The sequence below is a fragment of the Pseudarthrobacter sp. GQ63 genome, from assembly GCF_059758765.1.
This window is the reverse complement of record NZ_JCAXEF010000008.1, coordinates 1-56,283: the sequence shown is the minus strand read 5'-3', so window position 1 is coordinate 56,283 and position 56,283 is coordinate 1. Positions and strand designations below refer to the sequence as shown.

General features: G+C 66.6%; 52 protein-coding genes and 1 pseudogene. 29 read left to right on the top strand and 24 right to left on the bottom strand.

Translation table 11 applies throughout. From position 1 onward, the window contains the following. The first annotated feature begins 88 nt into the window (after positions 1–88). A complete protein-coding gene (locus AC6CHP_RS13900; RefSeq protein WP_498230508.1) occupies positions 89–1,450 on the top strand; it encodes an MFS transporter in 1,362 nt (453 codons plus the stop codon). A gap of 16 nt (positions 1,451–1,466) precedes the next feature. Here the strand turns inward: AC6CHP_RS13900 and AC6CHP_RS13895 are convergent, their stop codons facing one another. From AC6CHP_RS13895 to AC6CHP_RS13845, 11 genes are all read right to left on the bottom strand, one after another. Further along, positions 1,467–2,219 carry an ArsR/SmtB family transcription factor gene (locus tag AC6CHP_RS13895; RefSeq protein ID WP_427115480.1) on the bottom strand — a complete coding sequence of 251 codons (753 nt, stop codon included), beginning with the start codon at positions 2,217–2,219 and terminating at the stop codon, positions 1,467–1,469. A gap of 62 nt (positions 2,220–2,281) precedes the next feature. Beyond that, a complete protein-coding gene (locus AC6CHP_RS13890) occupies positions 2,282–3,535 on the bottom strand; it encodes an MFS transporter (protein WP_498230506.1) in 1,254 nt (417 codons plus the stop codon). 153 nt (positions 3,536–3,688) lie between these two features. Beyond that, entirely contained in the window at positions 3,689–4,963 is a 1,275-nt protein-coding gene (locus AC6CHP_RS13885; RefSeq protein WP_427115478.1) for an AGE family epimerase/isomerase, read from the bottom strand. A gap of 46 nt (positions 4,964–5,009) precedes the next feature. Further along, on the bottom strand, positions 5,010–5,195 hold the full coding sequence (locus tag AC6CHP_RS13880; protein WP_188730787.1) for a hypothetical protein: 186 nt from the start codon (positions 5,193–5,195) through the stop codon (positions 5,010–5,012). Positions 5,196–5,238: 43 nt separating this feature from the next. Then, the gene (locus tag AC6CHP_RS13875) at positions 5,239–5,982 is read right to left on the bottom strand and encodes a sulfite exporter TauE/SafE family protein (RefSeq protein ID WP_188730785.1); all 744 of its coding nucleotides are present in this window, start codon (positions 5,980–5,982) and stop codon (positions 5,239–5,241) included. Continuing rightward, positions 5,983–7,422 (bottom strand): NAD-dependent succinate-semialdehyde dehydrogenase, encoded by a 1,440-nt coding sequence (locus AC6CHP_RS13870; protein WP_498230503.1) that lies wholly within the window; start codon positions 7,420–7,422, stop codon positions 5,983–5,985. A gap of 79 nt (positions 7,423–7,501) precedes the next feature. Then, positions 7,502–8,317 (bottom strand): carbohydrate ABC transporter permease, encoded by an 816-nt coding sequence (locus tag AC6CHP_RS13865; RefSeq protein ID WP_104186254.1) that lies wholly within the window; start codon positions 8,315–8,317, stop codon positions 7,502–7,504. Positions 8,318–8,321: 4 nt separating this feature from the next. Beyond that, entirely contained in the window at positions 8,322–9,284 is a 963-nt protein-coding gene (locus AC6CHP_RS13860) for a carbohydrate ABC transporter permease (RefSeq protein WP_104186255.1), read from the bottom strand. Further along, positions 9,281–10,567, bottom strand: a complete 1,287-nt coding sequence (locus AC6CHP_RS13855) for an ABC transporter substrate-binding protein (RefSeq protein WP_498230500.1) — start codon at positions 10,565–10,567, stop codon at positions 9,281–9,283. The genes AC6CHP_RS13860 and AC6CHP_RS13855 overlap by 4 nt, the downstream gene beginning before the upstream one ends. 92 nt (positions 10,568–10,659) lie before the next feature. Further along, complete coding sequence (locus tag AC6CHP_RS13850; protein ID WP_377194871.1) at positions 10,660–11,544, bottom strand: aldolase; 885 nt, start codon at positions 11,542–11,544, stop codon at positions 10,660–10,662. Positions 11,545–11,560: 16 nt separating this feature from the next. After that, positions 11,561–12,475, bottom strand: coding sequence for a PfkB family carbohydrate kinase (locus tag AC6CHP_RS13845; RefSeq protein WP_377194872.1), 915 nt, complete (start codon positions 12,473–12,475; stop codon positions 11,561–11,563). Positions 12,476–12,616: 141 nt separating this feature from the next. Here AC6CHP_RS13845 and AC6CHP_RS13840 point away from each other — a divergent pair, with 141 nt between their 5' ends. The 4 genes from AC6CHP_RS13840 to AC6CHP_RS13825 all read left to right on the top strand — a co-directional run bounded on the left by AC6CHP_RS13840 (position 12,617) and on the right by AC6CHP_RS13825 (position 17,030). Further along, positions 12,617–13,759, top strand: coding sequence for a Gfo/Idh/MocA family protein (locus tag AC6CHP_RS13840; RefSeq protein ID WP_377194873.1), 1,143 nt, complete (start codon positions 12,617–12,619; stop codon positions 13,757–13,759). A 69-nt stretch (positions 13,760–13,828) separates the two neighbouring features. After that, entirely contained in the window at positions 13,829–14,611 is a 783-nt protein-coding gene (locus AC6CHP_RS13835) for a DeoR/GlpR family DNA-binding transcription regulator (RefSeq protein ID WP_188730769.1), read from the top strand. Next, positions 14,608–15,537, top strand: a complete 930-nt coding sequence (locus AC6CHP_RS13830) for a 2-hydroxyacid dehydrogenase (protein WP_498230497.1) — start codon at positions 14,608–14,610, stop codon at positions 15,535–15,537. The genes AC6CHP_RS13835 and AC6CHP_RS13830 overlap by 4 nt, the downstream gene beginning before the upstream one ends. An 83-nt stretch (positions 15,538–15,620) precedes the next feature. Beyond that, a complete protein-coding gene (locus AC6CHP_RS13825; RefSeq protein WP_498230495.1) occupies positions 15,621–17,030 on the top strand; it encodes an HNH endonuclease in 1,410 nt (469 codons plus the stop codon). Here the strand turns inward: AC6CHP_RS13825 and AC6CHP_RS13820 are convergent. Continuing rightward, positions 17,027–17,914 (bottom strand): LysR family transcriptional regulator ArgP, encoded by an 888-nt coding sequence (locus AC6CHP_RS13820; protein WP_377194875.1) that lies wholly within the window; start codon positions 17,912–17,914, stop codon positions 17,027–17,029. The genes AC6CHP_RS13825 and AC6CHP_RS13820 overlap by 4 nt on opposite strands. Before the next feature lie 70 nt (positions 17,915–17,984). Here AC6CHP_RS13820 and AC6CHP_RS13815 point away from each other — a divergent pair, with 70 nt between their 5' ends. Beyond that, on the top strand, positions 17,985–18,581 hold the full coding sequence (locus AC6CHP_RS13815) for a LysE/ArgO family amino acid transporter (protein WP_377194921.1): 597 nt from the start codon (positions 17,985–17,987) through the stop codon (positions 18,579–18,581). Between the two features lie 82 nt (positions 18,582–18,663). Here the strand turns inward: AC6CHP_RS13815 and AC6CHP_RS13810 are convergent, their stop codons facing one another. From AC6CHP_RS13810 to AC6CHP_RS13795, 4 genes are all read right to left on the bottom strand, one after another. After that, positions 18,664–19,527: a hypothetical protein gene (locus AC6CHP_RS13810; RefSeq protein ID WP_377194876.1), complete on the bottom strand. Its 864-nt coding sequence runs from the start codon at positions 19,525–19,527 to the stop codon at positions 18,664–18,666. Further along, positions 19,524–20,201: a hypothetical protein gene (locus AC6CHP_RS13805; protein WP_498230492.1), complete on the bottom strand. Its 678-nt coding sequence runs from the start codon at positions 20,199–20,201 to the stop codon at positions 19,524–19,526. Before AC6CHP_RS13805 ends, AC6CHP_RS13810 begins: the two co-directional genes overlap by 4 nt. 691 nt (positions 20,202–20,892) lie before the next feature. Next, a complete protein-coding gene (locus tag AC6CHP_RS13800; protein ID WP_377194878.1) occupies positions 20,893–22,152 on the bottom strand; it encodes an MFS transporter in 1,260 nt (419 codons plus the stop codon). Next, positions 22,149–22,526 (bottom strand): MarR family winged helix-turn-helix transcriptional regulator, encoded by a 378-nt coding sequence (locus AC6CHP_RS13795; RefSeq protein WP_377090857.1) that lies wholly within the window; start codon positions 22,524–22,526, stop codon positions 22,149–22,151. The genes AC6CHP_RS13800 and AC6CHP_RS13795 overlap by 4 nt, the downstream gene beginning before the upstream one ends. A gap of 595 nt (positions 22,527–23,121) precedes the next feature. Between AC6CHP_RS13795 and AC6CHP_RS13790 the strand changes: the two genes are divergently transcribed. From AC6CHP_RS13790 to AC6CHP_RS13760, 7 genes are all read left to right on the top strand, one after another. Beyond that, positions 23,122–25,053: a beta-galactosidase gene (locus tag AC6CHP_RS13790; protein ID WP_498230489.1), complete on the top strand. Its 1,932-nt coding sequence runs from the start codon at positions 23,122–23,124 to the stop codon at positions 25,051–25,053. 11 nt (positions 25,054–25,064) lie between these two features. Then, the gene (locus AC6CHP_RS13785) at positions 25,065–26,045 is read left to right on the top strand and encodes an ABC transporter permease (RefSeq protein ID WP_104186269.1); all 981 of its coding nucleotides are present in this window, start codon (positions 25,065–25,067) and stop codon (positions 26,043–26,045) included. A 170-nt stretch (positions 26,046–26,215) separates the two neighbouring features. Next, the gene (locus tag AC6CHP_RS13780; RefSeq protein WP_188730919.1) at positions 26,216–27,085 is read left to right on the top strand and encodes a carbohydrate ABC transporter permease; all 870 of its coding nucleotides are present in this window, start codon (positions 26,216–26,218) and stop codon (positions 27,083–27,085) included. Positions 27,086–27,091: 6 nt separating this feature from the next. Further along, positions 27,092–28,726 (top strand): ABC transporter substrate-binding protein, encoded by a 1,635-nt coding sequence (locus AC6CHP_RS13775; protein ID WP_188730753.1) that lies wholly within the window; start codon positions 27,092–27,094, stop codon positions 28,724–28,726. A 48-nt stretch (positions 28,727–28,774) separates the two neighbouring features. Next, entirely contained in the window at positions 28,775–29,455 is a 681-nt protein-coding gene (locus AC6CHP_RS13770) for a DUF624 domain-containing protein (protein ID WP_188730752.1), read from the top strand. Positions 29,456–29,486: 31 nt separating this feature from the next. Further along, on the top strand, positions 29,487–30,272 hold the full coding sequence (locus AC6CHP_RS13765; protein WP_188730750.1) for an alpha/beta fold hydrolase: 786 nt from the start codon (positions 29,487–29,489) through the stop codon (positions 30,270–30,272). A 100-nt stretch (positions 30,273–30,372) separates the two neighbouring features. Next, a complete protein-coding gene (locus AC6CHP_RS13760; RefSeq protein WP_322790420.1) occupies positions 30,373–31,029 on the top strand; it encodes a recombinase family protein in 657 nt (218 codons plus the stop codon). On the opposite strand, the gene glsA is transcribed toward AC6CHP_RS13760, so the two are convergent. After that, complete coding sequence (gene glsA / locus AC6CHP_RS13755; protein ID WP_188730749.1) at positions 30,998–32,812, bottom strand: glutaminase A; 1,815 nt, start codon at positions 32,810–32,812, stop codon at positions 30,998–31,000. The genes AC6CHP_RS13760 and glsA overlap by 32 nt on opposite strands. 372 nt (positions 32,813–33,184) lie before the next feature. After that, a complete protein-coding gene (locus tag AC6CHP_RS13750) occupies positions 33,185–35,554 on the bottom strand; it encodes a glycoside hydrolase family 3 N-terminal domain-containing protein (RefSeq protein ID WP_188730748.1) in 2,370 nt (789 codons plus the stop codon). A gap of 216 nt (positions 35,555–35,770) precedes the next feature. On the opposite strand from AC6CHP_RS13750, the gene AC6CHP_RS13745 reads away from it, so the two are divergent. The 10 genes and pseudogenes from AC6CHP_RS13745 (at position 35,771) to AC6CHP_RS13700 (ending at position 44,060) form a co-directional block, all read left to right on the top strand. Further along, entirely contained in the window at positions 35,771–36,889 is a 1,119-nt protein-coding gene (locus AC6CHP_RS13745; protein WP_377194880.1) for a Gfo/Idh/MocA family protein, read from the top strand. Positions 36,890–36,917: 28 nt separating this feature from the next. Then, entirely contained in the window at positions 36,918–37,868 is a 951-nt protein-coding gene (locus AC6CHP_RS13740) for a DUF6807 domain-containing protein (protein WP_377194881.1), read from the top strand. 2 nt (positions 37,869–37,870) lie between these two features. Further along, positions 37,871–38,602, top strand: a complete 732-nt coding sequence (locus AC6CHP_RS13735; protein ID WP_377194882.1) for a cupin domain-containing protein — start codon at positions 37,871–37,873, stop codon at positions 38,600–38,602. 30 nt (positions 38,603–38,632) lie between these two features. After that, complete coding sequence (locus AC6CHP_RS13730) at positions 38,633–39,658, top strand: LacI family DNA-binding transcriptional regulator (RefSeq protein ID WP_188730741.1); 1,026 nt, start codon at positions 38,633–38,635, stop codon at positions 39,656–39,658. Positions 39,659–39,712: 54 nt separating this feature from the next. Next, on the top strand, positions 39,713–40,039 hold the full coding sequence (locus tag AC6CHP_RS13725; protein WP_377194883.1) for a hypothetical protein: 327 nt from the start codon (positions 39,713–39,715) through the stop codon (positions 40,037–40,039). 49 nt (positions 40,040–40,088) lie between these two features. Further along, complete coding sequence (locus AC6CHP_RS13720) at positions 40,089–40,433, top strand: iron chaperone (RefSeq protein ID WP_188730739.1); 345 nt, start codon at positions 40,089–40,091, stop codon at positions 40,431–40,433. 47 nt (positions 40,434–40,480) lie between these two features. Next, positions 40,481–40,992: pseudogene (locus AC6CHP_RS13715) on the top strand (mycothiol transferase). 220 nt (positions 40,993–41,212) lie between these two features. After that, on the top strand, positions 41,213–41,590 hold the full coding sequence (locus AC6CHP_RS13710) for a VOC family protein (protein ID WP_498230483.1): 378 nt from the start codon (positions 41,213–41,215) through the stop codon (positions 41,588–41,590). A 263-nt stretch (positions 41,591–41,853) separates the two neighbouring features. Next, entirely contained in the window at positions 41,854–43,065 is a 1,212-nt protein-coding gene (locus tag AC6CHP_RS13705; protein ID WP_498230481.1) for a GmrSD restriction endonuclease domain-containing protein, read from the top strand. A gap of 65 nt (positions 43,066–43,130) precedes the next feature. Further along, on the top strand, positions 43,131–44,060 hold the full coding sequence (locus AC6CHP_RS13700; RefSeq protein ID WP_498230479.1) for an excalibur calcium-binding domain-containing protein: 930 nt from the start codon (positions 43,131–43,133) through the stop codon (positions 44,058–44,060). Positions 44,061–44,147: 87 nt separating this feature from the next. On the opposite strand, the gene AC6CHP_RS13695 is transcribed toward AC6CHP_RS13700, so the two are convergent. Together AC6CHP_RS13695 and AC6CHP_RS13690 are read right to left on the bottom strand one after the other, a co-directional pair. Further along, positions 44,148–44,582 carry a nuclear transport factor 2 family protein gene (locus tag AC6CHP_RS13695; RefSeq protein WP_498230477.1) on the bottom strand — a complete coding sequence of 145 codons (435 nt, stop codon included), beginning with the start codon at positions 44,580–44,582 and terminating at the stop codon, positions 44,148–44,150. Between the two features lie 131 nt (positions 44,583–44,713). Further along, positions 44,714–45,112, bottom strand: coding sequence for a DUF1304 family protein (locus tag AC6CHP_RS13690; protein ID WP_377194888.1), 399 nt, complete (start codon positions 45,110–45,112; stop codon positions 44,714–44,716). Between the two features lie 120 nt (positions 45,113–45,232). Between AC6CHP_RS13690 and AC6CHP_RS13685 the strand changes: the two genes are divergently transcribed. The 4 genes from AC6CHP_RS13685 (at position 45,233) to AC6CHP_RS13670 (ending at position 50,295) form a co-directional block, all read left to right on the top strand. Continuing rightward, a complete protein-coding gene (locus AC6CHP_RS13685) occupies positions 45,233–46,282 on the top strand; it encodes a helix-turn-helix transcriptional regulator (RefSeq protein WP_377194889.1) in 1,050 nt (349 codons plus the stop codon). Positions 46,283–46,467: 185 nt separating this feature from the next. After that, a complete protein-coding gene (locus AC6CHP_RS13680) occupies positions 46,468–47,442 on the top strand; it encodes an ABC transporter ATP-binding protein (protein WP_377194890.1) in 975 nt (324 codons plus the stop codon). Then, on the top strand, positions 47,442–49,061 hold the full coding sequence (locus tag AC6CHP_RS13675; protein ID WP_377194891.1) for an ABC transporter permease: 1,620 nt from the start codon (positions 47,442–47,444) through the stop codon (positions 49,059–49,061). The genes AC6CHP_RS13680 and AC6CHP_RS13675 overlap by 1 nt, the downstream gene beginning before the upstream one ends. Before the next feature lie 37 nt (positions 49,062–49,098). Then, positions 49,099–50,295 (top strand): glycosyltransferase, encoded by a 1,197-nt coding sequence (locus AC6CHP_RS13670; RefSeq protein WP_377194892.1) that lies wholly within the window; start codon positions 49,099–49,101, stop codon positions 50,293–50,295. A 121-nt stretch (positions 50,296–50,416) separates the two neighbouring features. Here the strand turns inward: AC6CHP_RS13670 and AC6CHP_RS13665 are convergent, their stop codons facing one another. Next, positions 50,417–51,718, bottom strand: a complete 1,302-nt coding sequence (locus AC6CHP_RS13665; RefSeq protein ID WP_377194893.1) for a hemolysin family protein — start codon at positions 51,716–51,718, stop codon at positions 50,417–50,419. Between the two features lie 68 nt (positions 51,719–51,786). Between AC6CHP_RS13665 and AC6CHP_RS13660 the strand changes: the two genes are divergently transcribed. Beyond that, positions 51,787–52,362 carry an SOUL family heme-binding protein gene (locus AC6CHP_RS13660; protein ID WP_377194894.1) on the top strand — a complete coding sequence of 192 codons (576 nt, stop codon included), beginning with the start codon at positions 51,787–51,789 and terminating at the stop codon, positions 52,360–52,362. 79 nt (positions 52,363–52,441) lie between these two features. Here AC6CHP_RS13660 and AC6CHP_RS13655 read toward each other — a convergent pair whose 3' ends face one another. From AC6CHP_RS13655 to AC6CHP_RS13645, 3 genes are read right to left on the bottom strand one after another with little or no spacing between them, the layout of a single operon-like run. Further along, complete coding sequence (locus AC6CHP_RS13655) at positions 52,442–52,873, bottom strand: DUF2177 family protein (protein WP_104186296.1); 432 nt, start codon at positions 52,871–52,873, stop codon at positions 52,442–52,444. After that, positions 52,870–54,738, bottom strand: a complete 1,869-nt coding sequence (locus tag AC6CHP_RS13650) for an AMP-dependent synthetase/ligase (RefSeq protein WP_498230472.1) — start codon at positions 54,736–54,738, stop codon at positions 52,870–52,872. Before AC6CHP_RS13650 ends, AC6CHP_RS13655 begins: the two co-directional genes overlap by 4 nt. Further along, positions 54,735–55,196: a MarR family winged helix-turn-helix transcriptional regulator gene (locus AC6CHP_RS13645; protein WP_188730712.1), complete on the bottom strand. Its 462-nt coding sequence runs from the start codon at positions 55,194–55,196 to the stop codon at positions 54,735–54,737. Before AC6CHP_RS13645 ends, AC6CHP_RS13650 begins: the two co-directional genes overlap by 4 nt. Before the next feature lie 125 nt (positions 55,197–55,321). Here AC6CHP_RS13645 and AC6CHP_RS13640 point away from each other — a divergent pair, with 125 nt between their 5' ends. Then, positions 55,322–56,188 (top strand): DUF1295 domain-containing protein, encoded by an 867-nt coding sequence (locus AC6CHP_RS13640; protein ID WP_377194897.1) that lies wholly within the window; start codon positions 55,322–55,324, stop codon positions 56,186–56,188. Positions 56,189–56,283: the final 95 nt, after the last annotated feature.

Genomic DNA, 56,283 nt, shown 5'->3' with positions numbered 1-56,283 from the left:
CTGTCTGATCGTCGAGTTGGCAGGCGCCCTGGGACGGTAGGTTCCCTCAAAGTCGCGCGGGCCCAGCGGTATACAGCAGACTGTTTCCGTGAGCAACAAACCCCGGACTGCGCTGGCCGTCGCCGGCCTCAGCCTGGGCACGGCACTGAACCCCCTCAACTCCTCGATGATTGCCGTCGCCCTGGTGGTGCTCCGCGCGGACTTTGGGCTCGACGTCGCCGCGGTCACCTGGGTGGTCACCTCGTTCTACCTGGCCTCGGCGGCGGGCCAGCCGGTGATGGGCAGGCTTGCGGACAGGTTTGGGCCGAGGCGGATGTTCCTGCTGGGCATGGCGCTGGTGGCGGTGACCTGCGCGCTGGCGCCGTTAGCCCCGAACTTTGTGCTGCTCTGCGTGGCCCGGGCCGTGATGGCGCTGGGCACGGCCACCGCCTATCCCAGCGCCGTGGTGATGGTGGGCGCCATTGCGCACCGGGCCAACGTGGAACCGGCACGCCCGCTGGGCATCCTGCAGATGGCCAACACATCGGCGGCAGCGGTGGGGCCTGTGGTCGGAGGGCTGCTGGTGGGCTTTGTGGGCTGGGAGGCGTTGTTCCTGGTCAACGTCCCGCTTGCGCTCGCCGCGCTGCTGATCGTGCGCCGGGCGGCGCCGGCGGACAAAGCCCGGGAACGCGGCAGCGTGGCCGAGCTGCTGCGGGACTCGGACATTCCCGGCATCCTGGGCTTTGTCACCGCGCTGCTGCTGGTGATGATGGCCGCCCTGAATGTCGTGCCGGGCTACCGCTGGTGGATGCTGGGCGCGGGAACGGCAGTGGCGGCACTGTTTGCCTGGCGGGAGCTCCGCTTTGCCCGCCCATTCCTGGACCTGAGGCTCCTGGGCCGCAACAGGTCCCTCATGCTCATCTACCTCGGCTTCGCGGTGTTCAGCAGCGTCTATTACTTCGTCTTCTTCGGGCTGCCCCAGCTCCTGCAGGAGGCCGGCGGCTATGAGCCCGGGGTGGTAGGCCTGCTGATGCTGCCCCTGGCGGGCATGTCCGTCCTGGCCACCCCCTGGGCGGTGAAAGCGATGGGAAGGTTCGGCGTGCGGCGGGTGCTGATTGCCGGCGTCATGCTCCTGACTGCGGCCGCCGCCCTGATGTGGTTGCTCACCGGCACCCTGGCGATCCCGCTGGTGGTGGTGCTGACAGCACTGATGGGTATCCCGTACGGGACCGTGGGCATCGCCACGAACCAGGGCATGTTCGTGTCCATCCGGCCGCAGGAGCGGGGCGTCGCGGCGGGTATCTACCAGACGTGCCGGTACGTCGGCGCGATCACGGCCACGGTGATGATCGGCGTGTTCGCGGGCGGCGGCGTGGACCAGGAAAGCTGGGCCCGGATGGTCCTGGCAATGCTGGTCCTGTGCGTGGTGACGTTCGCCGTGAGCCTGCTGTGGCGGCAGCGGACGGAGTAGCCGGCATAAAGCGCATCTAGGTGTACATCAGCGAGCCCGGGGTGGTCAGTTTCTCTCCGGTCTCCAGCCAGGTCTTCAGGCCGGAGAGGATCATGGGCCAGCCGCCGTAGAGCTGTTCGTTGGCGCCTTCGCGGAGGTCGCTGTGGGTGACGGTCAGCCGGCAGGAATCGCCTACCGGCTCGATCTCCCATGTGACCTTCGAGGTTCCTTCTGCCTTGACGTCCTCGCCCCAGAGGGCCCGCATGGTCTGGACCAGCCGCCGGGGCGGCTCCACCTCCAGGTTCTCGCCCTCGCCCAGCGGAGCACCCGCCTTAACGTTGTTCATGGTGAAGCTGCTGCCCGGCGTCCAGTCCGTTTCTATAGTGTTCCCGAACTGGTACTTGCTGCGGATGTCACTGTCCGTGATGGCTTCCCAGAGCCGTTCCGGCGTGGTCTTGATGTAGATTTCGAAGATTTTTTCCATGGGACTTTCCAATCTGGATTTGAGGTCGCTGAGGCCAGCGGCCCATGGTTCTGAATATTTGCTCACCCAGCGGTCGTGGATGAGCCTGATGGGCACGGGATTCAGGAAGTGCAGTTTTTCCCGCCCCCGACGGCGGGTCACCACCAGGCCTGCATCTTCCAGGAGCTTGAGGTGCTTGGCGATCCCGAAGCGGGTCATGTCGAAGCGGGCCTCAAGCGCACTCAGGGACTGCCCGTCCTCGCGGAACAGTTCATCGAGGAGGTCCCTGCGGGTGGGGTCGGAGAGTGCCTTGAACACTGCGTCCATAAAGAAATGATAGGTGACCATATGGTCACCTATCAAGGGTTTTTCTCTGGTTGGTGAGGAGCCTAGGAGCGACCGCCCACCTTTTCCGGTGCCGGTGTGGCGACGGGCCGCGGCTCCAGCCACACCCGCTCCCGCGGGCCCTGCGGGTAGGCGTGCTTCTTGTTGGCCAGGGTGATGATCCAGGCTGCCACTACCGGCAGCGCCGCTGCCACGGGAACCAGCATCGGACCGCCCACCACGAGCGCCGCGGAGCCATACAGCGCACCCACGGTGATGCCGAGCTGGATGGTCAGCACGGTGAGGCCGTTCGCGGCTTCCTGGTACTCGCCGCCCGCCCGCAGGATGGCGGACTGGTTGTAGATGCCGATCGCCCCGAGCCCTGCACCCCAGACGGTCATGAGGACCAACGCCACGGCGAAGTTGCCCACCGCGAGGGGCAGGAAGAACATGGACAGGGCGATCGCCGCCGTCGTGATCAGCAGGGAACGCCGCGGCCGGGAGTCCACGGTGAGGCCCGCGATCCAGATGCCCAGCAGCCCGGAGCCGCCCAGCACAGTGAGCGAGAGGCTGATGGCGTAGTCGGGGAAGCCGGCGTCGCGGATGAACGGGGCGATGTACGTGAACAGCGCGAAGTGCGCCAGGACCAGCAGCGGCCAGGCAATGGCCACCGGCTTCACCCCGGGCTGGGCTATGGCCTTGCGGAGTGAAGGGCGGACGGCGTCGGAAATCCGCTGGACGCGCGGCAACAGGAAGAACGCCAGGACGGTGAGGACCAGGCCGAACCCGGCAAGCACCATGAACGCGGCCCGCCAGCCCAGGAAGCCGCCCAGCGCGGTGCCCACGGGTGCACCGATGGCCAGGCCCAGGCTGTTCCCGCTGAAGACGATGGCCAGGGCCTTGCCCACCTTGTCCGCCGGGACCACCCTGGTGACGAACGGGGCCATGGTGGTCCAGAGCAGGCCATGGGCCAGGCCGCCCACCAAACGGGCAATCATGGCGGACGTGAAGTCAGGCGCCAGTCCCACCATGGCGTTGCTGGCGGCGAACGTCAGGACCAGCCCCACCAGCAGCGCGTGCCGCGGTATCTTCCCCAGCAGCCGGGCAGCCGGAACCACGGTGACCACAATGACGGCGGCATAGGCGGCAGCCAGGTAGCCGGCCACCGGTTCGGACACGTTCAGGCCGGCACTGATCTGCGGCAGCAGCCCGGACGGGAGGAGCTCGGTGGTGATGGCGGTGAACGCGATGGTGGCCAGGACCACCATCGCGGCATACGGAAAACGGGCAGGCGCCGGCGCGGAAATCGCGGAAGACATGGGGGCGGGATCCATTCAAGGGGGAGGGGTGGAACGCGGCTCGCTGGCCGGACGAATTCCTCCCTTAAATTTACAGGATCCTGCCCCCTGCTCCGTGCCGTTCCCGGCGCGTCCCCGCTGCCGTTTTCGGCGCGTCGGGCCGCACCTGTGGATTCAGCGGGCGGCCGGTTCCCTGACCTGCGTGGCGGCGGTTAGCCGTGCGTCCAGCAGGCCGGCCGCGACGGCCGGAGCGAGCCCCGGCGCCAACGGAAGGCGCGGCACTACCAGGCAGTGCCAGAGGTGGTAGATGTCCGCCTTTCCGGACCATACGGTGGAGGTGACATTGCCGTGCTCGTCGAGCTCCTGCTTCCAGGATCCGTGCTCGTAGTCGATGAACCAATCGCGGGCGTGGTCCCAGATCCGCTCGTACCAGTCCGAATACTTCTTCTCGCCGGTGGCAATGTACAGAGCCGCCGCTCCGCCGATTGCCTCCGCGGGAACCCAGCGGATGCGGGTAGTGACCACCGGCTTGCCCTCCCAGTCGACCGTGTACACAAATCCGGGATTGCCGTCCGGCTGCCAGGCGTCGCGGATGGCGGCGTCGAACAGGCCGCGAGCGTCTTCGAGCAGCCAGTCCGGGACGTCCAGGCCGCGGGCCTCGAGTCCGGCACGGAGGTGTAGGAGCAGCCGCGCCCACTCAACCCAGTGGCCGGGGGTCCCGCCATAAGCCCGGAACTGGCTGGCCCGGTCGTCGGTGTTGTACTCCGGCATGGGAGTCCAATCCGGGTCGAAGTGCTCGAAGACCCGGTAGTTGTTGTTGCGCGCAAATTTGTGGATCAGCACCTCGGCGATGTGGAGGGCCCGTTCCAGCCAGCGGTCCTCCCCGGTGACATCGGCCACGATGAGGTACGCCTCAACCGAGTGCATGCTCGCGTTTCCGCCACGGTAGGCCTCGGTTTCCGTGAAGTCCCGGTTCCACGAGTCGAAGCACATGTTGGCTTCATGGTCCCAGAACCTTGTGTCGGCTATCCGCAGGGCCTCGTCGAGCAGTTCCCGGGCTCCTGGGCGTTCTGCCGCAACGGCGCTGGCGGCGGCGAGGAGCACGAAGGAGTGCTGGTAGCCGGATTTGGTGTCGTTCACCGGCCCGTTCCCGTCCACCTCGGCGAACCAGCCGCCGAACTCGTCATCGTGGAACACGCCGTTGAGCGCCGCGATGCCGTGGTCCACGAGTATCCCCGCACCCGGCCGTCCCATGAGCGCGGCAACAGCGAAACTGTGGACCATCCGGGCGGTGATCCAGAGATGGGTCGGCTTGTCGGTGAATACCTTGCCGTTATTGTCGAGCCAGCCGAATCCCGTGGGCACCTTTGACGCTGCGGCAAAATTGATCAGCCGGTCGGTTTCTGCCTCGAGCCATCGTGCGTGGGCGGCACTGTTAAGCCACGTCATGTCATTTCCTCTTTCTGATGCGGGTGCACGTCCGAAACTAGTCCAGTTAGCGTGTGCCGAAGTCGGTATCTGTGTATGCGCCGGCGCGCCGGGCAGCGCCGCCACGGCTGCAGTCGTGTCCAACGTCAAGCTGAATGGTCACCGGAGCGCCGGCATCAACCGTCAGCGAGATGGTTTCGCCGTTGCTGGTGGACACGCGCAAGGGGCTTTTGTGCGGGGAGGTGGCAGTCATGGCCGCCCTTTCGTTAGTGGTGTTCGTTGGATACATGCATTTGTTACCCGACGGCGTCGAGCACGCCGCGGACAATGGTGGCTGCCGCGCCCAGGTAGGCAAGGACAATCAGCAGGATCTGGGCGGCGCGGGCGGGGACAAAGCGGGCAGCGACGTCGCCGAGTACCAGCCCGACGAGGCAGGCTCCGGCAACCGCCGCCCACATGGCAACGGGAAGTGAGGGGAACGTCGCGGGCGCCGTCAGGGCTTTCGAGGCCAGGGACAGCGCGCCAATGGTGAAGAAGTACGGCTGCATGGTGGCAGCGAAGGACTTGTGCTGCCACCGGGTGGCGATGGAGTACATGCTCACCGCTGGCCCGCCGACGCCAGCCGCAGTGTTCATGAACCCGCTGAGGCCGCCCGCGGTGAGAAGGTAGCGGCGCCGGGCCGGCAGCGTGGCGGACTTCAGGGCCAGCAGGACGGTCAGCCCGACGGCCAGGATCACTCCAATAGAAATCTCCAGGACCGCCGGCGGGATGAGCCGGATCAGGAAGGCCGCCGGCACGATCCCCAGCACCGCCGACGCCGTGAGGGCCGCGTACCGTTTCCAGTCGATGTCCCGGGCCACCCGGAAGATGATGGCACCGGCAGTCACGGCGCCGCACACGTTCACCAGCACCACCCCTTCCACCGGGCCCAGGAGCAGGACCAGGAAGGGCGCGGCCACCAGGGCGAAGCCCATGCCGGTGATGCGCTGCATCCCGGCACCCATGACGACGGCGCCCAGCACCAGCCCGGTGGTCAGCATCTAGGGCCGCCAGGCCACGTATTGGACCTCCTCGAACTCCTCCAGGCCCAGGCTTGCGCCTTCCCGGCCCAGGCCTGACTGCTTGGCACCGCCCATGGGTGCGAAGGCCACGGACGGCAGGGGGTCGTTGACGCCCACAATGCCGGCTTCGAGCTGCTCCGGAATGTCCCAGCCTCGCTTTGGGCTGCTGCTCCAGACGTAGGCGGCCAGGCCCATCTCGGTGGCGTTGGCCTTCCGGATGGCGTCCTCCTCCGACGAGAAGGTCACGACGCCGGCTGCCGGACCAAAGACTTCTTCGGTCACCAAGGGTGCGTCGTCCGGAACGTCCGCCAGGAGTGTGGGCGCCAGGAAAGAGCCCTGCCCCGGCACCTTGGTCCGCTGCGTGACGCGGCGGGCGCCGCGTTCCAAGGCGTCGTCCACCAGGGCCTGCACGGCTGAGACCCGCTCGGCGTCGATCACCGGGCCGAGGTCCGGGACCGGCGTGTTGTCGTCGGGAACGCCGTGGCCGATGCTCATCTCGTCGAAGCGCGCGGCGAGCCTGGCGGCGAACTCCCCGGCGATGCTGTCCTGGACCAGGAAGCGGTTGGCGGCCACACAGGACTGGCCCGTGTTGCGGAGCCGGCCCAGCACTGCCCCCTCGACGGCGGCGTCCAGGTCGGCGTCCTCAAAGACGATGAAGGGCGCATTTCCGCCCAGTTCCAGCAGCGGCCGGACCACCCGGTCCGAGGCGGATTCCATGATTTGTTTGCCCACGCCGGTGGAGCCGGTGAAGCTGACGGCCCTGACGGCCGGGTGCTTGAGCAGGGCCGCGGTGATCTCCCGGGACGGGCCATGGACGAGGTTGACCACGCCCGCCGGGAATCCGGCGTCGTGCAGCACCTCGAAGAGGCCGGTGGCGGCCAGTGGCGCCTTTTCCGAGACCCTGCCCACCACGGTGCAGCCTGCGGCGAGCATCGCGGCGAGTTTGCGGGCCTGGATGGATACCGGGAAGTTCCACGGGGTGAGGCTGAGGGCCACGCCGATGGGCTTCCGCAGGCTCAGGTGGCGGCGGCCCCGCAGCTCGGGCGGGCTGACGGTGCCGGTGGTGCGCCGTGCTTCTTCGGCGAACCAGCGGAAGTATTCCACCGAGAAGTCCACCTCGCCCTGGGCTTCGGGGAGCCGCTTGCCGGCCTCGAGGGCCAGGGTTTGGGCGAGTTCATCGCGGCGTTCGGCGAGGAGGTCGGCTGCGTTGCGGAGCAGGTCGGCGCGGTTCCGCACGGTGGTGCGGGACCAGGACCCAAAGGCCTGGGCGGCCGCGTCGGCTGCCTGGGTGGCGTCCGCGGCGGTGCCCCAGGCGACCTCACCGACGGTGCTGCCGTTTCCGGGGTCCGTCACGTGCTTGGAGGTGCCGGTGGCGTGCCAGGTGCCGTTGACGAGGTGTTGGGCTGATTTGAGGTTCACGGATGATGCCTTTCGTGGGGCGGGGAGAGGTCCGGGACAGCGGGGCGGGCGTGGAAGCCCGCCGCCGTCGTCGTGGTTCTCATCCCTTGCTGGCGCCGGCGGTGATGCCGGCAACGAAGTACCGCTGCAGGAAGACGTAGGCCACCACCACGGGCAGGGAGGCCAGGATGACGCCGGCGAACAGCAGCGGGTAGTTGGTCTGAAACTCGCCCTGGAAGCTCAGCAGCGCCAGCGGCAGCGTGCGGTTGCCGGGGGACTGGATGAACAGCAGCGGGTACAGCAGTTCGTTCCAGTGGATGACGAACAGGAAGATGGCAGCCGCGGCGATGGACGGGGCGGACAGCGGCAGGGCGATGGAGATATACGTCCGCCACGGGCCGGTGCCGTCAATCGAGGATGCTTCGTAGAGTTCCTTGGGCAGGGTCCGCATGAACCCGCCCAGGATGAAGACGGCAATGGGCAGGGTTGATACGAGGTTCGCCAGCACCAGGCCGGCCAGGCTGTCCAGCAGCCCCAGGCGGCCAAAGAGGACATACAGCGGAACCATGTTGGCCTGTGCCGGGATGGCCATGCCCAGGACCAGGAAGCCGAAGATGGCCCAGGACATGAACCCCTTGAGCCGGGAGACGGCGTAACCTGCCAGGCTGGCCAGGAACAGGGTGAGCGGGACGGAAATGGCGGTGACAATCACGCTGTTCATGAAGGACGAACCCAGGTCCTGGCCGCCGATCACCTCTGCGTAGTTGCCCGGTGACAGGGACTGCGGCAGGCTGAACGGCCCGGCAAACAGTTCCTGCGTGGACTTGAAGCTGCCGAACCCCACCACGGTCAGCGGAACGATGATGATGACCGCGTAGATCGCGAGAATTCCGCGGCGGGTTATTGACGAGAGCATGATGTCATTCCCCCTTCGGGGTGAGGCGGAGCAGCCGGCGCTGGAGCCAGGTGACCAGGGCGATCATGGCCATGAAGATGATCGACTGGGCTGCGGCGTAGCCGAACTCCGAGTTGGCGAAAGTGCTGTAGATGCGGGTGGAGAGGATGTCCAGGGACTGCTTGGGCGGGTTGCCCGCGATGCCCAGGATCAGGTCGAAGGCCTTGAACGACTGCACCGTGGTGTAGGCCACCACAATGGACGTTGCCGGGGCCACGAAGGGCCAGGTGATGGACTTGAACTGCTGCCACTTGTTGGCACCGTCCATCTCTGCTGCCTCGTAGAGTTCCCGCGGAATGGCCTGCAGGCCCGCGATGTACACCACCATCATCTGGCCGGCGTGGAACCACACCTGGGTCACGGCCACCCAGTACAGGGCCTGGGCGTCGTTGCCGAGGTAGGAGCTCTGGAGGGCTTCCAGCCCCACGCCGCCCAGCACCGCGTTGGCCAGGCCGAAGTTGGGATCGTAGATGAACTTCCAGATGAAGGCCACGGACACCGAGGACAGGATGGTGGGGAAAAAGAACAGGGCGCGGAGCAGGACGCTTCCCCGCGAGTTCTTGGTCAGCAGCAGCGCAAGGATCAGCGAAAAGAACGTTTGCGCGATGACCACCAGCAGCACGAACTTGAGGTTGTTCGTGAGGGCGTTCGTGAACAGTGAGTCGTTGGTGAAGGCCCGAATGAAGTTGTCCAGCCCCACGTAGTTGAACGCTGCCGAGAAACCGTTCCAGTCCGTGAGGGCGTACTGGAAGGCCTGCAGCGTGGGCATCACCAGGAAGAAGGCAATGACGGCTACGGCGGGAAGCGGGAAGAGGTACAGCGCCGGATTCACCCGGGTGGGCGAGCGGCGGCGCCCTTTGTTGGCATTTACGTCGGGAGGGCTGCCTGGTGCCTTCCGCTTCGCAGGCAGCCCGGTATGGGTGCTCATATCCGTTCGTCAACAATCTTCTGGGCGGCCTCTGCTGCCTGCTCGGGGCTGGTGCCCGAGATGACGGCGGTGGCGCTGGCTTCCACGGCGTTGCGGACATCCAGGTTCTGGAACTGGAACCGGGCGGCCAGTGCTGTGTTCTTATCCAGCCAGGGGCTCAGGCGCTTCAGGTCCGGGTTGGTGTAGTCCACGTCCTTCACGGACACGTGCTGCGCCGTCTCGTTGGCGTAGTAGGCGGCGTTCTCCGGTTCGGAGAGGAAATCGATCCAGGCAGCCGCTGCGGCCTGGTTCTTGCTGGCCGAGTTGACGCCCAGGATGAAGGTGGCGTTGTACACGCCCTCATACTTGGCGTTGCCGTCGGAGGTGTTGGGGAACACCAGCTCGATGGGGAACTGGGCGCCCAGGCCGCGGACGGCGGCAATGTGGTACGAGCCGGTGGCAAGCATGGCTGCCTGGCCCTGCGAGAACAGGTTCTGGGCAGGCTCCACAGCGGTGCCGGTGGCGTTGGGCTGGAGGTACGGAACCAGGTCCTTGTACTGATTGAGCATCTTGATGAACCAGTCGTCCGTGACCTTGAGCTTGCCCTGTTCGATCTGGGCGCACATGTCGTTCACCGGGGCGTTGTTGGCGATCATGCAGTTGAACAGCTGGCCGCCGTTTCCAACATCGCCGCCGGGCCAGGAGATCGGGATGACGCCGGAGGACGCCAGCTTCTCGCACATGGCCAGGAACGAGTCCCAGTCCTTGGGTGCGAGGTCGGCGCCGGCCTTGTCGAACAGGTCCACGTTGGCCATCGGCATGGGGAACACCACCTGGTACGGCAGTCCGAGCTGGCTCTCGCCCGACTTGCCGGCGGAGAGCAGCCCCTCCTGGTAGTTCGAGACGGCCTTGCTGTCCTTAAGCTCGGTGTAGATGCCGGCCTCAGTGAAGTTCTTGAACTGGGATCCGCGGAAGGTGGCAAAGGCATCGCCGATGGAGCCGCCGCGAAGCTTCTGCAGGGCCTGGGCGTTGTAGTCGTTGGACGTCGAAATGTCCTGGGCCACTTCAACGCCGTCGTGCAGTGCGGCAAAGCGCTTGATGAGCTCGTCGAACACCACCTTGTCCTCACCGCGCCAGTGGGCGAAGGACACCTTGCCGGTGATGTCACCTGTGGCGGGGGCAGCCGGTCCGGTGGCGCCGCCCGGTGCCGTGGATCCGCCGGGTCCGGCGCAGGCTGCGGCAGTGGCGCCGAAGCCCAGGGCCCCCAGGAGTGCGATGGCCTGCCTGCGTGAAATCTGACTCACAATAATCTCCTCGTTGAGTGTTTTGCTGTGCCTGTTGTTGACTGCGGAACGGGGGTTGCCACGGTTCTGCCGCTGTGGCCCTCCGGGAGTGTTTATGCGTTGGTCCTTGGCGCGGTGACGACGTCGTCCACCACGGCACAGAGGCGCTGCAGCCGCCGGACGGCGTCTGTGGACAAGGATTCGACGACGTCGGGCGCTCCGATGCAGGAGGCCCAGACGGCGCGTCCGGAGAGGAAGCCGCTGGCGCCTTCCAGGCAGGCCCATCGGACTGCATCCGGGAAGACGTCTTCGGGGACGCCGGAGGAGAGCACCACCCAGGGGCCATCGATGGCGTTGGTGAGCTCGGCGCATGCGGCCCGGACCTCGGTTTCGGGGGCCTGGCCGTGGAAGGGGACCTCGGCCTTGTACAGGTCCGCCCCCAGGCTGCCCAGTTCCCTGGCGGCGGCGAGGATGCCGGCGTTCCAGTCGAAGTCCCCGCCGGCCAAGGGTTTGCGGGAGACGGGCTCGATGATGCTGATGAGTCCTGCAGACCGGCAGCTGTCCACGAATTCGCGGACCATTTCCACCCTGCCGTCGGCGGGCTCGTCCGGGCGGTACAGCACCAGGAGTTTGAGCGCCTTGACGCCCAGGGCCTTGTACTTGTGCGGGTCCACCAGGCGGTCGATGGTCACCTCGCCCACCAGCTCGCCGTGCGCGGATTCGAAGTGGTCCGCCGAGGCGATCAGCCCGCAGCTGGGGTCCACCACGTTGTCCGCGATGGCCTGGTCCAGGGCGAACTGCCGGTCGATGAGGACGCCGGACGCGTAGGGGGTGAGGATTTTGGCGGCCTGGAGCTTGAAGTCCTGGAGGTCTTGGTCCGTGACGGGCTGGTCCGTGTGTTCGGCGAACATGTTGCGCATGGCTTCGCGCTGGTCGACGGCGAGCATCGCGAACGCGCCTGACGGGCGCTGGAGGGGTGAAAGGTCTGTGGGGCTCATGGGCTGCTTCTTTCAGCTAGGCGGTGTGGTTGGACGTAAGGACTGGGGTGATGGTCTGGTGCGGGATGGCGGAGCGGCCGTCCAGTCCTTCGCAGGAAGCGGAGGCAGTGCGGCCGGCGAAGGCCGCCGCGTCAGCCAGGGAAAGACCGGCGGCGACGGCGGCGAGCAGGGCGCCGTGGTAGACGTCGCCGGCGCCCAGGGTGGAGACGATGGCGGCGGGCGTTGCGGGCACGTGGAGCGGGTCCGCGGTGCCGTCCTTGACCCAGGCACCGTCAGAGCCGGCGGTGGCGACGACGGCGGAGGCGCCGTCGTCGTTGGCTTTCCGGAGGAGCGCCTCGGGGGAGAGGCCCGCACCGTATTCTGCGCTGAGCCGTTCGATGGTTGGGACGTAGAGGGCCACGCCCCGCAGGCTGAAGGACGCGATGGGGTTGCCGGCATCCACACTGACGTTCAGGCTGCCGGCGCTGAAGGCCGGAAGGGATGCGACGGCGTTCCAGCCCAGGTGGTCCACGTGGACCCAGGCTGCCGATTCCACCAGCTCATGGAACCGGCTGCCGGCGGGAAAGCTGACCGGCGGCACGGGCCGGGTGACAATCGCCCGGCTTTCGGATGCCTTGCTGACCACGATCACGCTGGCACCCGTTTTGACGTTGGGATCGCGGATCACCGCGGAGGTGTCCACGCCTTCGGCCTGCAGGCCGGCAATGATGCGGTCGCCTTCCTCGTCGGTGCCGAGGACACCTGCGAAAGCTGTGTTTGCACCGGCGCGGGCCGCTGCCACGGCTGCGGTGGCGGCCGGGCCGCCACCCGCCGTCGCGAAGTCCGAAGCGACGGTGCGGCTGTCCGCTGCGGGGTAATCCTCCACCAAAGCGATGGAGTCAAGCGTGGCGCAGCCTACGAAGAGCAGGGTTCCAGTTGACGGTTGGGGCACGTTCCACCTCGTTGTAGTTCCGGCTGGTACTGAAGAAATATACACACGCTATGTTGGAATAACAACACTTTCGGTATAGTTCTGTTTGGGATGCAACGCCACGGTCCCCCCAAAACTCAACGTAGAGAAACGGAGCAGCACATGTCATTGCCTTCTGCGGAAACGGTCCGGACCATCCGATACGGCCTCATCGGCGCCGGCCACATGGCCCGCGAACACGTCCGGAACCTCGCCCTGATTCCCGGCAGCCGGATCACCGCAGTCTCCGATCCCCAGCCCGCATCCCTGGAGGAGACCGCCGCTGAGATCGGCTACGAGGTGCAGACCTTCCCCTCGCACCAGGAACTGCTCGCCTCCGGGCTGGTGGACGCGCTGGTGATCGCCAGCCCCAACGACACGCACCTGGCCATCCTCAAGGACATCTTCGCCAGCGGAACCAACCTGCCCGTGCTCGTGGAGAAGCCGGTGTGCACCACCGCCGCGCAGGCAGATGAACTCGAGGCGCTCGCCGCGGACTACCCGGCACCTGTGTGGGTTGCCATGGAATACCGCTACATGCCGCCGGTCCAGGAAGTCATCCAGGCCGCGCACAACGGCAAGCTCGGCAACATCTACATGCTGTCCATCGTGGAGCACCGGTTCCCTTTCCTGCACAAGGTGGATGCCTGGAACCGCTTCGCGGAGCGGACCGGCGGGACCCTGGTGGAGAAATGCTGCCACTTCTTCGACCTGATGCGGCTGATCCTGCAGGATGAGCCCGTGCGTGTGTACGCCAGCGGCGGCCACGACGTGAACCACATGGATGAGGTGTACGACGGCCGTGTGTCGGACATGATCGACAACGCCTATGTGATTGTCGACTTCAAGGGCGGCCGCCGGGCGATGCTGGAGCTGTCCATGTTCGCCGAGGGCTCCAAGTTCCAGGAGCGGATCTCCATTGTGGGCGATGCCGCCAAGATCGAGACGCTCATTCCGGTGGCGGCCAACCACTGGATCGAAGGCGATGAAGCGGAAGCCACCGTTGAGTTCAGCCCGCGCTCGCCGCTCGGACCGGAAAAGCACGAGGTCCCGGTGGATGAGGCAGTGCTTGCCGCGGGCGCCCACCACGGCTCCACCTACTACGAGCACCTGGGGTACCGGAAGGCGATCCTGGGTGAAGGGCCGGTTGAGGTGACGGTGGCTGACGGCCTGCAGTCGGTCCGGATGGGACTGGCGGCAGAGCGTTCCATTACGGAGGGACGCCCCGTAGAGCTTACGAATGCCGGTGCCGGGGTACGGCACTAGGTAAGTTGGTGTTGGAAAAGCAACACTTCGCGGGCCGGGGGCCGGCGGGTGGGGCAGGAAGAAGGGGATATGAGCACCGCACGTGAAGAGGCGCCGCTGACGCCCCGCCAGCGCACCATCCTGGAGGAACTTGGCCGGCGCGGGTTTATTTCCACTACGGACCTGGCCGAGACCTTTGCGGTATCGGACATGACCGTGCGCAGGGACACCAGGGTACTGTCCAAGCTGGGCCTGGTCAGGGTGGTTCACGGCGGGGTCAGCGCCATCCATGGACAGGGCCAGAACGCGGACTTTGCGGCCCGTGTGCGGGAGGACGCCGACGCGAAGCTCCGGGTGGCGCGGGCCTGCATCTCCATGATCGGGGAACGGGACGCCGTCATCCTGGACGCCGGCACTACGACGTACCAGATCGCGCAGGAGCTGCCCACGTCCTTCACGGGCACCATCATCACCCACTCCGCACCCGCCATCCAGCGCTGCCTCCAGCTGACCGCTGCCCGCACCATCTGCCTGGGCGGGGAACTGCTCCTGGACAGCCAGGCGTTCAACGGTCCCATGACTGTCAGTGCTGCCGCCGGCCTCCGCGCCAAGACGGCCTTCATCGGCGTGAGCGGTATCCACGACGAAGCGTTTTACATTGAGCGGGACGTGGAGCGCGCCACTAAGATCGCCCTCATGAACTCTGCGGAACAGGTGGTAGTAGTGGCAACACACCAGAAAATGCTGCGGTATGCGCTGGCCCGGCTGGCAGCCTTTGACGCGGCGGACGTTTTGGTGACGGACGCGCCGCCGCCGCGGGAAATCGAGACGGCGCTGCGTGCCGCGGACGTGAAGCTGGTGGTGGCCGCGTGAGTGCACCGCTGCAGGTTTCCCTTCCCGACCAGAAGCTGCTGGACGCGCTCGCGCCCACTGCCGGCGTCGAATTTTATGTGTGGGACTTTTCCGGGCCTGCCCCGGCCGGGCGGTTGGACATCGTGGTGCCGCCGTACATGCGCGGGCCTGAGGTGCTGGCCGCGCTGGAGTCCGTGGAGATCGGCCTGGTCCAGAGCCAGTCGATAGGGTACGACGGCGTGGCGGACGTGCTGCCCGCCGGCTGCGTTTTCGCCAACGCGGCAGGGGTCCATGAGACGTCGACGGCGGAGCTCGCCCTGGGCATGATGATTGCCAGCCAGCGCGGCATGGACGACTTCGTGCGCAACCAGGCCACCGGGACATGGGACAACAGCCAGCGGCCCAGCCTCGCGGACCGGCGCGTGTTGCTGGTGGGTTACGGGGGAGTGGGCAAGGCCATCGAGGCCCGGCTGCTGCCGTTCGAAACGCACGTGACCCGGATGGCGAGCCGCGAGCGGGAGGATTCCAGCGGGAAAATCTTCGGCATCGACTCGCTGTATGAGCAGCTGCCGCTGCATGACATCGCGGTGGTCAGCGTGCCCCTCAGTGAGCAGACACGGCAGCTGGTGGACGCGAAGTTCCTGGCCGCCATGCCGGACGGGGCGCTGCTGGTCAACGTTGCCCGCGGGGCGGTGGCGGACACGGATGCGCTGCTGGCCGAGACATCCACGGGCCGTTTGCGTGCTGCTGTTGACGTGACGGATCCGGAACCACTGCCGGCGGACCACCCCCTGTGGACCACACCCGGCGTGCTGATCACCCCGCATGTGGGCGGGGCCAGTTCGGCGATGTTCCCGCGGATGGTCCGGCTGGTCCAGCAGCAGATCGGGCTGATGCTGGTGGGCAAGGAGCCGGTGAATGTGGTGTTGGGTGGCGCTGCCGAGTAGGGGCTTGGCCCAAATTTGGGGGGGTATCCACATAGCAATTTGGGCAGCCTCTGATTGTCAGGGGTCGCTGGAAGACTGTGGTTATGGATGGCACCGTTCAGGTTTTGATTAGCCAGGTTCGGTGTTTGCCCGTGTCCTCTGACAGTGTCGCGCTGGTTGACCAGTTGCGGGGCCTGGAGGAGCTGAAGGCGGCCATTGCGGCTGCGCAGGCGAGGGTTGCTGTGGCGTTCGATCTTGCCCAGCGCGCTGAGCAGGCCGAGGCCGGGATTCCTGCGGCGGAGCTGGGCCAGGGGGTGGCGGCGCAGGTTGCGTTGGCCCGGGGTGAGTCGCCGTCCCGGGGCGGGCGGCTGCTCGGGCTGGCCAAGGCGCTGGTGGCGGAGATGCCGCGTACCCTGGCTGCGCTGGATGCTGGCCGGCTGAATGAGTGGCGGGCCACGCTGGTGGTGCGGGAGACGGCGTGCCTGGGCGCGGCGGACCGGTGCGCGGTTGATGAGGAGTTGGCCGCTGACACGGGTACTTTTGCCGGGGCCGGGGACCGGGCCGTTGTGGCTGCGGCGAGGGCGGCAGCGTACCGGCGGGACCCCCGTTCGGTGACACAGCGGGCGGCCCATGCTGCCGGGGAGCGGTGTGTGAGCCTGCGTCCGGCCCCGGACACCATGGCGCGCCTGACGGCGCTGCTGCCGGTCGCGGAGGGCGTGGCGGCGTATGCCGCGCTGAGCGCGCATGCTGACACTTTGCGCGCTGGCGGTGACAACCGGTCCCGGGGGCAGATCATGGCCGACACCTTGGTGGAGCGGACCGCCGGCACCCCCGGCGGTGTCAGTGATGTGGAGATCCAGCTGGTCATGACCGACAGGACTTTGTTCCAGGGGGATCCTGAACCGGCACGCCTTCCCGGTTACGGGATTGTCCCGGCCGGCTGGGCCCGCAGCCTGATCACCAGCGGTGGCAAGGGCGGCAAAGCCAGGAATCCGGGATCAACTGCCGGCGGCAGGGACCCTGCGCTGGGTGGACCGGAAAGTCCGGGCAACAGGACGCCCGCCGGCGGCGCCTGCCAGCCCGCAGCCGAAGCGCTTGAGCCCGAGCCCGAGCCCGGGGAGCAGGATTTCAGGGTGTGGCTGCGGCGACTGTACACGGCCCCGGGGGCGGGGGACCTGGTGGGGATGGATTCGCGGGCGCGGTTGTTCCCGGCCGCGTTGCGCCGTTTTATCCAGGCCCGTGATGACACCTGCCGCACGCCCTATTGTGATGCGCCCATCAGGCATCACGACCACGTGGTGGCCTGGCATGCCAGCGGAGCCACCAGCCTGGGCAACGCCGCCGGGCTGTGCGAGGCCTGCAACCACACCAAGGAAAACCACGGCTGGAAAACCATCCCGCGGCTGGGCCCAAGGCACACCATCGAATACCGGACCCCCACCGGCCACACCTACCACTCAACAGCACCCCCACCACCAGGAAGCCCAATAGCAGGTCAGCTGGTGCGTGCTTAGCTATCCTGCCGCGTGCCACGCAGCTTTTGGCTGCTGGCCTTGCGGATGGCGTTGGTGACGCGATCGAGCCGTGGTGAGTCCAAGGTCCAGGTCTGCCAGTAAAGCGCGACGTCATGGTGCTCGCGCTCCTTCAACACCACCAGGGAGCCGTCGGCGAGGTCCGTTCCCAGCTGCAGCTCGGGAATCATTCCCCATCCAAGGCCTGCCCTCAAACCTGCAAGGAATCCCTCGGATGAAGGGATGAAGTGTGTTGGTGGAGCCTGCTGTACGCCGCGGGCCTTGAGCTGCAGCTGCTGCAGGTTGTCCTTGGCATTGAACTGGAGCATGGGCATGCGCTGCCAGTCCACCCCGCTGCCGGCTTTGAAGCGCTTGCGCAGCCCCGGGGTGGATACGGGCAGGTAGCGCATAAAGCCCAGCCGTTCCGCCCGGCACCCGTTGACGGGCGTGGGGTCGGAGGTGATCGCCCCGAGGACGTCACCTCGGCGCAGGAGCTGGCTGCTGTGGTCCTGGTCCTCCACATGCAGATCCAGGGTGGTCTCCGACCAGTTGCTGGCCTCATGGAGCACGTTGACGAACCACGTGGCAAGGGAGTCGGCATTCACGGCAATGGGAGTTACGGCCCGGGAGGAAACACCAGTTCCCAGCGACTCCCACGTTTCCGCCTCAAGGACCTGCACCTGCCGGGACATGCGCAGCAGGATCGAGCCAGCATCGGTGGGGGTGCACGGTACGCTGCGGCGAACCACCACCTGCCCCACGGACTTTTCCAAGGCCCTGATGCGCTGGCTGACGGCGGAGGGGCTGATCCCCAGCAGATCAGCCGCGGCCTCGAAAGTTCCCTCGTCCACGATCGCGGCGAGGGCACGGAGATGTTCGAAGTTCATGAAGATATTCTAATGGAACTGCAGAATCTATCGTTTGTCTTCATCTGCAACGCCGGGCTACGGTCAAGGCATGTGGAGCATCTGGACTACCGGGCTGATGACGGGTCTGGCATTGATCATTGCGATCGGGGCGCAGAACGCGTTTGTGCTGCGGCAGGGAATCCGCCGTGAACACGTGGGCGTCGTGGTGGCGCTCTGCATGGTCAGTGATGCGTTGCTGATCCTCGGCGGCACAGTGGGGATCGGGGCTTTGGTTTCCCGGTTTCCAATGGCACTGGACGTGCTGAGGTGGGGCGGAGCTGCCTATCTGGCATGGTGGGCGCTGCGGTCCTTCAGGTCTGCAATCAAGCCTTCAACTCTGACGGCTGAGGCGCCACGGTCCAAGGGATCGGTCATCGCCACCACCTTGGCGCTGACCTACCTGAATCCCCATGTGTACCTGGACACCGTGGTGCTGCTGGGCGGCCTGGCCAACCAGCACGGTCCGGACGCGCGGTGGATCTTCGCGGCCGGGGCCGTGGTGGGAAGCGCCCTCTGGTTTTCGGCCCTGGGGTATGGAGCCCGAAAGCTTTCCGGGGTGCTCAGCAGCCCGCGGACGTGGCGGATTGTGGACCTGGCCATCGGCGTGGTGATGCTCGCCCTGGCCGTCAAACTCGTTCTCGGCTGACACAGGCTCCAGCGGCCCCCCGGGCCCTGGAGTCACGCAGGAAGTTGCTTCATCGAAACAGGGTGAAGCCCCGCGGGGAGCATTACCGCCTGAATTCGATACGGACGGAGTTGTCGTCCGGCAGGACGATGACCGTTCCGTCCCGCGGCGTCCAACCGTCGTGCAGGAAAAAGAAGCGTCCGCCGCTGAGGACCAGCAGGCGGAGGCCGTCGTACCGGTAGAGTGCTGCATCCCCGGTTCCCACCTGGACCTCCGTGACCGCGGCAGAGCCGATGCCCAGCGGTTTGGGCGAGTAGACCTCCGCCCGGGGCATGTACTGCACGCCCTGTTCGAAGTTCAAGGCGAGCCGCCGGCCCACCGCCTGGGCGTAGTCGGCCGTGCCCCAGAAGAGCAGCAGCGTCACGATGCTGAGGATCAGCGTGGTTTCCACCGCCCGCTGCTCGGAGCTGAGGGCGGGTGATGTGCGGTCCCGGCCCAGCCGGCGCAAGCGCATGCACCAGGTGGCCACGAGTACCCCCAAAGCCATCAGATACGGAGTGAACAGCGCTGTCCGGGCGGGTTCTACAACCGCCAGGACCAGGCTGACGCCTACGAGGAGTCCGCTGAGCAGGGCTGTTATGCCAGCGGCCTTCAGGATGAGGGCCCGGCCGCGGCCCTCTTCGATGCGGCGGCGCAGCCAGCGGTCCAGGGCGAGCCAGACGACGCTGGCCGCCAGGATGCAGACGAGCGGCAGGAACAGCGCGTTGATGCTGATCAGGATGTAGTCCTGCACTGCGTACCCGAACAGGCTGACGTTCAGGCCCATCTGTGCCGCCTGTGCCTCCGCGCGGGCCCAGCCGAAGTAGAACAGCAGGGCCGTGGCCACCGTGACCGGCGGGCCGATAGCCGAGATCACTCCAAGCGCGCGGGACCAGGAGGAACGTTCGTCCCCGCCGGTCTCCGTCATGGCGCGGTGCCTGGCGCCTGCGGGCATGTGCCCTGGTCCGTTGCGTACTCGAAGGAAGCGGATCCGCTCACCGGCCAATCGGCGTCGGCAATGCTGACCTCGGCAGTGGTTGGCTGCCCCGGGTCGAGGGGCGGTGCCAGGAAGTAGAACTCAAGCGGGTGGTTCGTGTCGATGAAGCTTTGGCGCTGAAGGACCGGCGCCGTCCTCGTACCGACGTAAACCGAGCGGACGGTCCCGGCGGGCAGGCCGGTGATGTTTCCGGACAGGACGATGGCCTGGCCGGGACAGACCTGGAAGGGCGGGGAGTTGCCTTGGCTGTCCTCCAAGCCCGAGAGTTCGGGCGGGCACGCGGTTCCGCGGCGAGGGGCAAGCTCCACGGAGACGTCCGGATTCTGTTGCCGGACCACAGCTATGGTGCGGAGGATCTCGATGGCGGTGTCGGACCAGCAATCGCCCTCGAATGGCGGCGGCATTGTGTCCAGCGCAGAGGCTCCCGCCTCCCAGGCAGCCTGGTCTCCCGTCAAGCCGAGGCACAGTGTTTTCGACGCTTCCTCGACGGTGTTAAAGGGTCCGGCGTATTCGGGAAGGGACCCGCAGTCCATGCCCCTCAGGTTCCTGTACCAAATGGGGTCGCCCCTGCCCACCGGGCCGATCGGCAGCCAGTCGAGCACCACGGTCTCCGGGACGGGCGGCAACTGCGGGGCGGGCGGTCCCGGAGGCGGGGCAGGTGGCTGGTTCGCGGCAGGCGGGGCAGGCGGGGCAGGCGCGGCGGGTGCGGCGGGCGGCTGGGCCGGTGCGGGCGGGCCCGGTGGCTGGTTTGGGGCAGGCGGGCCGGGTGGCTGAGCGGGCGGTTGTGCCGGCGGCGGTCCCGGATCGGGCCGCTGCTGCCCTCCGGGTACGGGCCGTTCCTGGCCCTGTTCCGGACTTGGGGACTGGCTGCGCGCTCCGCCGCTGGTGGGGCTGCCGCCAGGGCTGCCGGCATCAGTGGGCTGGCTCGATTGTGACGTGCTGCTGCTGGGAGCCGGCTCAGCATCGCCGCCGGTTGCCATGCACGCAGACAGCAGCAGCGCCAGGGTGACCGCCCAGGTGAGGGCGATCGGGCGGCGGCTGCAGGAGTGCATCTCGCACCATCACTATCTGTACTGCCCGGGTTCCAGCCTTGGGTAGGGTCCCGGCGGCCACGGAAGGCATGGACCGTCAGGCGATCATTGCGTCCACTGGAATTAGACCCTCCAGGCGTTACAGCGGCGTTACTGCCGGCGGACAGCGAACGACGGCGGTGCGGGCCGCCGAAGCAGCCCCACCAGGGGTGCCTCCAGGCGAAGTCCGCAGCGCCGCCGTCGTCCGTTGCCTGGTTGCGTTGACCTAGACGGCAGGCTCGCGGCGCCGCCGGAACACCATGCGGAGGTTGTCCCGGAAGCTCAGGCTGCTCCGCCGGCTGACCACAATCACGGCGGCCACGGCCGCCAGCAGCACGATGATCCCTCCGGCCGCCACCGACCAGCGGGCGCCGAACTCCGAGCCGATCCAGCCCATGAGCGGAGCGCCCACGGCGGTTCCGCCCTGGAGCACGGCAAGGTACAGGGCCAGCACCCGCCCGCGGAACTGGGGCTCCACCGAGAGCTGGATGCTGGTGTTGCAGCTGTTCAGGAAGGTGATGGAGGCCAGGCCCACCGGGATCAGGACTGCTGCATACAGCCAGAACGACGGCGACACGCTTCCCAGGAGGGTAAAGGCACCAAGTCCGAGCGCACCGCCCAGCAGGAACCTCAGCCGCGGACCGGCCCTCCGTGCGGCAAGGAGCGCCCCGGCCAGGGTACCCACCGCCATGATGGAGCCCAGCAGCCCGAACTCGCCGGGGCCCACCCCGAACTCGGTGGTGGCCATGAGCGCATTGATGATGGGAAAGTTCATCCCGAACGCGCCGAGGATGCCCACCAGGACCATGATCAGCACCAGGTCCGGGCGGTTGCGCACGTAGCGGACACCTTCCGCCACCTGGTGCTTGCCCCTGCTGGCGGGCGCCGAGGGAGCAAGTTCGGAGGTCCGGATCCGGAACAGCGAGATGATGACCGCGCCAAAACTGGCGGCGTTAAGCAGGAACACCGGGCCGGTTCCCACCCAGGCAATCAGGACGCCGGCGATGGCAGGGCCGGTAAGCCTGGCCGTGTTGAAGGACGCGGAGTTCAGGGCCACCGCGTTGGAGATGTTGTCCTGGCCCACGAGTTCGGAGACGAAGGCCTGCCGTGAAGGGGCGTCCACGGCGCTGGCAATTCCAAGGCAGAGGGCGGCGAGGTAGGCGTGCCACAGTTCGGCGGTGCCGGTGACCACCAGCAGCCCCAGCGCCAGCCCGGTCAGGCCCATGGCCACCTGCGTCCACAGCAGGATCACCCGTTTGCGGTAGCGGTCCGCCAGCACTCCGCCATATGGTCCGAGGATCAGCATGGGAAGGAACTGCAGGCCGGTGGTGATGCCGACGGCGGCGCCGGAGTAGTTGGTGAGGACGGTCAACACCAGCCAGTCCTGGGCTATCCGCTGCATCCACGTGCCGATGTTGGACACCAGCGCGCCGCTGGCCCAGATCCGGTAGTTCCGGTTCTCCAGGGCCCGGAACATGGCGCTCATGTGCCGCTCATTTCCTGCATGATGTGCGCCGCGCGGCTGAGGATCTGCCGGTCCTCTTCGCTCAGCCCGGCCACCCGCTGTGCCAGCCATGCGGTCCGCTGGTTCCGGGCCTCGGCCAGGACTGCCCGGCCGGCGTCGGTGATGTCCACGCGGACCTGGCGCCCGTCGTCGGGGTTTGCCGCCCTGGACACGAAGCCCTGGTCCGCAAGCGCGTTGACGATCCGCGTCATGGACGGAGCCTGCACGTGCTCGCTTTCGGCAAGTGCGCGGAGGGTGCTGGGCCCGTTGCCGTTCAGGAGGGCCAGGACCGTGTACTGCCCCGGGGTGATGGCGTCACCGGTGGCCTCGACGCGGAGCCGGCGCGAGGTGCGCATGACGGCCGTGCGGAGATCTATGGCCAGGCTGTCCGGGCTGGCCGATCCGGTGGTTTTGGGGTTCTGGGTGTCGGTGGTGGTCACGCCGGGATTGCGCCTCCTGAAAATACTTAGCACTGCTAATTAGTCCTGCTAATAAGTATGCTCCTGTTCCTGATGTCCGGCAAGGAAGTGTGCCTGGACTAACAGCCTTCCTGGGCCTTCCGATACTTTCCGTGTTCATCAGGAAGGGCCGGTCCGCGCAGTTCTTTAGGCCGGACGAGGTCGTTTCAGACCAGACAATCCGCCGCTGACCTGCGCATCGTCTGCCCCAAGCGGATTTTGCCCCTCCCGCGGGAGGGCGCTTTCACTTCATATAAGACTGTTGTTATTGCTGAAACTTTACGATAGTTTCTACGTGTGATGCAGGTCGCAACGGTGGGGAGCCGGCGGCCATTTGCCTACCAAAGGACAATGATGACCAGCGAGCCTCGCGCCAGCACCCCCCGAAACCCGCCTCAAACGCCTGCACGAGAGGCTGGGCGGCATAGCCTACGGCGGGGACTACAACCCGGAGCAGTGGCCCCGCGAGGTGTGGGAAGAGGATGTCAGCCTCATGAAGGAGGCAGGGGTCAACCTGATTACGCTGGCTGTCTTTTCCTGGAGCCGGCTGGAAACCGCGGACGGCGTCTATGACTTCGGTTGGCTGGACCAGATCATGGGCCTGCTGCACGAAAACGGCATCGGCGTGGATCTTGCCACTCCTGACGCCGTCCCGCCGGCCTGGCTCGTTGCCCAGCACCCGGACATCCTTCCGGTCCTGGCGGACGGCACCACGTTCGGTTTCGGGTCCCGCCAGCACTTTGACGTCTCCCACCCCGCCTACCGCGAGAAGTCCCTGGCCATGGCCGAGAAGATGGGGGAGCGTTATGCCGGCCATCCCGCCCTCTGCATGTGGCACGTCAACAACGAATACGGACCCGTTTCCTACGGACCCCACGCGGACCGGGCCTTCCGTGAATGGCTGCAGCAGAAGTACAGCAGCCTGGACGGTCTCAACACCGCCTGGAGCACGGACGTGTGGGGCCAGGTCTACTCTGACTGGAGCCAGGTCAACGCCCCCGCCCAGCCCCGCACCTGGTCCAACCCCTCCCGGCGCCTGGACTACCACCGGTTCACGTCGGACAGCATGCTGGAGCACTACAAGGCCGAACGGGACATCCTGCGCCGGCACACCCCGGACCTGCCCATCGTCACCAACTTCATGCGCTTCTACAAGAACAACGACTACTGGGCCTGGGCCGCGGAGGAGGACGCTGCCGCCCTGGATATCTACCCGGACCCACGCGAGGAAGACGCCCACGTGGCCGCCGCCCTCAACTTCGACCTGATGCGCTCGCTCCGGAATGGCCAGCCCTGGCTGGTCATGGAACAGGCCACCGCCGCGGTGAGCCAGTGGTCCGTCAACGTCTCCAAACTCCCCGGGAAGATGCGCCTGGGCTCCTACCAGGCGATCGCGCAGGGCGCGGATTCCATCCTCTTCTTCCAGTGGCGCCAGGCCAAGGGCGGCACGGAACGCTTCCACTCCGGCATGGTCAACCACGCAGGGCCCAACACCCGTGTCTTCCGGGAAGTCTGCGAACTGGGCCGGGAACTGAAGGACCTTGGCGGCATCACCGGCACACGGTCCGCTTCCAAGGTGGCCATGGTCTTCGACTGGGACTGCTGGTGGGCCCTGGAACTGGGCAACTCGCCGCGCTCGGACCTGAACTACACCCAGGAAGTCCTCCGTCTCTACCGGCCCTTCTTCGACGCGAACATTCCGGTGGACTTCGTCAACACCGCCTCAGACCTCAGCCAGTACAGCCTGGTGGTCCTGCCGGCGTCGTACCTCCTCTCCGACGATGCCGCGCAAAGGTTCGAGGACTACGTTGCCGGCGGCGGGCGCCTGGTGGCCAGCTACCTCTCCGGCATCGTGGACCCGGACAACACCATCCGTCTGGGCGGCTACCCGGGCGCCCTCCGCAGCGTCCTGGGCGCCTGGAGCGAGGAGATGCACCCGCTGGCCGGCGAGGGTGAGGAAGTAAAGATTTCAACGGCCGACGGCGGCACGGCTTCGGCCAGTTACTGGACTGAGCACCTGCATACCGAAACAGCGGACGTCCTGGCGAGCTACGCGTCCGGACGTCTTGCCGGCTCACCCGCCGTCACCCGCAACACGTTCGGCAAAGGAACCGCCGTCTACTTGTCCGCCAGGGTGGACAGCGCCTTCCTGGAGGACCTGCTCGCGGCCGAGCGCGCTGCTGCGGGGATCCGCCCGGAACTCGACGCTCCGCCGGGAGTGCAGGTCCGTCGTCGTACCGGCAAGGGACGCAGCTATCTGCTGGTCCTGAACCACAATGACGCACCTGCCCGCGTGGACGTCAAAGCCGGCGGCGCGGACCGCCTAACCGGCAACGCCGTGCAGGGAACCGTCGAGCTCGCAGCCCACGGCGTCCTGGTGATCGAAGAACTTACAGACCCCAACCCCTCAGACACCGCCCGATAGGAGGCCCCACCATGGCCATGCGACTGGAAGTACCTCCCGAGGCGGTCACCCCGGACCCGCCCGGCACCACCCGGAACCGCCGCAACAAACCCGGCAGCTGGGGGCTGGCCCTGAAACGGGACTGGCGGCTGTACACGCTGGTGCTGCTGCCGCTGGCTTACTTCGCCGTGTTCCGTTACCTGCCGATGGCCGGCAACGTGATCGCTTTCCGGCAGTTCCAGCCAGGCGGCAGCATCTTCGGCGAGAAATGGGTGGGACTGAAGTACGTCACCCTCTTCATCAACGATCCCAGCTTCTGGCAGGCATTCCAGAACACCATCATCCTGGGCGTCCTGACGCTGCTGTTCTGCTTCCCGATGCCCATCATCTTCGCCTTGATGCTGAACGAGCTGCGCTCGCAGAAGTTCAAGAAGTTCGTCCAGACCGTGGCGTACCTGCCGCACTTCATGTCCGTGGTGATCATCGCCGGCATGATCCTGCAGAACTTCTCCATGACGGGCACGGTCAACCAGATCGCCAATACAGTGTTCGGCACCACGGTGAACTTCACCCAGGACGCCGGCTGGTTCCGGCCCATGTACATCAGCTCCGAGGTGTGGCAGACCATGGGCTGGGGCGCCATCCTCTACCTCGCCGCGCTGACCCGCGTGGACGAATCGCTGTACGAGGCCGCCCGGATTGACGGTGCCAACCGCTGGCAGCAGACCTGGCACGTGACGCTGCCGGCCATCCGGCCCACCATCATCACCCTCCTGATCCTGAACATCGGCACGTTCATGGCCGTGGGCTTCGAAAAGATCCTCCTGATCTACAACCCGCTCAACTACGCAACGTCAGATGTCATCTCCACCTACCTGTACCGGGTGGGCCTGGAGTCCAGCAACTTCAGCTATGCCGCAGCCATCGGAATGTTCGAATCCGTCATCGGCCTCACGCTGATCCTCTCCGCCAACGCCATCTCCAAGCGGCTCGCCGGAACGAGCCTGTGGTGAAAGGGCCAACCATGAAGGGCGAAACCATGAACCAGGCCGGCACCACTGAAAGTTCCAGCACCGCGCCGGGCACCGCGGGGGAGGAAGGCTCCGGCAGTAGGCCCGCCGGCGCCAAGCCCCGCTTCCGCGCCGGGCGCAGCCCCAAGGAAACCGGGGTGCTGCTCAAGGACATGAAGGTCTCCCGCGGCATGCGCGTGTTCAGGATGTTCAACCTGGTCTTCCTGCTGGTGGTGGTGTTCCTGACGCTTTACCCGTTCATGAACATCATCGCCCAGAGCTTCTCCAGCGAAGGGTTCATCAACGCGGGCCAGGTCAACCTGTTCCCCATGGGGTTCAATACCGAAACGTACAAGCTGATCCTCGCCGACTCCACTTTCTGGAACAACTACGGCAACACGGTCCTGTACACGGTGGTGGCAACGGCCATCTCCATGGTCCTGACCACCAGCTTCGCCTACGCCATCGCCAAGAAGGACCTGAAAGGCCGCAGCGTGTTTATTGGCATCGCGGTGTTCACCATGTTCTTCAACGGCGGCCTCATCCCCAACTACGTGCTGATCAGCTCGCTGGGCATGCGGGACACCCTGTGGGCCGTGGTGCTGCCCAATGCCATCAGCGTCTTCAACCTGCTCATCATGAAGTCGTTCTTCGAAAACATGCCCCGCGAACTGGAGGAAGCCGCCGCCATTGACGGGCTTACCCAGTACGGTGTGCTGTTCAAGGTGGTCCTTCCCCTGAGCAAGGCCATCGTGGCAACCATGGTGCTGTTCTACGCCGTAGCCAACTGGAACTCCTGGTTCCAGGCCTTCCTCTACCTGGACAATCCGGACCTGTTCCCGGTGACCATCTACCTCCGCAACATGATCGCCGGGGTCACCACCGCCGACTCTGCCGGCGGCACGGCGGAGAACCTCGGCCAGATCGCGGCGAACATCCAGTCGGTCACCATCGTCCTCACCGTCATTCCCATCTTGTGCATCTACCCCTTTGTCCAGAAGTACTTCTTCACGGGCGTCATGCTCGGTTCCGTCAAGGAATAACCCCTTATGAAAGGAAAACCCATGATCCGCAGACGAGAGTTCCTGGGCCTCTCCGCCCTCGCCGCGTTCGGCCTGGTGGCGGCAGGCTGTGACTCCGATTCAGGCACCAAGGTGGACACCTCCAAGGCCCGCACCGGAGCCATGGACAGCTTTGGGGTGGGGGATACGTTCAAGGCGACGGCGCCGGTGAGCTTCACCTTCCTCTTCAGCGACCAGCCCTCGTACCCGTTCAAGAAGGACTGGCTGCTGTTCACCCAGATGGCCACCGCGAACAACGTCACGCTGGAACCCACCATCGTGCCGAGCAGCGATTACGAGCAGAAGCGCAGCCTGCTGATCAGCTCGGGCAACGCCCCGGAAATCATCGCCAAGACCTACCCGGGCCAGGAGAGCGCGTACGTCTCGTCCGGGGCGGTCCTGCCGGTCAGCGACTACGTGGACCTGATGCCGCACTTCCAGGACAAGGTGAAGAAGTGGAAGCTCGAGCCGGAGATCGCCGGACTCACGCAGGAGGACGGCAAGTACTACGTGCTGCCCGGGCTGCATGAGGAGCTGTGGCCGGACTACACCCTGGCCTTCCGCACCGACATCCTGGAGAAGGAAGGAATCGCGGATCCAAAGACCTGGGACGAGTTCCGCGAGGTGCTGCGCAAGCTGAAGAAGGCCTATCCGGACGTGGTGCCGTTCTCTGACAGGTTCAACGGCAACAGCGTGCTGAACATCGCCGGCAACGCGTTCGGCACGGTGGCGGGCTGGGGACTGGTGGACGGGCTGAACTTCGACGAGGACAAGAAGGAATTCGAGTTCGCCGCCGGCACCTCCAGGTTCAAGGAACTGGTGACCTACTTCAATTCCCTGGTGTCCGAGGGCCTGATGGACCCCGAAAGCTTCACGCAGACGGACGATTCGGCCATCCAGAAGTTCACCTCCGGCAAGTCGTTCGTCATCAGCGCGAACTCGCAGAACATCATCACCTACCGCACGTCCATGGAGCAGTCGCTGGGCAAGGGCAACTTCACCGTCCGCAAGATCACGGTCCCCGGTGGCCCAGCGGGGGACCTCATCGGCGGCTCGCGGCTGGAGAACGGCATCATGCTCAACTCGTCCGTGAAGGACAAGGACACGTTCGTGGCGCTCATGCAGTACATCGACTGGCTCTTCTACAGCGATGCCGGGCAGGAGTTCTCGAAATGGGGCGTGGAAGGCACCACGTTCAGCAAGGAAGGCGGGAAGCGCGTCCTCGCCAAGGACATCAATTTCCAGGGACTCAACCCGGCCGGCACCAAGGACCTGCGGGTGGAATACGGATTCTCCGGCGGCAACTTCGCGTACGGCGGCACCACGGACCTGCTCCACTCCACCTTCAATGAGGAGGAGCTCGCGTTCCAGGAGGCCATGAAGAGCAAGACCCCGAAGCCGGTGTCCCCGCCCGTGCCGTTCAGCGACGTGGACCGCGAGCAGGCCACCTTGGTGCTCACCCCGCTGAAGGACCACGTCAAGCAGAACACCCTGAAGTTCATCACGGGGCAGCGGAGCCTGGGCGAGTTCGACGCCTACCTCAAGGAACTGGACAGCAAGGGCATGTCCAAATACGTAGAGTTGGCGAACAAGGCGTACACGGCTTACGCAGATAAGAAGTAGGAAGTACGACGGCGCCGGCCGCCTTTGCCGGCAACCGAAAGGCAGTGCGTGGTTCAGAAAAAAGCGGAATACGGTGCCGGCCCCCTCTTCAGGGTGGCCGGCGCCGTGGCCGGCGTGATGATGGGCCACGCGCTGCTGGTGCTTGCCAACGTGCTGCTGGTGGTAACGCCACTGCTGGGCAACTGGCTCCTGGTGCTGCTGGCCTTCGTCCCGGTTGGCCCGTCCCTGGTGGCTGCCATGTACGCGTTCAACCGGCTGCTTGCCGGCCATGACACCGGGGTGTTCCGTGACTTTGTGCGGGGCTACCGGATGAACTTTGTGCAGGCCCTGGTGGTGTGGCTGCCATACCTGCTGGTGCTGGCCGTGGTCACCTTGAACCTGGCCGGCCTGCCACTCATCCCCGGCGCCGGACCCGGCGCGGAACCCGCCATCCGGGTGGCGCTGCTGGTCCTGGCGCTCCTGGTGGCAACGGCGGCACTGAACGCCTTGCTGCTGCTGTCCCGGTTCACCTTCCCCGTCCGGGACATCTACCGGCTGTCGCTGTACGGCTTCGGTGCGCAGAAGAGGGTGGCGCTGGGCAACGCCGGCATCCTGTTTGTGGCTGCCTTCCTGCTGCTGATGTCCACCACCTACTTGATGCTGGTGGTTGCCGGGGCCCTGGTGTTCCTGGTGTGCCTCAACTCCCGGCCGCTGCTGCGGTTCATCGAGGACAGGTTCACCAAACGCTGAGGGATCAAACTGTGCCTGTAGGCTCTGGTCCGTGATTGCTCAAGTCTTAGGAGAAGGCCTTCCGCTCGTAGTAATCCACGGATTCGGCGTTGATCATCGGGTCATGCTTCCGTTGGAGGACGCCCTTGATGGCTCCGGGTGGCGACGGATCTATATCGACCTACCGTGGGCCGCGGGAAACGCTGACACGAATGTCTCCAGCGCAGACCACGTCGCGCAAAGCGCTCTGAACGATATCCATAAGTGTCTTGGAGACCGGCCGTTCGCCGTGATCGGCAACTCCTTCGGAGGCATGATTTCCCGGCACATAGCCCACGTGCTTCGGGATCAGGTTCTTGGCTTGGCTACTCTTGCGGGCGTGTACGAGCCGACCCATCAGGCTCGCAGCCTTCCCCGCCGGCAGGTTGTCCGGGAGGACCCGTCTGTCCTGGCTTTGGCTGGCCACGTGCGGGAGGACTACGAGGAAATGACCGTCGTCCAGAGTCAGGCCACGCTGGAGGCATTTACCCGGTATGTCCTTCCTGGTCTTCGCGGAGCGAACCAAGCAATCCTCGAACGAGTGGCGGCGGAGTACGCGCTCTCTGTCGAACCCGAGGTGGCACACCCTGCTCCCTTTGAGGCACCCTCGTTGCACCTTTTCGGGCGTCAGGACCACGTGACTGGCTACGAGGATGGGTGGAAACTGCGCAGCCACTATGTCCGGGGCACCTACGCGGTACTCGACGCCGCTGGCCATAATGCCCATCTCGAACGCCCGGACCTTACTGCCGCGCTGGTGAAAGATTGGCTCGCGCGGACCAGGGCGTCTGCCCAGTGAAGATCGGCTATCGGGCGCCAGAGGTGACATTCAGCGCTGCGATTCACAGCTGGACAGCCAGGCCGTTCTGTGGGAAAGGCCTTGGAGATGAGAAGCCCCCATGGCTGCACATCGTATCGGCTACGTCAGAGTGTCCACGCGCGACCAGAACCTTGATCTACAGTTGGCCGCCTTTAGGGGTGCGGGATGCGATCGCGTCTTTGAAGACACAATGAGCGGGACCAAGGCTGGCCGCCCCGGTCTCGCCGGAGGCCTGAACAGGCGGGGCATTGGCTTTGTCAGTCTCACCGACTCGATCGACACCACCACCGCCTCCGGACGCTTCTTCTTCATCGTCATGGCTTCCCTGGCGCAGATGGAACGCGAGCTTATGGTCGAACGCACCCAGGCAGGCCTACAGGCAGCGCGCGAACAGGGCCGGCTCGGCGGACGCAAACGCATTATGACGGAGGCCAAGATCCGCTCCGCCCGGCAGCTCCCCAGCCAGGGAACGACATCAACAGTCCTCTGCACTCGGCCCGTTCTCTTCACCGCCGCTGCACGATGCCGACGACATACCTGCCGCTCCGCTGGCACACTAGGGGCGCCGGGACGTCGCTCTGGAGCGTCTTCCGGTACTCAACCAAGGCTATGGGACGGAGGCAGGCCGCGACTGGGAAGGCGAGTGGATCGTTGCCGTAGTGATGGGTATGCTCCCGTCCGACCTGCGCCGATAGTCACAGGAATCAGTCCCGGATCCGTACTGCCGTTTCCCTGAGATAAAGGTCCACCCGGGTGTATGCGTCTCGGGTCAGGGCTTTCCACAATTCGAGCGCAAGCCGCTCATCCTCCGACTCCAATCGCGATATCGCGTCTGCCGTGAGGAGTTTGATGGTGACCTTCCCTGTGGCCTTCACCGTGGTTTCCTGCCGATCATCGCTGCCCAGCGCAAGTTCTCCGAAGGTCATCCCCGCACTCAGGGTAGTCAGTTTCACCCGGTGCCCGGTGGGACCGAGCACCGACGTGGTGACGCCGCCGGACAGGATGAAAAACACTCCACCGAAGGATTGACCGATGCGGCGGATGACGTCGCCGTCGTTGTAGGTTCGGTCTTCCATCCGGTCGGCGAGCTTTTGGATGTCCTCATCGCTGAGCGGACTCAGGGCGGGGCACTGCGCGATGTTGACCCGACTTGGCAAATCCAGCTCGGTGCCATAGGTCTCGATGAGCCGGTTCTCGCACCATTCGACAGCTGCCGTCCGTGTGTCAAAAGTCGGGACGTCACGGTCGACGTCCCGGAAAGCATCGGCGAGCGTACCTTCCGCATCTATCAGCACCAGCTCCCGGCCATCAGCGACGAGGTTCTCACGAACCTCGGCAAGGAGGCGCATCGATACGTCCGCAACCTCGTCCACACGACGCAAGTCGAGGATGATGAGCTCCACTTCATCGTTCAGACTGCTCAGTTCCCGGACCATCGACTCCGTGCCGGCGAAAAGGAGGTCGCCGTTCAGTTCAACCACACGGGCGCGGTGACCATGGTCGCGGAGGAGATCCATAGCCTCGTCACCACGGCGGATACCCGAGGGAGCAGCCGAGATGTCGTAGCTCGAGCGAATTGCGGACTTGCCGACACGTGCCGCGCGGACAAAATGGAGCTCCATATCCTGCGAAAGCCGCTGGCTCGTTGCGATGCCGCGCACGCTGCTGCCGTGCTCGTCGAGCGGCGGGGAATAGACAGCCAGGCCCACCTGTCCGGGGAGTACGGAGATGGTCCCGCCCCCGACTCCACTCTTCGCAGGCATCCCGACGGTACTGATCCAGGATCCGGCGTCGTCATACATTCCGCAGGTGGTCATGACCGAGAGGACCCGCTCCACCGGCAAGATCTCCATCACCTGTTTCCCGGTCATGGGGTTCCGGCCGCTGTTGGCAAGGGTTGCCGCCATGAGGGAGAGGTCCAAACAGTTCACCAGGACGGAACACTGCCGGAAATAGTCTTCGATGACCGGCACCGGGTCATTCTCGATGATATTGAAGGACCGCAACAGGTACGCCAGTGCCCGGTTCCGGTGACCATGCTCCAGTTCCGAGGCGAAGATCTCCTCGTCGATGGACAGTTCTCTTCCTGCGAAGGCCGAGTACGTGTTGACGATGCGCTTGATCCGGGTGATGCCGCCCGACGCTTTGATCAGAGAGGTTGCCGTGAGGGCACCTGCGTTGATCATTGCGTTCGCCGGCCGTCCTGTCCCTTCGGCGAGGGAAATCTCGTTGAAGGAATCCCCCGAAGGCTCGACGTCAACCTTCTCGTCCACCTTGTCCAGGCCAAGGTCCGCCAGTGCCAGACCGTAGGTGAAGGGCTTCGAGATGGACTGGATGCTGAACTCTTCCCGGGTGTCCCCGATCTCGTAGACATAACCGTCCACTGTTGTGAGGCAGATCCCGAAGTTGTCAGGGTTGACGTTCGCCATGGCCGGAATAGTGCTGTACGGCTTTCCGTCCTTCAGTTCCGAAATCTCCCGATGAATCCGCGCCAGGTAGCCTTCGATTGGAGATTCCATAAGGGCAACACTATGGGGAGGTATGCGCGGTGCTCAATTCCGTATTATTCAGCGCTTCCTACGGCTGTGCATGATGAGCGAGAGGGCGTGACTGGCTCACGCCTCGCCTGTTCGATCCGCTTGGCATTCAGAACCCGCAATGGGCACCGGTGCCCGTTGGGTTGGATCATCGGAGGGAGCGGATTGGAACTCCGCACAGAAGAGCTAGCACGGATAGGCCGTCTGCTTCATGGCGTCTGGACGGCAAGTATGGGCAATACGTGGTCATCGATGAGGCGCAGGAGGCAGCAGTGACTATCACTGCGCACGAAGAGTCACGCGATGGCGCCTCGCGGAACTTGCCCACGCGGCGATCAGAGACGTGTGCATGGGCTAACTACCGTGCTGGGTGATCCTCACCGGCGTCAGCATTTCGCGGTCGAAACCCACCACGCGGCGCTCGCCGTGAAGGATCACTTCATGGGTGTAGACGTCCTGCGTGCTTGAGGTGGCCACGTGCAGTTTCACCAGACCGGGCGTGACCACGCGCTTCAGGTCCACGCCGGTGAAGGACGTGCGGTCCGCGTGCACGGTGAACTCGACCCTTGCCGAGGACCTGGCCGCGAGTTCCACCCGGGCAAATCCGATCAGCTCCCGCACCGGCCGGACCACCTCGCCCACCGGATCCTCCAGGTAAAGCTGCACCACCTCCGCCCCGTCAACGGGCCCGGTGTTGGTGACCGTGCAGCTCACGGTGACCGCTTCCGCCGTCGACATCGCAGGGGCGCCGGCCACGTGGTCCGAGAACCCGAACCTTGTATAGGACAGCCCGTGGCCGAAGCCGAACAGCGGCGACGGGTCCAGGGCGCTGACGCCGGACGGGCCGGCCAGCCGGCTGCGCAGGTAGGTGCCGGGCTGCCCGCCGGGGGTGCGCGGAACGGACACCGGTAGTTTGCCGGAAGGATTGACGACGCCGGTCAGCGCGTCCCAGAGCGCCTCGCCGCCCTCCTCGCCGGGGAAGAAGCCCTGGATGATGGCGCCGGCGCGGTCCACGAAGTCCCCGAGCGCGTAGGGCCGGCCGCTGAGGACCACCACGACGGTGCGCGTCCCCGCAGCCTCGGCGGCCGCCAGTACGCGGTCAAGCATGCGGTGCTGGTCACCCGGGAGCCGGAGGTCGGCGGCGTCGTTTCCTTCCCCGGACGTGCCGCGGCCGAAGAGGCCGGCGTTGTCGCCCACGGCGATCACGCAGGTGTCCGCCCCGGCAGCGATAGTGCACGCCTCCTCGATCTGTTCCTCCGTGATGGTCTCGCAGGTGCCGGTCGCGGCGCTGCGGACGGACCCGAAACGGGAGGCAGCAGCGTCAGCGACGGTGGGAATGCGGATGCCCATTGGCACGTCAGGATGCGAGGCACCAACGTGGGCGTCGAAGGAATAGCAGCCCAGCATTGCGAAAGGGTCCTGTGCCAGCGGCCCCACGACGCCGAGGAGACCGCTCAAGGTGCCGGGCAGCGGCAGCGCGGGGCCGCCGTCGTGCGTCCTGTTGCTCAGCAGCACCAGCGACTGTGCTGCGATCTCCCGCGCCAGCTCGCGGTTCACCGCGGGGTCAAGGTTGATGGTTCCGGCGGCAAGTGCCGGGGGAGCGGGGTTGAAGTCCGGGGACAGCAGTCCGGCCTCCTGCTTCTGGGTCAGTACGCGCCGCAGCGCGGTGTCCACCAGCGACTCGGCAACTGCGCCCCCGCGGACCCGTTCCTGCAGCGGCATGCCGTAGCAGTTCACCGTGGGCAGTTCCACGTCCACGCCGGCGGTCAGGGCAAGGGCGGCGGCTTCGCCGGAATCGGCGGCTACGCCGTGGGTGACGTTGAGGAAGGCAACGCCGAAGTAGTCGGCCACCACCGTCCCGGCAAAGCCCCACTCGTCGCGGAGCAGGGAGGTAAGGAGCGCACGGTTGGCGGCCGCCGGGAGGCCATCCGTATCCGTGTAGGCGTGCATCACGGAACGGGCTCCGCCGTGCTTGATGGCCAGTTCGAACGGCGGCAGCATCACATCGGCCAGCTCCCGCGGGCCCATGGACACCGGGGCGTGGTTGCGGCCGGCGCGGGACGCGGAGTAGCCAACGAAGTGCTTGAGGGTGGCCACGATCCCTGCCCCCTCCAGGCCCTCCACGTAGGAGCTGGCCAGGATGCCCACCAGGTACGGGTCCTCGCCGATGGTCTCTTCCACCCGGCCCCAGCGCAGGTCGCGCACCACGTCCAGCACAGGGGCAAGGCCCTGGTGGACGCCGAGCTGCCGCATCTGGTCCCCGATCAGGCCAGCCATCTGCCGGACAAGGGCGGGGTTGAAGGTGGCGCCCCAGGCCAGGGGCACCGGGAACGCCGTGGCCTTCCATGCAGCCAGGCCCGCGAGGCATTCCTCATGGACCTGCGCGGGGATGCCGAAGCGGGAGGCTGCCATGATCTGTTCCTGCGCGGCCGCCAGCCGGCGGGCACCCTCCAGCGGCTCCACGGGGACGGTGCCGTACATGCGGGTGATCTGTCCCAGGCCGTGGGAGATCACTTCCTCCCAGGAACGGCCATCACCGGCCATCTCGCTTTGCAGGGGAGCCACGGAGTCGCCGTCCGTTGAGGCATTGACCCAGACGCCGGCCAGCTGCGCCAGCTTCTCTTCCAGCGTCATCTCACGGATCAGGCGTTCGACGGCGTCGCTGCCGCCGGCCGGAACGCTGTCCTGGCGTAATGCTTGCTTCTCGGCGGCACCGCTAGTCACGGGCTTCTCCTAGGGATCGTGTGTGTTTCTCTGAAACTATCAGAAACTTATTACAACTTTCTAGGTCCAAAATCCTTGACGGGGGATCAATAAGCTCCATACGGTTGATTGCAGGCGCGGAAAGAAGCTCAACCTTGTGTTCGAAACTTCTGTATTTGCCTTAGAAAGTTTCGAATCCTTTACGGCAACAACATTTACTGCAACGACGGAGAAATCATGCGGACGTACAGAGTGGCCATCGTGGGAACCGGCGGGATAGCGGCGGTGCACGCGGACAACCTTGCCCGGACAGGCGGGAGGGCGGAGCTCGTGGCTGCATGCGATGTGGACCAGGGCAGGCTGGACGCCTTCGCCGGCCAGCACGGCATTGAGGGCAGGTACCTCGCTCTCGCCGACCTGCTGGCCGGGGCCAAACCGGACATCGTGCATCTCTGCACCCCGCCCATGTTCCATATCGACCAGGCCATCGAGTGCCTGGAGGCGGGCGTCCACGTCCTGTCCGAGAAGCCGCCGGCGCTTAGCCTCGCTGACTTTGACCGGCTGGAGAAGGCGCAGGCAAAGGGTGGTGCACAGTTCTCCTGCGTCTTCCAGCACCGCTTCGGCGATGCGTCGGCGGCTGCCAGGGAACTGATCGGAGCCGCGGAATTCGGCCGTCCTCTGGTGGCCCGCTGTGACACGCTCTGGTACCGGCCGGACAGCTACTGGGACCTGCCCTGGCGCGGCACCTGGAACGCCGAAGGCGGCGGACCCACCATGGGCCACGGCATCCACCAGTTCGATCTTCTCCTGCACCTGCTGGGCCCGTGGGCGGAAGTCACCGCCATTGCCACCCGGCAGGACCGTGCCACCTCCACCGAGGACCTGTCCGCGGCGCTGGTCCGGTTTGAAAACGGCGCGGTGGCCACCATCGTCAACTCGCTGCTGTCACCCCGGGAAACCTCGGACATCAGGATCGACTGCGAGTTCGCCACCGTGGAACTGAGCCACCTTTACGGCTACAGCACCGACAACTGGACCATCACGGCCGCCCCCGGCCACGAAGAACAGGTCAACAACGCGTGGACAGGGCAGCCGCTGGAACGGGGGAGCGGGCACTCGGCGCAGTTCCTGGCCATGTATGACGCGCTCGACGCCGGGCGTCCCCTCCCAGCCGACGCCGACTCTGCACGGCAGACGCTGGAACTTGCCGCCGCCATCTACGCCTCCGCCTTCACTGGCACCGCGGTCCGGCGCGGCGACATCGTCCCCGGCCATCCGTTCTACGCCGGCATGGACGGCGAAGGACTGGGCGCCGTAGTGCTGGATGCCACCGCACTCCGCGCCGCCCGCGCCTGACAATCCACACCTTTCAAGGAGACTCCTTATGACCACCCCCGCAGCCACCACGACCCGCCAGCTGGCCGTCCTGGACGACGGCGCCGCCCTGAGCTTCAGCGCCTACGGCCGGACCATCGCCACCTATACCTACAAGCCCACCGACGACCAGTACGAAAGCCCCCGGCCGTTCTTCCACCCGCTCACCACCCTGGACGGCGACGAGGTCACCATTTCGCGCCCGTGGGACCACGTCTGGCACAAGGGCCTGTCCTGGGCCCTGCCCAACGTGGGAAAGCACAATTTCTGGGGCGGCGCCACCTACACCCGCGCCACCGAGTACGCGAACCTGGACAACAACGGCGCCATGACCCACCAGGCATTCGCGGCGGTCAATGAGACTGAAACCGGGATCACGGCGTCGGAATCCCTTACCTGGACCTCCCAGGACGGCGAGCCGGTCATCGCGGAGAACCGCCGTTTCAGCATCCGGCTCCTGGACGCCGAAGGCACGGAGGGCGCCTACGCCATCCTGTTCGAGTCCGAAATGAGCAACATTTCCGGCGAGGTCATCACCATCGGAAGCCCCACCACCGAGGGCCGGGACAACGCCGGCTACGGCGGGCTGTTCTGGCGCGGCCCGCGGTCCTTTACCGGCGGTGAGTTCCGCAGCCCGGAGGGAACCGGCGGGGACGAGTTCATGGGAACCCGCTCACCGTGGATCGCCTTCACCGGGAAGCATGACGACACATGCCGGTCCTCCACCATCCTCTTCACGGAGGACAGCACCAACCCGGGCGCCCCCGCCCAGTGGTTCGCCAGGTCATCGATGTTCGCGTGCTTGGGCTCCGCCCCGTTCTTCAGCCGGGAAGTGCCGCTGGAGGAAGGCTCACCGCTGACCTACCGTTACGCCGTGGTGATCGCCGACGGCGCGGTCGACGAGGCGCGTGCCGGGGCCCTGGCCGGGGCGGCGCAGCAGGCACTGGAAAGCTGGGCATAGCGGTGGCGTCCACTTTCCCCGGGGCCACCGGACTGTCCGAGGTCACCATCTATGACTGGCCCGGCGCGGACGGCTGCGCCGGCGGTTCACCGCACATGCACACCGCCTCCACGGAAGCTTATGTGGTGCTGGAAGGCACAGGCCGGCTGGAGACCCTGAACTCGGACGGCTTCACCTCCACGCCGCTGGAGCCCGGGGTGGTGTTGTGGTTCACCCCCGGAACGGTGCACCGCGCCGTCAATGACTCGGGCGATCTCAAGGTCCTGGTGGTGATGCAGAACGCCGGGCTGCCGGAAAACGGGGACGCCGTCATGACGTTCCCGCCCGAGCACCTCACGGACGCCGAATCGTACGGAAGGGCCGCCGCCCTGGAGATCAAGGACGCCGACGCCGGACTGGCCGAAGGGGAAGAGGCGGCCCGCCGTCGTCGTGATTTGGCGCTGGAAGGGTACTTTGCGCTGAAAGCCGCCGTGATTGAGTCCGGGCCCGCGGCCCTCGCGGAGTTCCATGCCACGGCTACCCGCCTGGTGGCTCCCCGGACCGCAGCCTGGGCCGAGGTGCTGGCTGGAGGCGCAGCGGAGCAGGCGGAGAACACCCGGCAGCAGCTGGCCTCTCTGGACGCGGCGGAAAGTTTCTACCTGGGCAAGGCGCGGACTACCATGGGGCAACGGAAGAATCGCAGGGTTTACGGCATGTGCGGCCACATCCAGACGTGGGAACTTTCCGATAGCTAAGCCGGGCGCTGTCCCGGCCGAAAGGACGGCTTGGTGAGCAAGCAGGACACGGGACGCGCCACGATCAGTGAGATTGCCCGCGAAGCCGGGGTATCCGTTCCCACTGTTTCCAAGGTGCTGAACGGGCACGCCCATGTGGCGGCGGAGACCCGGGCCCGGGTTGAGGAGATCATTGCCCGGCGTGACTATGCCCGGCGCCCGGCCAAGCAGCGGAAGAAGGCCGGGCTGGTGGACCTGGTGTTTCCGGGAATGGGCTCCGAATGGGCCCTGGAAATCATCGAGGGCGTTGAGCGCGTGGCGCAGCTTGCCGGCTACGGCACGGTGGTGAGCAGCCTCAGCCTGGACGGCTCGCGCATCCGCCCGTGGCTGGCGAACGTTGCCGAGCGGAAGTCGGACGGCCTGCTGATGGCGGTTTACCAGCTGGACGCCAAGCAGATCCAGCGGATCAAGTCGCTCGGCATCCCGGTGGTGCTGATTGATCCGGTGGGGCAGCCCGGCCCGGACCTGATGACGGTGGGCGCAGCCAACTGGGACGGCGGGTACTCGGCCACGCAGCACCTGCTGCAGCTGGGCCACAAGCGGATCGGCATGATTGGCGGCCGCGAGGACCTGCAGTGCAGCAGCGCGCGCGAAGACGGCTACAGCTCCGCGCTGCGCCGGGCAGGGATTGAGGTGGATCCTGCACTGATGGTTCCCGGCGACTTCTCCATCGAGTCCGGCGAGGCCGCCACCCGAAAACTGCTGCAGCTGGAGGACCGGCCCACCGCGATCTTCACCGGCAACGATGATCAGGCGCTGGGTGCCTACCGGGCGGCGCGCGCGGCTGGGCTGAGCGTCCCCGAAGACCTGTCCATCGTGGGGTTTGACGACATCCCCGCGGCCGAGTGGGTGGAGCCGGGGCTGACCACAGTCCGGCAGCCCGTGGTGCAGATGGCCGAGACGGCCATGCGCGCCCTGCTCCGCCACCTGGACGGGGACGAGGAACTGCCCCAGCGGATCGAGCTGGGAACCGAGCTGGTGGTGCGCGGCTCCACGGCCCCACCGCGCAAGGGCTGACCAGCCGCGGCGGCAGGTCTGTTGCCGGCGGCCCAACGCCCATAGGGTGGGGCCATGGCTGATACATTCCCGTCCCTGATTGAAGCATTCAAGAACATTGGCGTCTCCAAGGCGTACGGTTCCCCGGTCCAGATCGGAGGGGAAGAGGTCATTCCAGTGGCGCTGGTGTCCTTCGGCTTTGGCGGTGGCGGCGAAGCCGGGCCGGACGGTGCCTCCGGCGGCGGTGGAGGCGGAATGGTGCTGCCGCTGGGTGTGTACCGGAACGTCGGCGGGCAGGTGTCCTTCCGGCCCAACACCGTGGTGGCACTGGTTTGCCTGTTGCCAGTCATTTCGGCCGTCGGGGCGGCGGTGCGTAAGGCGATCCGGGCTGCGAAAGCGTAGCGCGAAAGCCCGGCGTCGCCGGGCGTACGCCCGGGTCTAGACTGTCCGCATGGGTGACGTTGCCGATTCCCTTGCCGCCATGGCTGAGCCTGAACGCGGCTGCCTGCAGCGGGTTATCGCGGCCGCGCAGCGCATCGTCCCGGACGCCGAGGAAGGCCGAAGCTACGGGATGCCTGCCCTGAAGCTGGACGGCAAACCGCTGATCGGCGTGGTGGCAGCCGCCAAACACCTGTCCATCTTCCCGTTCTCGCCCGAGGTGGTGGACGCCGTCGCACCCAGGCTGGAGGGCTTCTCACTGTCCAAGGGCACAGTCCGCTTCACCCCGGACCATCCCGTCCCCGAGGACGTGGTGGAGGAGATGGTCCGGCTGCGGCGGGCGGAGATCCGGAAATAACGCAGGGGTCCACGCGTCCCTTAGGGAAGAGAAGCAGGAAGGGAACCGTGAAAACCAACGAACTGCTGCTGGACGCCTTTGGCCGGGTCCGGGAGACCTTGGAGGCTACCCTTGAAGGGCTCGACGGCGGGACGCTGGCCCAGCGGCCAGGCGGCACCGGCAACTCGATCGCCTGGCTGGCCTGGCACCTGGGCCGCGTGGAGGATGCGCAGGTGGCGGACGTCGCCGGCCGCGAGCAGGTGTGGACCGCGCAGGATTTTGTGGGCCGCTTCGGCCTGCCGTTGCCCCGGAAATACACCGGCTACGGCCATTCCAGGGAGCAGGTGGACGCCGTGCACGTTGAGGCGGGACTGCTCCTGGACTACTACAACGCCGTCCACCGGCAGACCGTGGACTTCCTGGAGACCCTCGGTGACGGCGACCTTGACCGCGTCGTCGACACGCGCTGGGACCGCCCGTCACGCTCGGCGTGCGGCTTGTCAGCACCCTCGCCGACTGCCTCCAGCACGTGGGACAGGCCGCGTACGCCAGGGGCCTGAAACCGCCGCAGGACGAGTAAAAATCCCCTATTTCCGTGGGCGCAATTCGGTTCCATAATGGCCTCGTAGGCTTCGGGGACCCTGGCGCCATTGATGGCTGGCGGGGCACGCAGAGTTCCAGGTGGCCGCCCCGGCAGTGGCGCGAAGGGCGGCCATGCGCTCCGCACCGGAATGCCCCGGGGAGCGCAGCCGGGGGAGAGCAACCGCCATCAGCGCGAACAAGTGCACAAAGGAATCACCATGCTCAAGGATTCAGCAATCATGGCTGTCCTTCCCGCGAAGGACATCAACAGGGCCAAGGATTTCTACCGGGACAAGCTGGGGCTGGAGCCCTCCGAAACCATCGAGGACAGCCTGATGTACCGCTGCGGCAACGGCACCAGCTTCCTCATCTACCAGACTGACAACGCCGGCAGTGCCAAGAACACTCAGATGGGCTGGGAGTCGGACAACCTTGAACGCGATATGGAGGAACTGCGCGGCCGCGGCGTCACGTTCGAGGACTACGATTTCCCCGGCCTGAAGACGGAGAACGGCGTGGCTACCGACTCATTCGGAAAGGGCGCCTGGTTCCTGGACAGCGAGGGAAACATCCTCAACATCGCCCAGCGCGCGTAGTTCAGGGGGCGGTTCCCGAAGGGAAGATTACGACGGCGGCGCGAGCCGCCGTCGGCCGCCGCACCGAGGTGCCAGGGCTTTTTGTCCGCAGTGTTACACCAAAGATCAAGGCGGGATCAAGGCAGAATCAACGTTGCCTCAGGCTTCCCGCAGTTTCCGCATTTCCGGGTGTCCCGGGAAATAGGCTCCTCACCATAACCACTTGTGGCTAAGCAAAAGGCCCGGCGTGCTGCCGGGCCTTTATTTGTTGGGGGAAAAAATCAATGACGAACCATGGGACCGGGCTGGGGCCTGCCCCGTCGGCTTCGACGCCCGGGCCGCGGCCGCGGCCACGGCGGAAATCCGGCGCCATCGCACTCGGGATCTCCCTGGCACTCTTCGTAGCCGGAGCCGCTTCGCTGCCTAAGGCATTCTCCGGAGACCTGGAGCCCGCCGCCGCGCAGAGCACAGCCACGGCCGCCCCCTCCGCAGCCAGCACGGCCCCCTCAGCCACGCCGCCGCCGTCGTCCGCTCCACCAGTCCGGGACACGGGCGCGCCGCTGGATCCAGAGACCACTGCCCTGGTGGCGGAGGGTGCCACGGTGGAAACTCCAAGGCTGCAGCCTGCCTTCGCCACCAAGGCGGCCCACCTGCTGGCCACCCTGCCCATCAAGGGCCGCGCACCCAAGACGGGCTATGACCGCGCCTTGTTCGGCCAAGCGTGGGCGGACGTGGACCGGAACGGATGCGACACCCGCAATGACATCCTGGGGCGCGACCTGACGGGCATCACGTTCACGAACAGTGTGCCCTGCAAGGTGCAGTCCGGGATGCTGGCCGACCCGTACACAGGAACGTCCATCAGCTTCCTGCGGGGGAGCGGGACCAGCAGCAAGGTCCAGATCGACCACGTTGTGGCGCTCAGCGACGCCTGGCAGAAGGGTGCCCAGCAGCTGACCACGGAACAGCGGACGGCGTTCGCCAACGATCCGCTGAACCTGCAGGCGACGGACGGGCCCACCAACCAGAAGAAGGGCGACGGCGACGCCGCCACCTGGCTGCCGCCGAACAAGGGGTTCCGGTGCGAATACGTTGCCCGGCAGATTTCGGTGAAAGCGACGTACGGCCTGTGGGTCACCCAGGCCGAGCACAATGCGATGGCCGCCATCCTGGCCAGTTGCGCGGACCAGTTGGCGCCCACAAACCAGGCTCCTGCCGCTCCAGCGCCCGCACCAGCACAGGCGGAGCAGGTACCAGTACCGCCCGCTCAGGCACCGGTAGCCGCGCCGCCCGCGCAGGCTGCTGTGCCGCCGGCTCCCGTTGCGCCCGCACCGGCGGTGCCCGTGCCTGCTCCCGCTGCCCCGGCACCTGCCGCCGCCTACTACGCCAACTGTGCCGCTGCCCGCGCCGCCGGTGCTGCCCCGATCTTCGCCGGCCAGGCAGGTTACCGGGCCGGCCTGGACCGCGATTCTGACGGCGTCGCCTGCGAACGCTGACCCATTGACTTGGGGTTCTCACACCCCATGTGCATCACCATCACAACCATTTCCTAGGGGGAAACATGACACATTATCCGGATCATCAGTACGCGCCCGCCCGGCCGCAGCAGCGCTGGAAACCAACCGTGCTTTTCTGGATTGTGGCGGCTGTGCTGCTGCTCCTGCTGATTCCGTTCGCCCTGGTGGGTGGGCTGGGAATGGTGCTGTTCATTCTTGGGCTTGCTGCCCTGCTTACCGGGCTTTATGCGTTTCTCTTCAAAAGGCGGTCCTGGGTGGGACTGCCACACCGCAGGTCCGGCGCGCTGGTAGCTGTTTCCGGATTTGTCGCACTGATCCTGGGTGCGGGCGTAGTGGGTGCTACAGCTGCCCCACGGGTGGAGACCGACAAGGCAACTCTGGTCAGTCCCGTTGAGCAGCGGTCCGCAACGGCTACCCCCACGCCCACACCTACTGCCACCAACCCGGCCAATTCCACCTGCACCACTGCTGCTGCAACGCGGAAGTACAACAGCCAGACGCTCACTTGCACTGTGGGAACCGACCAGCGTCTGGTCTGGATGACCGAGGCTGATTCAAAGCGCGTCCTTGCCGAGAAGGCTGTGGCGGAACAGGCTGCTGCGGAGAAGATAGCGGCGGAAAAGGCCGCTGCTGAGCAGGCCGCCGCCGCACAGGCCGCGGCGGAGAAGGCCGCTGCGGACAAGGCTGCAGCCGACCAGGCCGCCGCTCAGCAAGCTGCCGCTCAGCAAGCTGCCGCAGAACAAGCTGCCGCAGCTCAGGCGGCCGCCGCCCAAGCAGCGGCGGAGCAGGCGGCACGGGATGCTGCTGCCCGCCAGGCTGCACCCGTTGCCCCCGCGGCCCCGGCGCCGTCGTCCGTTTATTACGCCAACTGCGCAGCTGCCAAGGCAGCGGGAGCAGCACCGCTGTATCGGGGCCAGCCAGGCTACCGGCCGGGGATGGATGGCGACTCCGACGGGGTGGCCTGCGAGCGCTGACCACCTGCGCCCAGCAACACGATGCCGTGGATACCCTCGCAGGGTGTCCACGGCATTTTTGTTTGGTTGGTCCCGGCGTCCCACATGTCAGTGCGACGTCAGTTCACGCATCAGTCCGAGCTGTCCCAGGAACTCCACCTGGTCGAAGTAGAAGTGGTGGGACGTGATTTCGCCTCCTTCGACCCGGGCGATATCGCAGCTCCGGACCCTGATCTGCTTACCTGTCGCCGGCATTGTCTCGCCGGTGGGCAGGCTCAGCGGCCCGGTGTTCGTCCCGATGACGAAGCCCTCGTCAATGGCCACGTTCCCGGCCTCGTAGCTGTCACCGTGCTCGTACCGGACGTCGGGCATGGACTCCCAGAAGTGGAAGAGGTAGTTGGTAATGGCGTCGCGGCCGGTCAGTTCCCCTTCGTCGGGGGTGTAGGCAACAGCGTTGGCGGCGTAGCACCGGGCCAGCGTCTCTTTGTCTTTTTCGTCCATGGCCGTGGTGAGACGGTCCATGACTTCGCGTGCCTGTCCCATTGTGGACCTCCAATTTTTGGGCGGCCTCACGGAAGCGGGGGCCGCTTCGTGGATTGGCTTCGGCTGCTGCCGGAACCACTTTAATTGCACGTCCGCCGCAATTTGCTGTCAACGGACAGGGCTACCCTGCTTCAGAACGGCAGCGTCACCAGTGCCAGCAGGGCCGGAACGGTGGCGCCCAGGGTGCCCGGGATGCTGTCGCCCTTCTTCGGATAGTGGCCCAGCATGTCCGCCAGGAACATGGCCGGAGCGGTCAGCACCATGTTCAGGCAGCAGTAGACCACCAGGGTGTAGCCCACCACCACGTAGCCCGTGTTCACCGCGGCCACCCCCGCCAGGACTCCCAGGCCGATCACCAGGTTCCGGAACCCGGTGGGGATGGCCCACATCATCACGGCCGGAACGTTCCGCGGCGGTGTACTCAGGAACTTCTGCGCCCACGGCCGGTGCATCAGGAAGCTTTCCAGCGGGAACACCGCGATGTACACCACGGCGGCGAGGACCGCGAAGATCTGGGATACGGCGTTCATGAAGGAAGAGTACGACGGCGGTACTCACCTTCCCCATCCCCTGCGAGGGTGTTCCGGGGTGCCCTGGTAATCCCCGCTTTGGGGGATTGCGGTGCGGCCACCCGGGCGGATACTGGAGCTATGTGGGAGGAGCGCGCTGAGCGTGCCCGGCGGGACATCGCCGCCCTGGCCACCAGCGGAATGAACCTGGCGGACCTCTACCCTGCGGCGCTCGCCGTGGTGCAGCGGACGGTGCCGTTCGATCAGGGGTGCTGGGCCGGCGTCGACCCACAGACCCTGGTGATGACGTCCATCACCAACTGGAAGCCGTGGCCGGTGCGGAAAGAGGAATTCGTGGAGTACTCGGCCCGTTTCGCCGAGACGGAATATGCGGGCAACGAACCGAACACCTTCGCCCAGCTGCTGCGGCGTCCCCGTCCCATTGCACGCATGTCCGACGCCCCGCACCGGGAGGTGGTCCGCAGTGTCCGGATCAATGACCTGCTCAAGCCGCAGGGCCTGGAGCACGAACTGAGGGCGGCCTTCCGGGTGGACGATACCTGCTGGGGTGTGGGCAGCATCTTCCGCGATGCCGGACGGGACTTCACGGACCGCGAGGTGGAATTCCTGGCGGCGGTGACAGCCACCCTGGCGGCCGCCACCAGGATCGCGGTGAGGGCAGGGCACCCAACCAGGGCCGCCGCCGTCGGACCCGTGATTGTGATCGCGGGCCGGCACGGGGAACTGAAGGCGGCAACCCCCGCCGCCGCTTCTTGGCTGGCGGAGGTGGAGGACGCCTCACCGGGCCGCTTCAGCATGGTGCTGTATTCGGTGGTGGCGCAGGCTTCCGCGGCCGTTTCGGGCACGGCTCGGGCCAGGATGCGCGACGCCGGGAACAACTGGGTGGTGCTGCAGGCCAGCCGCCTGATCACCGGTGACGATCCCGAGCAGATGGTGGTCACCGTGGAGCCCGCCACCACCCATGACCTGGCCACCCTGCTGCTGGCCGCGTACGGCGTCACGGCACGCGAACAGGAGGTCTGCCTGGAGGTGCTGTCCGGCAACCCGACGGCGGACATCGCCCGGCACCTGTTCATCTCCCCGCACACTGTGCATGACCACCTGAAGTCGCTCTTCGAGAAAGTGGGTGTGGGCAGCCGCGGCGAACTGGTGGCCAGGCTGGTGGCCTGAGTCCCCGGCGCTGCCCTGGAAACGCGCCACGGCGCCAGTACTGTACGGCTCTTCCTCGCCGGTGCGGGCGCTTGTATGCTGTGGATCGGAGAGCCGGGAAGCCTGGTCGGCCCGCAGTCAATGCCTGCGGAACGCTTTGGCGCCGCCAAGGGCGTTCGCGTGACGAGCCAAGGAGCGGACTGCCGATGAATGCAGCAGCACAACCCGTTATTGAAGCCCGCGGCCTGGTCAAGGACTTCGGCAGGACCCGGGCGCTGGACGGCCTCAACCTGAGCGTGGCGCCGGGGGAAGTGCACGGATTCCTGGGTCCCAACGGCGCCGGCAAATCCACCACGCTGCGGATCCTCCTGGGCCTGATCCGCCCTACCGCGGGCACCGCCCGCGTCTTCGGGCTGGACCCGTGGGCCGACCCGGTGGCCGTGCACCGGGACGTTGCCTACGTTCCGGGCGACGTGAGCCTGTGGCCGAACCTTTCAGGCGGCGAAGTCATCGACCTCCTCACAGGCCTGCGCGGCGGTGCCGACGACAAACTGCGCCGCGACCTCATCGCGGAGTTCGAGTTCGATCCCCGCAAGAAGGCCCGGACCTATTCGAAGGGCAACCGGCAGAAGGTCGCCCTGATAGCGGCCTTTGCCCGCCCTGCGCGGCTGTACCTGCTGGATGAGCCGAGCGCCGGCCTGGACCCGGTGATGGATGCCGTGTTCCGGCGCCAGATTGCGCGGGTCAGCCGGGATGGAGCCACCGTTTTGCTGTCCAGCCACATCCTCAGCGAAGTGGAACAGCTCTGTGACCGGGTGACCATCATCCGTGCCGGGACAGCCGTGGAAACAGGCACCCTGGGCGAGCTGCGGCACCTGCAGCGCACGCATTTCCGCGTCACCGGGCTGGCTGATCCGGCACGGCTGGCTGGGATGCCCGGCGCCCACGGGGTGAGCATCGCCGGCAGCGCCGCGGAGTTCGACGCCGACCCCGGGGACCTCGGGGCTGTCCTGGCCGGCATCGCGGAACCGGGGATTAGCGGCCTGTCGGTGGCTCCGCCGTCGCTGGAGTCGCTGTTCCTGCGCCACTACAGCGACGGCAACGGGGGACAGCAGACGGGTGGAAAGCGGGCCGGCAACGGCAAGGACAGCAGCGAGCGCACGGACAGCGGGGTGCTGTGATGTCCGGGGTGCTGCGGCTGCTCCTGTTCCAATCCCGGCGGGACAGGGTGGCGCTGCCGGTCTGGATCCTGGGCATCACCCTGCTCAGTTTCGCCACCTCCACCGCCGTCGCCACCCAGTTCGGGGATGAGGCAGCGCAGGCTGCCATCCTCACCCTGGCGGCAGCGAATCCGGCGTTCCTCTTCCTCCGCGGCCTGCCGGACGGAACCGGCGTGGGCGCGGTGGTGTTCTTCCAGGGCTACGCGTTCACCGCAGTCCTGGCCGGCCTGATGAGCACCTTCCTGGTGGTGCGGCACACGCGCTCGGATGAAGAGCTGGGACGGGCCGAACTCCTCGGTTCGGTGCCCATCCCGCGGGCCGCGTCCCTGGCGGCAACGCTGCTGCTGGGAACCGCGGCCAACCTGGTGCTGGCCGTCCTTGTGGCCGGTGCCTTTGTTGCGGCCGGACTGCCCGCGGCCGGTTCGGCTGCGGCGGGTGCCGCCGTCGGGGGCGTGGGCATCTTCTTTGTGGCACTTGCGGCCGTGGCCGCACAGGCACTGCCCTCGGGACGGAGCGCGAACGGTGCCGCCGCGGGACTGGTCGGCGTGGCCTACCTGGTCCGCGGAATCGGAGACGCGCTTGGGACCCCCTCAGCTGACCTGCTGCACGTTACGAGTGCCTGGCCGTCGCTCCTCTCGCCCATCGGCTGGGGCCAGCGCACGCGGCCGTTCACCAGCCCGGACCTGGCGTTCCTGCTGGTTCCGCTGGCTGCCGCGGCCGTCCTGGGCACCGTGTCGTTGATGGTCCGACGGCGGCGGGACGTGGGTGCCAGCCTGCTGCCCGAGCGTGCCGGCAGGGAGCGCGCAGGGGTAGACGGCACCTCCTTTGTGGGCCTGGCGTGGCGCCTTCAGCGGGCCACGGTGGCTGGCTGGTGCATTGCGGCGGGAGCCCTGGGTGCCGTGGCGGGTGCCCTTGGCCCGGCAGTCACTGAGACGGTATCCAGCCTGGGGCCGGTGAAGGAGATGATCGAGCGGCTGGTGCCCGGCGGGCAGGCCGGACTGATCGACGTGTTCGTCACGGCGCTGCTGGGCATGGCCGGGGTGTTCGCGGCCGCCGCCGGGATCCAGGCAGTCCTCCGGATGCGTGCCGAAGAGGCGGAAGGCAGGGCGGAGATCCTCCTGTCAGCGCCGGTATCCCGTGCCCGCTGGCTGGGCGCCAACCTGTTCGTCGCCGCGGTCTCCGCCGCCGTGGTCTCCACGACGGCGGGAGCCGCTGCCGCCGTCGGCCTGGCTGTCTCAGGGACCTCCGATGGGCCCGCCTGGTCACTGGTGCCGGCGGCGCTGGCGCACGTCCCCGCAGCCCTGGTGTTCCTGGCCGCGGCCGCGGCCGCCTTCGCGCTGGCACCGCGGCTGAGCATCCTGGTGGCGTGGGGCGTGCTTGCTGTGGCCATTGTCCTGGGCGAGTTCGGGGAGCTGTTCGGCCTGCCGGCGTGGCTGCAGGACGCGAGCCCGTTCCGGCACTCCTCCGCCATGCCGGTGGAATCCTTCAACCAAGCGGGGGCGGCGGGCCTGCTCCTGGTCGCGGCGGCCGGGGCCGCCCTGGCAGCCTACTTCCTGCGCAGGCGGGACCTGGCAGCATGATGCCAACACTCCTCACCGGGACAAGGACCCTAGCACCATGAAGATGATGCTGCTGACCGCCGGGACGCGCGGCGACGTGGAACCCTTCTTTGCCCTGGCGCGTGCCGCCGCGGCCCGGGGGCACCAGGTCCGGATTGCCATTCCGGAAAACTCCGGCGCGGACACCGCCGGCCTGGACACCGTCAGCCTGCGCATGGACTTCGCACGGCTCGTCAGTGACCAGGGGGTTTCTCCCCGGGCTGCGGCCAGGACCTTCCGGACAGTGATCCGGCCCGCCGTTGGCCAGCTTCTCTCCGCGGCCGTGGAGCACATCGTGGCCTACGCCCCGGATGTGGTGGTCTATCACCCGAAAGTCCTCAGTGCTCCGGCCGCGGCCCGCAGGCTGGGGGTCCCGTCAGTGCTGGTGGAGACCGTGCCTGCGCTGACGCCCACCAGGGAGTTCCCGTCGCCCATCATTCCCGCGGCCAGCCTGGGCCCGCTGAACCGGGCCAGCTACGCACCGGCTAGGGCGGCCACACTGATGTTCAAGCGGGAACTGAAAGCTTCCCTGGACCTGCTGCCGCCAGGACGCATACCGGCAACGGAAACCCGCGCCACACTGATCCCCGTCAGTCCCCACCTGCTTCACCGCCCGTCCGATTGGCCGGCGTCGGTGCACCTTACGGGCCACTGGGCCGAAAAGCCCGCGGCCGCGGAGATCGACAACGAGCTGTCGGCTTTCCTGGACGGCGGGGACTTTGTGTACGCGGGGTTCGGGTCCATGAAGGCCGGCGACGCCGGGGCCCGGGGCGGGGCGATTCTTGAGGCGGCCCGGAGGAACGGCCTGAGGGCGCTGGTTGCCACGGGCTGGGGAGGTATCGACGTTCCGGCGGCTGCGATGGGCGGCGACGTCCTGGTCAGAAAATCGGTGGCCCACCACCTGGTCCTGCCACGCGCCGCGGCCGCCATCAACCACGGCGGGGCGGGAACGGTCCATGCCGTGGCGCGGGCAGGGGTTCCGTCCGTGGTGGTGCCGTTCATCGCTGACCAGCCGTTCTGGGGAGCGGTCCTGCACCGGCGCGGCCTCGGCCCACAGCCCGTCCCATACCGGAAACTCACCGCGGACAAGCTCGCCCGTGCCCTTGGCGAGGCAGAAAGCTGCCGTGGCCAGGCCGCGCGCACCGGTGAGCTGATGCGCGCAGAGGACGGGACCGCCGTCGCGCTTGGTGTCCTGGAAAACTTGGCGGGTGCGTAAGCGCCCGTACCCGGAAAACCGCACTTCCTCCCCGGAACCCAAGGCGGCACTCTGTTCGACTTCGAGGATCTGCGCCCGGATGCTCTTCATGGGTTCCCAGCCTCCACCGTCACCGGTGGCGTCAATCTACGCCCGGCTGTCCTGCCGCGGGAGTGACCCGGATCCGGGAGATGCGCAGCCGGTCCATCGCCGTCACGGTGAGCGCGTGGCCGGCCACCTCCACGCTGTCACCCACCCGGGGGAGCCGGCCCAACCGGTCGATGACGTACCCGGCCACGGTCTCGTAGTGGCCCTCCGGCAGTTCGATGCCGGATGCGGTTTCGAACTCCTGCAGGATCAGGGCGCCGTCCACGTCCACCGTCCCGTTGGCCCGGATGATGCGGTCCTCGGCGTCCACGCCGGTGTCGTACTCGTCGTAGATCTCGCCCACCAGCTCCTCCACCAGGTCCTCCAGGGTGACGATGCCGTCCGTGCCGCCGTACTCGTCCACCACCAGCGCGATGTGCTGGCCCAGCCGGCGCATCCGGGACAGCGAGGGCAGCACCTTGTTGGTGCCCGGCAGCGGAAGGATCTCCCGCGCGATACCCCGGACCGGACCGTCGTCGTACTCTCCGTCGCGGGGCATGAGGTCCCGGATATGGACAAAGCCCAGGACGTCGTCAGGCGTTTTGTCCATGACGGGATAGCGCGAGAACGGGCCGTCCCGCACCATGCTGCGCGCCTCGGCGATGCTCATGCTGCCGTTGATGAAGGTCACCTCGGTGCGCGGGCGCATCACCTCCTGCAGCGAGCGCTCGCCGGCGCCGAACACGTCGTTGAGGATGCTGCGGCTGTGTTCCTCCAGCATGTCGCTCTCGGCCACCATGTCCCACAGTTCCTCGGAGCTGATGCTTTCCTGCTTGGCGTGGGGGTCGCCGCCGAAGAGCCGCACCACCGCGTTCGTGGAGACGGACAGCAGCCAGACGGCGGGCCGCATGATGTCGGAGAGGACGCCCAGCGGCGGTGCCAGGACCCTGGTGAAGCCGACGGCGCTCTGCATGGCCAGGCGCTTGGGCACCAGTTCGCCGAGCACAAGGGAAAGGTACGCCACCAGCAGCGTCATGCCGATGAAGGCGACTGGTTCGGCGGCGGAACCGAAGCCGATGCCTTCCAGGAGGGGCTCGACGTCCGGCGCGATGGTGGAGGCGCCATAGGCGGCGGAGAAGAATCCGGACAGGGTGACACCGATCTGGACGGTGGACAGGAACCGGTTGGGGTTGCCCGCCAGTGCGGCGATCCGCGCCCCGCGCTTCCCGGATTTCTCCAACCGCCGGACCTGGCTCTCGCGGAGGGACACCAGCGCCATCTCCGTGCCGGCGAACACCCCGCCCAGCAGCACAAAGAAGAGGACCAACAGAAAATTGAGCAGGGTGGCACCGTCCATGATCAGACACTACCGAATGAAGCCGCGGGTTACGCTCCGGGGCTTTGCGGCGTAGGGTCTGAGGGACCATGACAGAACAGCAACCCTATGAGCTCGTGAGGCGCTACCCGCACTTCGAGCTGCGCCGCTATCCCGCCTATGCTGTGGCGGAAGTCCAGGTCAACGCGACTTTTGACCGTGCCGGGAACGCCGCCTTCCGGCACCTCTTCAACTACATCAGCGGCAGCAACACCGCACGGCAGAAGCTTGCCATGACGGCGCCCGTTATCCAGGCGCCGGGGGCGTCGCAGAAGCTGGCAATGACCGCCCCCGTGCTCCAGAGCGGCCCGCTGCAGGGCGGTGCACCCACTGATTTTTCTGTTGCTTTCGTTCTGCCCGCGGGTGTCACTGCCGAGACGGCGCCCGTGCCGCAGAATCCCGACGTGAAAATCCGTCCGGTCCCCGGCTCCCTGACCGCGGTTGTCCGGTTCTCGGGCAGCGGTTCGGAGGCTGCGTTTGCCCGGCACAACGAGGGGCTGCAGGCGGCGCTCAACCTGGTAGGGCTGGCGCCGGTGGGTCCGCCCCGGTTCGCCCGCTTTGATCCGCCGTTCAGGCCGTGGTTCCTCCGCCACAACGAGGTGCTGCAGGACGTCGCGGACGCTTAACTGAATGACGACGGCGGGTGCTGCGTGCCGCCGTCGGACCCGCCCTTGGTGGTTCCTGCTTTGGCCAGGAGTGCGCTGGTCAGGACGCGCGGTCCTTCGCCAGGAACCGGCGCAGGACGGTGGCCGTCAGCCAGGTGACCAGGCTGCAGGCCGCGGCGCCCCAGAGGATGTCCGTTACGGCGACGACGGCGGGGAAGTCCTTGAGCACGGCAAACGCCGTCAGCGCCCAGGTGGCGTAGGTGAAGAAGCCGAACAGCGCCGCGCCCGTGACCCGCTGCCGCATGGTGGCGTGTGCGTCGTTGGGCCGGACGCCGTAGTGCACCATCCCGGCCACGAAGATGAGGTAGAAGGCCACGGCGCCGGCAGCGTTGGGCCTGGGGGCAATCAGGTGGCCGATCTGGCTTTGGTAGAGGTTGCTCGCCACGAAGCTGATCCAGACGAGGTCCAGCACAGCGAAGATCACGGCGGTGACCGCGTAGGAAATCAGCCATCTCTTGGTCCGGGTGTTCATGCTTGGCTCCTTGACTCGGCGTAGAGGTTCTCCACAATGTGGCGGGCGCGTTCGGTGAATGCAGTGCGTTTGAGTTTCATGGTGGGTGTGACCATTCCGTTGGCCTCGCTGAGGTCGGCAAGCAGCAGCACGAACTTACGCACCTGCTCGGAGCGGGCCAGCTTGGCGTTCGCGGCAGTGACCGCCTTGCCGATGGTGCTGAGGAGGCGCGCGTCCTCGATTTGGACGGCGCCGCCGTCGTCCGGGATCCTCAGCCCGGCGAGATCGTTGATGCCCTCGCGTTCGGCCCACGCCGTGACGGACTCGGCGTCCAGCAGCACCAGGCCGCCCAGGTACGGTTTGCCCTCGCCCACCATGACGGCGTGGGCCACCAGCGGATCGCCCTCCACATAGCCTTCCCAGATGGCCGGGGTGATGGTCTTGCCGCCGGCGGTGACGATCACGTCCTTGATCCGGCCCTTGAGGGTGAGCCGTCCCAGCTCGTCGAGCTCTCCGAGGTCCCCTGTGTGGAAGTACCCGTCCGTGAACGCGCCCTGGTTGTCCGCCGGCCTGCGGTAGCCGGCGAACACGCCCACGCCGCGGGCCAGGACCTCGCCGCGGTCAGAGATGCGCACGGCGGTTCCGGGCATCGGGACGCCCACCGTTCCGGCGCTGATGGCGTCCGGCATGTTCCCGGTGAGCGGCGCGGTAGTTTCCGTGAGGCCGTAGCCCTCGATGACGGCCAGGCCCAGGCCGCGGAAGAACAGGGACAGCTCGGCATCCAGCGCGGCGGCACCGGAAAGCAGGTAGTCCAGGCGGCCGCCCACCAGCGCGCGGAGACGGGCGTAGAAGAGGCGGTCGAACACGGCGTGCCTGGCACGCAGGCTAAGCGGGACGCGGACGGAGGGGTCGGCGTCGTGCGCTTCGGCGAACCGGCCCCACTCCACAGCGGCCTGCTGCGCCGCAGCCCACACCCGCCCAAGGTGTTTCCGGGCCGCGGCGGCGGCAGCGGACGCCTGGATCTTTTGGAGCACGCGGGGGACCACCACCAGGAACGTGGGCTTCAGGACGCCGAGGGCGGGCACCACGTCCTTGGGATCGGAGAGGTGGGCGATGCGCATGCCGTTGGCCAGGCAGATCAGCTGCAGGCCGCGGGCCAGCACATGGGCCATGGGCAGGAAAATGACGGTGTTGCCGCCTTCACGGACCACGCCCGTATAGGCGGCGCCCACGTTGAGCACCTGGCCCACGAAGTTGCCGTGGGTGATCAGGGCGCCCTTGGGGGCTGCGGTGGTACCGGAGGTATAGACGATGGTGGCGACCGAGTCCAGGTCCGGCAGCAGGCGCCGCTCCTCAACGGCGCTGTCCGGGACGGCGGCGCCGCGCTGCGTCAGCTCGGCGAGGTCCGCACCGGGACGTGCGTCCATGGTCCAGACGCCCAGGTTGGTCCGCCCGGCCTGTTCAAAGCCCTGTTCCAGCAGGAGGGCATGCCCGGCGGTGCCGGCGATGGCAAGGCGGACGGCGGCGTCGTCGAGGACCGCGGCCACCTGGGGCAGGGCAGAGGTTTCGTAGACGGGGACCACGACGGCGGCGGCGAACCACGCAGCCATGTCCGCCACCGCCCACTCGTACCGGGTGGGGGACATGATGGCGAGGGATTCGCCGGGCTGCAGTCCGGCGGCGATGAGGCCTTTGGCCAGGGCGCGCACCTCCTCGACGAACTGCCGGGTGGTCACCTGGCGCCACGGATCCGTGATGGCGCCTTCCGGGGCGCGCACCTCGAAGGCAACGTGGTTCGGGGACGTCCTGAACCGCTGCATCAGCAGCTCCGTGGCGTTCCGGTGGCTGGACGGTTCAACCAGCAGCGGGGTGGAGAACTCTCTCAAGCGGTGTCCTTTGGTGTAAGTGTGTGCAGGTGGTCCTGCATGAGGCGCTGGGCGGTGTGGAGGAACCCGGCCACGGCGTCCTGCTGGGCGGCCGGCAGCGATTCGATGTGCCGGTTGGTGGCGTCCATGAGGGGCCGCATCAGGTGCATGATGTCCCGGGATGCCGCGGCCGTGGCGCTGACGTGGACATGGCGGCGGTCGCCTTCGCTGCGGAGGCGTTCGGCGTAGCCCCGGGTTTGCAGCCGGTTGACGATCGCAGTGGTTGTGGCGGCCGTGGCGCCCAGCTTCACAGCGAGAGTTCCCACCGTCATGGGTCCGGACTGGGACAGGGCGGAGAGGGCGCGGTAATCGGTGAGGTTCAACCCCAGCCTGCCTGCCACTTCGCGTTCGGTTTCGTTGGCCAGTGCCAGCACGGCCTGAAGGGCGACGGCGGCCGGATGGTACGTAGGTGTGCCCATGGTTCCTCCTCTCCTTCGCTAGTCTATATAGTAATTAGATAAGCTTGTAATCAAATCAGTTTGAAGAGGCGATTGTGCCGGTGCCTCTTGCGGCTCCCGGCGCGGCGTGGGAAAGGAACATCCTTATGAAGGATTCGGACCGTAAGGCGCTCATCATTTTTGTGGTTGCGGTGCTGGTGGGGGCTCTCGTTGCCGTCGCCGGCAGCCAGGGTGGTGCCACCGTGGGCGGCTTCCCGTTGTTCGGCCTGGGGGTGGCGGCGGCGTTCCTCATCCAGTGGCTGGCCTTTATCCCCGCGTTCAAGGCGCAGACCGAAAAGTACTACGACCTCACCGGCGCCCTGACCTACATCTCCATCACCGTCCTCCTGGTCCTGCTGACTCCCGGCGTTGATGCGCGGGGGCTGCTGCTCGCTGCCATGGTGGTGGTGTGGGCGGGGCGGTTGGGAAGCTTCCTGTTCCGGCGCGTCAGCAAGCACGGCAAGGACGACCGCTTCGACGAGATCAAGCCGTCCTTCCTCCGCTTCCTGAACACCTGGACCGTGCAGGGGCTGTGGGTGGTCCTTACCGCGGCCGCGGCCTGGATCGCGATCACTTCCGCCACTCGGGTGGGCCTGGACTGGTGGGCATTGGCGGGCTTCCTGGTGTGGGCTGTTGGCTTCGGCATCGAGGCTGTGGCGGACAGCCAGAAGGGCCGGTTCAAGGCGGACCCGGCCAATGAGGGCAGGTTCATCTCCACGGGCCTGTGGTCCAAGTCCCGGCACCCCAACTACTTCGGCGAGATTGTGCTCTGGATCGGCGTGCTCCTGATCGCCGTGCCGGTACTGGAGGGGTGGCAGTGGGTGGCCCTGCTGTCCCCGGTCTTCGTGGCGCTGCTGCTGATCAAGGGCAGCGGCATCCCGCTCCTGGAGAAGAAGGCGGACAAGAAGTGGGGCGGCGAGCGCGAGTACGAGGAATACAAGAAAAACACCCCGGTCCTGATTCCGAAGCTCTAGGACAATTCTCCGGAACCTGCTGCTGATAGGGGCGCTGGGCCCTAGGAGACTGCTGAAATATCCGCTGGTTTAGGCGCGTCGGCTGGACTGGTGAG

Excerpts from the sequence above, each read along its gene's own strand:
- AC6CHP_RS13895 (WP_427115480.1), bottom strand. The coding sequence starts at position 2,219 with ATGGACGCAGTGTTCAAGGCACTCTCCGACCCCACCCGCAGGGACCTC.
- AC6CHP_RS13890 (WP_498230506.1), bottom strand. The coding sequence starts at position 3,535 with ATGTCTTCCGCGATTTCCGCGCCGGCGCCTGCCCGTTTTCCGTATGCC.
- AC6CHP_RS13885 (WP_427115478.1), bottom strand. The coding sequence starts at position 4,963 with ATGACGTGGCTTAACAGTGCCGCCCACGCACGATGGCTCGAGGCAGAA.
- AC6CHP_RS13880 (WP_188730787.1), bottom strand. The coding sequence starts at position 5,195 with ATGACTGCCACCTCCCCGCACAAAAGCCCCTTGCGCGTGTCCACCAGC.
- AC6CHP_RS13875 (WP_188730785.1), bottom strand. The coding sequence starts at position 5,982 with ATGCTGACCACCGGGCTGGTGCTGGGCGCCGTCGTCATGGGTGCCGGG.
- AC6CHP_RS13865 (WP_104186254.1), bottom strand. The coding sequence starts at position 8,317 with ATGCTCTCGTCAATAACCCGCCGCGGAATTCTCGCGATCTACGCGGTC.
- AC6CHP_RS13860 (WP_104186255.1), bottom strand. The coding sequence starts at position 9,284 with ATGAGCACCCATACCGGGCTGCCTGCGAAGCGGAAGGCACCAGGCAGC.
- AC6CHP_RS13850 (WP_377194871.1), bottom strand. The coding sequence starts at position 11,544 with ATGAGCCCCACAGACCTTTCACCCCTCCAGCGCCCGTCAGGCGCGTTC.
- AC6CHP_RS13840 (WP_377194873.1), top strand. The coding sequence starts at position 12,617 with ATGTCATTGCCTTCTGCGGAAACGGTCCGGACCATCCGATACGGCCTC.
- AC6CHP_RS13835 (WP_188730769.1), top strand. The coding sequence starts at position 13,829 with ATGAGCACCGCACGTGAAGAGGCGCCGCTGACGCCCCGCCAGCGCACC.
- AC6CHP_RS13825 (WP_498230495.1), top strand. The coding sequence starts at position 15,621 with ATGGATGGCACCGTTCAGGTTTTGATTAGCCAGGTTCGGTGTTTGCCC.
- AC6CHP_RS13820 (WP_377194875.1), bottom strand. The coding sequence starts at position 17,914 with ATGAACTTCGAACATCTCCGTGCCCTCGCCGCGATCGTGGACGAGGGA.
- AC6CHP_RS13815 (WP_377194921.1), top strand. The coding sequence starts at position 17,985 with ATGTGGAGCATCTGGACTACCGGGCTGATGACGGGTCTGGCATTGATC.
- AC6CHP_RS13810 (WP_377194876.1), bottom strand. The coding sequence starts at position 19,527 with ATGACGGAGACCGGCGGGGACGAACGTTCCTCCTGGTCCCGCGCGCTT.
- AC6CHP_RS13800 (WP_377194878.1), bottom strand. The coding sequence starts at position 22,152 with ATGAGCGCCATGTTCCGGGCCCTGGAGAACCGGAACTACCGGATCTGG.
- AC6CHP_RS13795 (WP_377090857.1), bottom strand. The coding sequence starts at position 22,526 with ATGCGCACCTCGCGCCGGCTCCGCGTCGAGGCCACCGGTGACGCCATC.
- AC6CHP_RS13790 (WP_498230489.1), top strand. The coding sequence starts at position 23,122 with ATGAAGGAGGCAGGGGTCAACCTGATTACGCTGGCTGTCTTTTCCTGG.
- AC6CHP_RS13785 (WP_104186269.1), top strand. The coding sequence starts at position 25,065 with ATGGCCATGCGACTGGAAGTACCTCCCGAGGCGGTCACCCCGGACCCG.
- AC6CHP_RS13780 (WP_188730919.1), top strand. The coding sequence starts at position 26,216 with ATGAAGGTCTCCCGCGGCATGCGCGTGTTCAGGATGTTCAACCTGGTC.
- AC6CHP_RS13775 (WP_188730753.1), top strand. The coding sequence starts at position 27,092 with ATGAAAGGAAAACCCATGATCCGCAGACGAGAGTTCCTGGGCCTCTCC.
- AC6CHP_RS13760 (WP_322790420.1), top strand. The coding sequence starts at position 30,373 with ATGGCTGCACATCGTATCGGCTACGTCAGAGTGTCCACGCGCGACCAG.
- glsA (WP_188730749.1), bottom strand. The coding sequence starts at position 32,812 with ATGGAATCTCCAATCGAAGGCTACCTGGCGCGGATTCATCGGGAGATT.
- AC6CHP_RS13745 (WP_377194880.1), top strand. The coding sequence starts at position 35,771 with ATGCGGACGTACAGAGTGGCCATCGTGGGAACCGGCGGGATAGCGGCG.
- AC6CHP_RS13740 (WP_377194881.1), top strand. The coding sequence starts at position 36,918 with ATGACCACCCCCGCAGCCACCACGACCCGCCAGCTGGCCGTCCTGGAC.
- AC6CHP_RS13725 (WP_377194883.1), top strand. The coding sequence starts at position 39,713 with ATGGCTGATACATTCCCGTCCCTGATTGAAGCATTCAAGAACATTGGC.
- AC6CHP_RS13720 (WP_188730739.1), top strand. The coding sequence starts at position 40,089 with ATGGGTGACGTTGCCGATTCCCTTGCCGCCATGGCTGAGCCTGAACGC.
- AC6CHP_RS13710 (WP_498230483.1), top strand. The coding sequence starts at position 41,213 with ATGCTCAAGGATTCAGCAATCATGGCTGTCCTTCCCGCGAAGGACATC.
- AC6CHP_RS13705 (WP_498230481.1), top strand. The coding sequence starts at position 41,854 with ATGACGAACCATGGGACCGGGCTGGGGCCTGCCCCGTCGGCTTCGACG.
- AC6CHP_RS13700 (WP_498230479.1), top strand. The coding sequence starts at position 43,131 with ATGACACATTATCCGGATCATCAGTACGCGCCCGCCCGGCCGCAGCAG.
- AC6CHP_RS13695 (WP_498230477.1), bottom strand. The coding sequence starts at position 44,582 with ATGGGACAGGCACGCGAAGTCATGGACCGTCTCACCACGGCCATGGAC.
- AC6CHP_RS13690 (WP_377194888.1), bottom strand. The coding sequence starts at position 45,112 with ATGAACGCCGTATCCCAGATCTTCGCGGTCCTCGCCGCCGTGGTGTAC.
- AC6CHP_RS13685 (WP_377194889.1), top strand. The coding sequence starts at position 45,233 with ATGTGGGAGGAGCGCGCTGAGCGTGCCCGGCGGGACATCGCCGCCCTG.
- AC6CHP_RS13680 (WP_377194890.1), top strand. The coding sequence starts at position 46,468 with ATGAATGCAGCAGCACAACCCGTTATTGAAGCCCGCGGCCTGGTCAAG.
- AC6CHP_RS13675 (WP_377194891.1), top strand. The coding sequence starts at position 47,442 with ATGTCCGGGGTGCTGCGGCTGCTCCTGTTCCAATCCCGGCGGGACAGG.
- AC6CHP_RS13670 (WP_377194892.1), top strand. The coding sequence starts at position 49,099 with ATGAAGATGATGCTGCTGACCGCCGGGACGCGCGGCGACGTGGAACCC.
- AC6CHP_RS13665 (WP_377194893.1), bottom strand. The coding sequence starts at position 51,718 with ATGGACGGTGCCACCCTGCTCAATTTTCTGTTGGTCCTCTTCTTTGTG.
- AC6CHP_RS13660 (WP_377194894.1), top strand. The coding sequence starts at position 51,787 with ATGACAGAACAGCAACCCTATGAGCTCGTGAGGCGCTACCCGCACTTC.
- AC6CHP_RS13655 (WP_104186296.1), bottom strand. The coding sequence starts at position 52,873 with ATGAACACCCGGACCAAGAGATGGCTGATTTCCTACGCGGTCACCGCC.
- AC6CHP_RS13645 (WP_188730712.1), bottom strand. The coding sequence starts at position 55,196 with ATGGGCACACCTACGTACCATCCGGCCGCCGTCGCCCTTCAGGCCGTG.
- AC6CHP_RS13640 (WP_377194897.1), top strand. The coding sequence starts at position 55,322 with ATGAAGGATTCGGACCGTAAGGCGCTCATCATTTTTGTGGTTGCGGTG.